The sequence below is a fragment of the Photorhabdus antumapuensis genome (assembly GCF_020387775.1).
GTDB classification, from domain to species: domain Bacteria; phylum Pseudomonadota; class Gammaproteobacteria; order Enterobacterales; family Enterobacteriaceae; genus Photorhabdus; species Photorhabdus antumapuensis.
In genome coordinates this window covers 1-41,151 of record NZ_JAHZMK010000031.1, presented here as the reverse complement: position 1 = coordinate 41,151, position 41,151 = coordinate 1, and the positions used below count along the sequence as shown (strand labels likewise).

Below are 41,151 nucleotides of genomic sequence, written 5' to 3'. Positions count from 1 at the left end.
AACCCGAAGTGTAAATCACATACGCCAGATGTCGGGCGGTGAGCGCCGGAACGTGCGGATTGTTGTCCGGCTGATCAGGCAGAACATTCGGATCAAGTACCGTTAACGCCGTAAGAGCAGGTTCACCCAGCGCAGTACGGCCCGCATTATCCGCCAGTACCACTGACGGCGCCGCATCCGTAAGCATATAAGCCAGCCGATCACCGGAATAGGCCGGATCCAAGGGGACATAAGCCCCACCCGCTTTCAGTACCGCCAGCAGCGCCACCACTCTTGACGGTGAACGCGTGACACAAATCGCCACCCGTTGATCGGGCTCTACTCCGAGTCCAATTAACTGATGGGCCAATCGGTTAGCACACGCATTCAGTTCTGCATAACTGAGGGTTTGCTCTCCATGGACCAATGCCGTCGCCTCAGGGTTTTTCGCCACTTGCTGTTCAAACAGGTGATGAATGCACAACTGATCGGAATACGCCGTTTGTGGGCCATTGCCGATTTTCAGTAGCAGCTTCCTTTCGGCTGTCGGTAAAACCTCCAACTGCCGAACCGGAGTTTCCGGGGCATGTTCAAGCGCTGCCGCCAAACTTTCCAGCGCCTGTTGCATATAGCCACACACCCGCTCGGCATCAAACGGCTGGACAATTTGCGCTGTCAGCCCCAGTGCATTACCAAAATCTTCCACCGACAGCGTAAACGGATAGTTAGTCCGCTCCTGTGCACCGAGGAATTCGACACCGCTCATGATTTCATCCGATGCCGCCAACGATGCATTGTGCCGATAATTTAGCAAGGTACTAAACAGGGGCGTTCCTCCCTGCACTCCGCTACAACGTTGAGCCAGTGCCAGCGACGCATGTTCATGCGCCAGCAATCCCGCCAGCCGGTGATGTGCTACCTGTACGCTGTCTCGTACCGGGGCATCATCCATATCCAACCGTAGCGGCAAGGTATTGATAAACAGCCCCATGCTGCTGTCAGCCCCTTCGCCCGCCGCCATACGCCCAAACAAGACGGTGCCAAATACCACCTGTTTCTGTTCACTGGTACGCGACAGCACCTGCGCCCAGGCCAAATGACACAGCGCCGCCACACTGACACCTAACCGCCGCGCCTGACCCCGTAAGCGGTTATTTAACTCAGCGTTCAACATCCGGTGCGATTCGGTCATCTGCGAACCATCATGGCGGACTTCTGCCAACCCAAACGGTAACGTTGGTTCAGTCACCTCAGTCAGCATCTCAGTAAAGAAACGGGTATGTTCTGCCTGACTCATCCCTAACCGAGCCTGCGCCACCAGATTGCGGAATGGCACCGGGATTGTCAGCACCGGGATTGTCAGATCGTTTTCCTGCCCATCAAAGTATGCCTGAACTTCGTAATTCATCACCTCCAGCGCGGTATGGTCGCCAATCAAATGATGCATCAGTTGCAACACCATCCAGCGGCCATCACTCTCCTGTGCCACCATAAAGCGCAACAATGGCGCCTGCCCCAAATCGAGACGATATTGGCGTGGGTTAAACCGTTGCGCTAATTGCTCACTGATCGGTCCGTCAGCCGGATCTAATGTCAATTCTGTCACTGACAACCGCACCTGACGGCAGACAACCTGCACCGGAACGGATAAGCCTTGCCAGATAAAGGCGGTGCGCAAGATGTCATGACGGTTAATCACCTGCTGAACCGCCGCCAGATAACGATCCAACAAAGGCCGATCAGCAAAGGCCATTTGACTGGCCAGCAGATAAGGATCACCTTCGTTTGCCAGCAAATGGTGGAACAGAATCCCGTCCTGTAGCGGCGACAACGCATAGATATCCTGAATATTCGCCATCCCGCCCGGTATCTGGGTGACGATGTGATCAATTTCAGACTGAGTGAGATCAATCAGCGGTAACATTTCTGGCGTTAACACCGTGGTGGCCGGTGTAATGACGTTAGCAGGCACACTTTCCGCCTGATTCAGCTTCAACATTTGAGCAAGTTCAGCCAATACCGGAGATTGGAACAGATCACGTACCACCAGCGTTAGACCCAAGTTACGCAGACGTTCAACCATGCGTACCGCCAGCAACGAATGGCCGCCCAAAGCAAAGAAGTTATCGTTCCGACTGATCCGCTCAATCCCTAGCAGCTCACACCAGATAGCGGCCAGTACGGTTTCGGTTTCTCCCTGTGGCGCGGCGTAAATCTGGCGGGCAAAGTCTTTCTCCCCCGGTACGGGGAGCGCCCGGCGATCCAGCTTACCGTTGGGCGTCAGCGGAAAAGTATCCAGACACACAAAAGCCGTCGGCACCATATAATCAGGCAAAACGGCACTCAAATAGGTACGCAGATTATTAACCAATCCTTCACCCGCTTCCGCCACCACATAAGCAATCAGCCGTTTGTCCTGCCCGTCACCTTGTGCCAATACCAGCGCTTCATGCACTGCTGAATGTTCAAGCAACCGAGCTTCGATTTCCGCTGGCTCAATACGGAAGCCACGGATCTTGACTTGTTGGTCATTACGGCCAATAAACACCAGATTGCCATCCGACAGATAACGCGCCAAATCCCCAGTCCGGTACATCCGTGCTCCCGGTTTATCGCTAAATGGATCAGCTAAGAAACATTCAGCGGTTAATTCCGGGCGATTAAGATAGCCACGCGCAACACCAATCCCACCAAGGTACAATTCCCCTGTTGCCCCCAACGGCACCGGCTGGCCGTAAATGTCCAACAGATAGATACGAGTGTTGGCTGTTGGGCGACCAATGGGAACCAACTCATCCTGATAATCCGATGGGCAACGCCAGCTAGCGGCACAAATAGTGATTTCTGTCGGGCCATAAGCATTGAATACCGTGGCCTTGCCGCACAGCGCCTTAAGCAACGCCGCACTGGGCGCTTCACCACCCAATATTAACGTAGGTCTTATCGTTATCGCCGGCAAACCAGCCCCATCCCGCAACAGAGCCGGTGTCAAGCAGGCGTGCGTTACCGCTCGTTCTTCCAGATAATGCCAGAGAAGGTTGTGGTCCTGACGAACAGCCTCATCAGGAATAACCAAAGTGGCGCCACTGCATAGCACCATCATGATTTCCCAAACACTGGCATCAAAACCAAATGAGGCAAACTGCAACATCCGACTAGCAGAATGAATGTCAAACTGGGCGATTTTTTCCTGAATCAGGTTAACCAGTCCACGATGTTCAACCATCACCCCTTTCGGCGTGCCGGTCGAGCCGGAAGTGTAAATCACATACGCCAGATGCTGTGAGGTTAATGAAGATACCAGCAGATTGCTGTCCGGTTGGTTAGGCAATAAATTCGGATCAAGTATGGTCAGTTCTGCCAACGCTTTTTCACCCAAAGCAGTACGTCCAGCATCATCCGCCAGTAAAATAGCGGGGTCAGCATCAGTCAAAATATGAACCAACCGTTCACCGGGGTAGGCGGGATCCAATGGCACGTAAGCGCCTCCCGCTTTTAACACGGCTAATAGCCCGACTATCCTCGCAGGTGAACTTGCTACGCAAATCGCCACCCGCTGATCTGGCGCTACGCCCAGCGCAATAAGTTGGTGCGCCAATCGGTTAGCATCAGCATTTAATTCCGCATAACTGAAGAGCCGCTCTTCACACACCAGCGCCGTAGCCTCAGGGTTTTTCTCTACCTGTTGCTCAAATAGCTGATGAATACATAACGAGTCAAGATACGGTGTCTCGGTTGTGTTCCAAGTTTCCAGCAACAGTTGGCGCTCCGTTGCTGTCAAAACCTCCATTCTGGCAACCGACTGTTGAGGATGCGTGACCATTGATTGCAGTACCTGATGCAGATACCCCACATGTCGCGCAATGGTGGGTTGATCAAATAGGGCCGTTGCATAATTCAGATAACCTACAATCCGCCCATTCACTTCAGACAAGTTCAGCTCAAGATCGAATTTGATCACATCAAAAGCTTGATCGACAGGTGATACAGCCAGCTCCGGTAATACCCATTCGGTATGCTCATTGTTCTGCCAGGCAAACATCACCTGAAACAGCGGTGTATGAGCCAATCTGCGCGGCGGTTGCACGATTTCCACCACCTGTTCAAATGGCAAATCTTGATGCTCCTGTGCCGCCAGTGCGGTTTGCCGCACACACGCCAGCAATTCAATCACACTGGGTGCATCTGACAAGTCGATACGTAAAGCCATCGTATTAACAAAGAAACCCATCAGCGATTCCACCTCTTGACGACCGCGCCCTGCACTCGGTGTACCAATAACTAAATCTTCCTGACCTGACAAACGCGACAAAACCGTGGCCCAAGCTGCCAACAGGGTCATAAATAGCGTGACACCCTGCTGCTCACTTAAGCGTTTGAGAGATTGAGTTAACTCTGCATCCAGATTTATCGGCAAGAGATTCCCGGCAAATGACTGTTCAGCCGGACGTGGCCGGTCAGTGGGCAAATCCAACAATACCGGCGCGTCAGCCAGTACGGTACGCCAATAGTCGGATTGGACCTGTACCCGCTCAGCGGAAAGCCACTGACGCTGCCAAGCGGCATAATCAGGATATTGAATGGCTAAAGGTGGCAATGGATTTGGCTGTTGATTCAGGCAAGCTGAGTAAAGAGCGCTCAATTCTAATTTCATAATCCCAAAAGACCAGCCATCAGAAATAATATGATGCTGAGTCAGTAAGAAGAGGTAATCATCATTAGCTAGCTGTACCAGTGCGCAACGAATTAATGGGCCACGGGCAAGATCAAACGGTGTTTTAGCTTCCTGAGCACACAGAAATTCAAGCTCTGTTTCCACATCAGACGCTTTGCGAAGATCATAATTTTTTATCAGCAGGCCAAATTCCGCCGGTAATAATTCAACCTGAGGCTGACCGTTAACTGCAACGAATACCGAGCGTAACGCTTCATGACGGGCAAACAGCGCATTGAGCGCCTGCTGCCAGGCGGTAATATCTAGCTGACCATGCAAACGCAACACCATCGAAATATGGTAGGTATCACTCACTCCTTCAAACTGCGCCAGGAACCATAGACGCTGTTGAGCCAATGACAACGGCAATTTACCCTGACGAGATATCGGCACAATCGCTGATAATCTCACAATCTCTGATAATCTATTGTGCTGCTCATCGAGCCGGGCGCTTATCGCTTCGGCAAAAGCGGCCAAAGAGGGTGATTTAAACAACATGGTTAATGGCAATTCAATGCCTAAAGCCGTTACCCGGTTTATCATCCGAACAGCCAACAGGGAATGCCCCCCCAAAGCAAAGAAATTGTCATGTCGACCTATTCGCTCAATGCCAAGCAACTCACGCCAGATAGCCGCTAGTACCGTTTCCATCTCTCCTTGTGGCGCTTCATAGACCTGATGAGCAAAGGCTGCCTCTCCCGGCATCGGTAATGCCCGGAGATCTCGCTTGTCATTAGGTGTTAGCGGGAAAGCATCCAGACGGACAAAAGCCGCCGGCACCATATAATCAGGCAAAATGGTACTCAAGTGTTCCCGCAAGCTAGTCACAAGCCCATCATCCGGCTCTGCCACCACATAAGCGACCAGCCGTTTATCCTGTCCATCACTTAATGCCAGTACCAACGCTTCACGCACCGCTGTGTGTTCTGTTAACCGGGCTTCGATTTCCCCCGGCTCAATACGGAAACCTCGAATTTTCACCTGCTGATCATTACGGCCAACGAAGATCAAATTGCCATCTGGCAGATAACGAGCCAAATCCCCAGTCCGGTACATCCGTGCCCCCGATTCATCACTGAACGGGTCCATCAGGAAACGTTCAACCGTCAGTTCAGGACGATTAAAATACCCACAGGCAACCCCATCTCCGCCGACATAAATCTCACCGATCGCCCCTAACGGCACCGGTTGACCATAAGCATTCAACAGATAAAGGCGCGTGTTAGCAATTGGTCGGCCAATGGGAATCCTTGCTTCGCCCGGTGCTAACGCTGTAATACGATATGTTGTGGTAAAAGTGGCTCCTTCACTTGGACCGTAAGCCTGCAATAATTGCCGTGGCCGACTATCACGCAAAACTTGTGCAATCACCTGTGGATCGGGAACCTCTGCCCCGGTAATCAGCGTTTTTATCTGAGGCAACACCGGGGACAGCGCCGTCGCTAGCCGGTTAAGCAGCCCGACACTCATCCACAACATGGTAACCCGATAAACCTGTAAAGCCCGGACCAAATCCGGTGGCGTCAGTAAAGTTACAGGGTCGATAACCACCAGCGCACCACCATTAAGTAACGGCGCCCAAACTTCAAAAGTGCTGGCATCAAAAGCCGGGTTAGCGGTAAAAGCCACCCGATCATCCTGCCCGATTTCCGCATAACCATTATTGATAACCAATCGGACTACCGCGCGATGTGGCACCACTACCCCTTTTGGCGTACCGGTCGAACCAGAGGTATACATGATATATGCTGGTCCAGTGCTAAAACGGGGCAAATTAAGATTAAAACAACCTTCTTCCCCGCTCATACTGGTCTCTCTAGCAAATCGGAACACCGGCGTCATCAGGCCAACCGGGATATCAGCCTGTGCATCAGTCAGCAACAATTGAGCCGAACAATCGTTTATCAGCCAATTTTTCCGCTCATCCGGCACCTTGGTATCGACAGGTACATAAACGGCGCCAACCTTGAGAATAGCTAACTGAGCCACTACCAGTTCCACCGATCGTTCTAGCAAGATGGCAACATTATCATCAGGCTGGACCCCCTGTTCGATTAACTGATGGGCCAACTGATTAGCACAAACATTCAATTTCGCGTAGCTGAGTTGCTTATCTCCTGCTATTAGCGCAGTAGCTTGCGGGGATTTTTCTACCTGTTGTTCAAATAATTGATGAATACATCGCTGATCAGGATACGCCTTTTCAGTCGCATTCCAGGTTTTTAACAACAATGTGCGTTCAGTATCCGGCAGAATGTCTAGCGTCCGCACCGCTATGTCTGGGGTATGTTCTAGTGCGACCACCAGACTTTCCAGCGCCTGTTGCATATAACCGCATATTCTGTCTGAATCAATCGGTTGAACGATTTGAGCCGTCAACCCTAGTGCATCACCAAAATCCTCCACCGACAAAACAAACGGATAGTTAGTCCGCTCTTGTCCACCAAGAAATTCAATACCACTTATAACGTTATCTAAGGTTAGCGGCTGCGCATTATGCCGGTAGTTCAGCAATGCACTAAACAGTGGCGTTTCCCCCCGTATTCCACTGCAACGCTGGGCCAGTGCCAGTGGCGCATGTTCATGTTCCAGTAATTCCGCCAACCGGGCATGGGCTACCTGTACACTCTGCTGCACCGAGGTATCATCAATATCCAACCGCAGTGGTAAGGTATTGATAAACAGCCCCATGCCGTTACCAGCCCCTTCCCCTGCCTGCATACGTCCAAACAACACGGTACCAAACACCACTTTCTCTTGACCGCTGGTCTGAGATAACACCTGTGCCCAAGCCAGATGGCACAAGGCCGCCAGACTGACACCCAACCGCCGGGCCTGACTACGTAAGCGATTATTCAATATGGTTGTCAACATCCGGTGTGATTGGCTCATCTGTGAACCATCATCACGTACTTCCGCCAACCCAAAAGGCAATGTCGGTTCATCTACCTCTGCCAGCATCTCGGTAAAGAAGCAAGTGTGTGCTTCCTGACTTACGCCTAATCGGGCCTGAGCCACCAAATTACGGAAAGGTACTGGTACAGGCAGGCTATTTTCCTGTCCAGCAAGATGGGCCTGTACTTCGCTGTTCATCACTTCCAGCGTGGTATGGTCACCAATGAGGTGATGCATCAATTGCAGTGCGATCCAGCGACCATCGGTCTCCTGCACCACAACAAAACGTAGCAAAGGAGCCTGATTTAGATCGAGACGATACCGACGTGGGTTAAAACGCTGGTTTAACTGGTCACTGACTGGCCCATCAGCCGGGTTCAGTGTCAATTCAGTCACTGGCAACGATGCCTGACGCCAGACCACCTGCGCCGGAACAGATAATCCTTGCCAGATAAAAGCCGTACGCAGGATGTCATGACGATCAACCAGCCGTTGCATCACCGCTAAATAGCGCTCTAGCCGCAGCCGATCAGCAAAGGCTATCTGGCTGGCTAACAGATACGGGTCACCTTCATTTGCCAACAGATGATGGAATAAGATACCGTCCTGCAACGGTGATAGGGCATAGATATCCTGAATATTGGCAATTCCACCGGGAACTTGTTCGACAATGTGATCAATCTCAGGCTGAGTGAGCTCAATCAACGGCAACATTGCTGGCGTCAATACCGTAGCCGTCGGCGTAATGGCATTCGGCGGTACCACCACAGCCCGGTATTGCCCCAATGTCTTGGCAAGTTCGGCAAGCACGGGACACTTAAATAAATCCCGCACAGCTAACGTCAACCCCAGGTTGCGCAGATGTTCAACTAACCGTACCGCCAGCAACGAATGGCCACCCAAGGCAAAGAAATTGTCATGTCGGCTAATCTGCTCAACACCTAGCAAATTACGCCAGATAGCGGCCAGTGTGGTTTCTGTCCCCCCTTGTGGTGCTGCATAAATCTGACGAGCAAAAGCCTCTTCACTCGGCATCGGTAGCGCCCGACGATCCAGTTTGCCGTTTGGGGTTAGCGGGAATCCATCCAGACGCACAAAAGCCGCTGGCACCATGTAGTCAGGTAAAATAGTACCCAAATGCTCACGCAGTCTGGTCGCTAGCCCGTCATCCACCTCCGCCACCACATAGGCAACCAGACGCTTATCTTGCCCATCATTCAACACCAACACCGCCGCCTCACGCACGACAGGAAGCTCTGTCAACCGTGCTTCAATTTCGCCCGGTTCAATGCGGAAACCACGGATTTTTACCTGCTGGTCATTACGACCAAGGAATTCCAAGTTGCCATCCGGCAGATAACGAGCCAAATCCCCGGTTCGATACATGCGTGCTCCCGGTTTATCGCTAAAGGGATCAGCCAGAAAGCGTTCAACGGTCAATTCAGGACGATTGAGATAACCACAAGCCACGCCATCACCACCGACATAAATCTCACCGGTAACGCCCGGCGGTACCAGTTGACCATCAGAATCCAGCAGATAAACGCGGGTATTCGCTATCGGTCGGCCAATGGGGACCCTCGTCGTTCCTTGCGGTAACGCCACAATACGATACATGGTGGTAAAAGTGGTGCCCTCACTGGGGCCATAGGCTTGTAATAATTGTTGTGGTGGATGATTACCTAACACCTGAGCGATCACATGAGGATCAGGGATATCTCCCCCGAAAATCAGCACCTTAATCTGTGAGAAAATCGGAGATAATGCTGCCGCTAGTCGGTTAAACAGCCCAATAGTCAGCCACAGAACGGTGATTCCCTGAACCTGTAAAACCCGAATCAACGCCTGCGGCGTCAGCAACGTAGCATGGTCGATAACCACCAACGCACCACCATTAAGCAAAGGCGCCCAAACTTCAAAGGTGCTGGCATCAAAAGCAGGATTAGCGGTAAAAGCAACCCGGTCATCCTGCCCAATTTCGGCATAGCCATTATTAATAACTAACCGAACCACGGCACGATGCGGCACCACGACTCCTTTAGGGGTGCCAGTCGAGCCGGAGGTATACATAACATACGCGGGTTTGGTGCTAGAGCGCCGTAAGTTAGGGTTGAAACCCTCCTCTTCTCTACTCGTGCCGATCTCATTGGAGAGACGGAATAACGGCACAACCAAACCAACCGGGATATCAGACTGTGCATCGGTAATCAGTAATTTGGCTGAACAGTCGTTTATCAGCCAATTTTTCCGCTCATCCGGTACTCTGGGATCGATCGGCACATAAACGGCACCAATCTTAAGGATAGCTAACTGAGCAGCTACCAGTTCAGCGGATCGTTCTAACAAAATCGCTACGTGGTCATCCGGTTGGATGCCTTGTTCGATTAGCTGAGCAGCCAACCAGTTAGCATAGCCATTCAATTCCGCATAGCTGAGGCGCTTATCCCCTGCTATCAACGCTGTAGCCTCTGGTTTTTTTTCCACCTGTTGCTCAAACAACTGATGGATACACAACTGCCTAGGGTACAGGGTTTCAGTGGCATTCCAGTTTTCCAACAACAGTTGACGCTCCGACAGCGCCAAAATATCAATTTCACTGACCGATTGCTGAGCATTAGCAACCATCTCTCGTAGTACCGTGTACAGATATCCCACATACCGTTCAATAGTGGGTTGATCAAACAGGGCAGTTGCATAATTCAGATAACCCACAATCCGGCCATCCACCTCAGACAAATTCAGTTCGAGATCAAACTTGGCTATGTCAAGGAGAGGAGCAACAGGTGAAACGGCCAGCCCCGGCAATACCCATTCGGTATGCTCATTGCTCTGCCAGGCAAACATCACTTGAAACAGCGGCGTATGTGCCAATCTGCGCGGCGGTTGCACGATTTCCACCACCTGTTCAAACGGCAGATCCTGATGCTCTTGCGCTGCCAATGCGATTTGTCGCACACGCGTAAGCAACTCAATCACATTGGGTCGACCTGACAAGTCGATACGTAAAGCCAGCGTATTAACAAAGAAACCCATCAGCGATTCCACTTCTTGACGGCTGCGTCCTGCACTCGGTGTTCCAATAACTACATCCTCCTGACCTGACAAACGTGACAGAACCGTGGCCCAAGCCACCAACAGGGTCATAAATAGCGTGGTGCCTTGCTGCTCACTTAAATGCTTGAGAGATCGAGTTAATTCCGCATTCAGCTTGATGGACAAGAAATTCCCGGCAAATGACTGTTCAGCCGGACGTGGCCGGTCAGTGGGCAAATCCAATAATACCGGCGCGTCAGCCAGTACGGTACGCCAATAGTCGGATTGTGCCTGTACCCGCTCAGCGGAAAGCCACTGACGCTGCCAGGCGGCGTAATCTGGGTATTGAATGGTTAAGGGTGGTAACGGATCTGGCTGTTGGTTCAGGCAAGCTGAATAAAGGGCGCTCAATTCTGATTTCAGAACCTCTAAAGACCAGCCATCAGAAATAATATGATGCTGAGTCAGTAAGAAAAGGTAATCATCATTAGCCAGTTGCACCAAAGCAGAACGAATTAATGGACCACAGGCAAGATCAAACGGTGTCTTAGCTTCCTGAGCACCCAGAAATTCAAGCTCTGTTTCTACATCAGGCGCTTTGCGGAGATCATAATGTTTTATCGGCAGACCAAATTCCGCCGGCAACAATTCAACCTGCGGCTGACCGTTAACTGCAACGAATATCGAACGTAACGCTTCATGACGGGCAAACAGCGTATTGAGCGCTTGCTGCCAGGCGGTGATATCTAGCTGACCATGCAAACGCAGGACCATCGGAATGTGGTAGGTTTCACTCACCCCTTCAAACTGAGCCAGAACCCACAGACGCTGTTGAGCCAATGACAATGGCAATTTGCCATGACGGGATATCGGCACAATCTCTGGTAACACAATCGCCGGTAACACAATCGCCGGTAATTTATTGTGCTGTCCATCAAGCCGGGTACTTATTGCCTCAGCAAAGGCGCTCAAAGAGGCTGATTTAAACAACGTGGTCAACGGCAATTCAATGCCTAGGGTGGCTATCCGATTGATCATCCGAACAGCCAACAGGGAATGCCCCCCCAAAGCAAAAAAGTTGTCATGTCGGCTTATTCGCTCAACGCCAAGTAATTCACGCCAGATAGCCGCCAATGCCGTTTCCATCTCCCCTTGTGGCGCTTCATGGATTTGACGGGCAAACGCTTCCTCTCCCGGTATCGGCAACGCCCGAAGATCCCGTTTGCCGTTAGGGGTCAATGGGAAAGCATCCAGACGGACAAAAGCCGTCGGCACCATATAATCAGGCAACATGGTACTCAAATGGATACGTAGACTGTTCGCCAGCTCCTCATCTGTTTGCGCGACAACATAAGCCACCAGACGTTTGTCCTGACCATCCCCCAAAGCCAATACAACGGCTTCACGCACCGCTGCGTGTTCTGCTAACCGGGTTTCGATTTCCCCCGGCTCAATACGGAAACCACGGATTTTAACCTGCTGATCGTTACGGCCAACGAAGACCAAATTGCCATCCGGCAAGTAACGAGCCAAATCCCCAGTACGGTACAGACGCGCATCAGCAATATCGCTGAATGGATCAACCACAAAACGTTCAGCCGTCAATTCAGGGCGATTAAGATAACCACATGCTACCCCATCTCCACCGACATAAATCTCACCGGTCGCCCCCAATGGCACCGGTTGACTATAAGCGTTCAACAGATAAAGACGCGTGTTAGCAATTGGCCGGCCAATGGGGATCTTGGCTGCGCCCGGTGCCAACTCAGTGATACGATATGTTGTGGTAAAGGTAGTTCCTTCGCTCGGACCGTAAGCCTGCAATAAGTGTTGTGGTGGATTATTGTGCAGAACCTGAGCGAGCACTTGTGGATCGGGAACTTCGCCCCCGGTAATTAACGTTTTTATCTGAGGCAGCACTGGGGACAACGCCGTCGCCAGTTGGTTAAATAACCCGACACTTAGCCACAACACGGTAACATGATAAACCTGCAAAGCTCGGACAAAATCCGATGGTGTCAGTAAAGTTACATGGTCGATAACCACCAGCGTGCCACCATTGAGCAACGGCGCCCAAACTTCAAAGATACTGGCATCGAAAGCGGGATTAGCCACGAAGGCAACTCGGTCATCAGGCCCAATTTCAGCATAACCATTATTGATAACCAGCCGGACTACCGCTCGATGCGGTACTACTACCCCTTTTGGCGTCCCCGTCGAACCAGAGGTATACATAATATATGCAGCGCCAGTGCTGGAACGGGGTAAGTTAAGATTGTAGCCATCCTCTTCGTTACAGGCGTCTGCCTCACCAAAAAGACGGAGTAACGGCACAACTAAACCAATTGGAATGTCAGATTGAGCATCGGTAAGCAGCAATTTGGCTGAACAATCGCTTATCAGCCAATTTTTCCGTTCATCCGGCACTTTAGGATCAACAGGCACATAAACGGCGCCAATCTTAAGGATAGCCAATTGCGCTACCACCAGTTCCACTGATCGTTCTAGCAAGATGGCAACATGATCATCAGGCTGGATCTCCTGTTCGATTAACTGGCGAGCTAACTGATTAGCACAGGCATTCAATTCTGCATAGCTGAGGATCTTATCTCCAGCTATTAGCGCGGTGGCTTCCGGGTTTTTTTCCACCTGTTGTTCAAACAATTGATGAATACATAACTGATCAGGATAAGCAGTTTCAGTCGCGTTCCAGGTTTTTAGCAACAAGGTACGTTCACTATCCGGCAAAATGTCTAGCGTCCGCACCGCAATTTCTGGGGTATGCTCTAGTGCTGCCACCAGACTCTCCAGCGCCTGTTGCATATAACCGCATATCCTGTCTGGATCAATCGGTTGAGCGATTTGAGCCGTCAGCCCCAGAGCATCACCAAAATCCTCCACCGACAAGACAAACGGATAGTTAGTACGTTCCTGCTCACCAAGAAACTCAATCCCATCCATGATTTCATTTGAATTCGTCGGCAATAAATTATGCCGGTAGTTCAGCAATGCACTAAACAGTGGCATTTCCCCCTGCACACCACTGCAACGCTGAGCCAACGCCAGCGAAGCGTGTTCATGTTCCAGCAATCCAGCCAACCGGGCATGCGTTGCCTGTACACTGCCTCGTACCGAGGTATTATCGATATCCAACCGCAGCGGCAAGGTATTAATAAACAGCCCCATACCACTGTCAGCACCTTCTCCCACTGCCATACGCCCAAACAGTACGGTGCCAAATACCACTTTCTCTTGACCACTGGTCTGAGATAACACCTGCGCCCAAGCCAGATGACACAAGGCAGCCAGACTCACCCCCAGACGTCTCGCCTGACAACGCAGGCGATCATTCAACGTGGCTGTCAACATTCGATGTGATTGGCTCATCTGTGAACCATCACCATGTACCTCCATCAACCCAAAGGGCAATGTCGGTTCATCCACTTCTGCCAGCATCTCGGTAAAGAAACGAGTGTGTGCTTCCTGACTGACACCTAACCGAGCCTGAGCCACCAGATTGCGGAAAGGTACTGGTGCAGGTAAGTTGTCGCCCTGTCCGTTAAGATAGGCCCGAACTTCGCCGTTCATCACTTCCAGCGTCGTATGGTCGCCAATCAGGTGATGCATTAATTGCAGTGCGATCCAGCGGCCATCACTCTCCTGTGCAACGACCAAGCGTAGCAACGGGGCCTGATTTAGGTCGAGACGATACCGACGTGGGTCAAAACGCTGGTTTAACTGGTCACTGACTGGCCCGTCAGCCGGATTCAACGTCAATTCAGTGACTGACAATTCAGTGACTGACAATTGTGCTTTTCGCCAAACCACCTGCGCCGGAACAGATAATCCTTGCCAAAGAAAAGCGGTACGCAGAATATCGTGGCGATCAATCACTTGTTGCATCGCGGCCAAATAGCGATCCAGCAGACCACGGTCAGCAAAGATCATCGGATAGGCCAGCAGATAAGGGTCACCATCCTTTGCCAACAGATGGTGAAACAAAATACCGTCCTGCAACGGTGACAGCGCATAGATATCTTGAATATTGGCCGTCCCGCCCGGCACCTGTTCAACGATGTGATCAATATCTGGCTGAGTGAGATCAATCAGTGGCAACATTGCTGGCGTCAGTGCTGTGGTCACCAATGTAATGACATTCGGCGTCACCACTACAGCCTGATACTGCCCCAATGTTTGGGCCAGCTCCGACAATACTGGAAATTGGAATAAGTCGCGCGCAGCCAGCGTCAGTCCAAGGCCACGAAGATGTTCAATCATGCGCATGCCAAGCAGTGAATGGCCGCCTAGCACAAAGAAACTGTCATAGCGACTAATCTGTTCAATGCCTAATAATTCACGCCAGAGATTCACCAACAGAGTTTCTATCTCTCCTTGTGGCGCGGCGTAAATCTGACGAGCAAAAGTCTCCTCGCCCAACCCCGGTAACGCCCGACGATCCAGTTTGCCGTTCGGGGTTAACGGAAAAGCATCCAGACGCACAAAAGCCGCCGGGACCATATAATCAGGTAAAACGGCACTCAAATAGCTATGCAGATTATTAACCAATCCCTCATCGGCTTGCGCCGCCACATAGGCAACCAGACGCTTATCTTGCCCGTCACTCAACGCCAGCACCGCCGCCTCACGCACCGCCGGAAAAGCGGTCAATCGGACTTCAATTTCTCCCAATTCAATGCGAAAACCACGAATTTTGACCTGTTGATCGTTACGACCAAGGAATTCCAAGTTGCCGTCTGGCAGGTAGCGAGCTAAATCCCCGGTTCGGTACATTCGTGCATGCGGTACATTACTAAAGGGATCGGCCAGAAAGCGTTCAGCGGTCAATTCAGGACGATTGTGATAACCGCAAGCCACTCCGTCGCCACCAATATAAATCTCACCTATCATCCCTGGTGGTACGAGCTGCCCCTGCTCATCCAATAAATAAATACGCGTATTCGCTATCGGACGGCCAATAGGAATATTGATCGTTCCTGGAGGTAATACTTCGATTCGGTATGTCGTGGTAAAAGTGGTGCCTTCGGTCGGTCCATAAGCATTCAATAACTGCTGAGGCGGGCTATTACGCAAAACCTGAGCAATTATATGAGGATCGGGAACATCTCCACCGACAATCAAATTTTTCATCTGCGGTAGAACCGGGGACAGCTCTGTCGCCAGTCGGTTAAACAGGCCGATACTTAACCATAAGATATTAATGTGATAACGGCCTAAAATCTGTACAAATTCCGACGGCGTTAGCAAAGTGGCGTGGTCAATAACCACCAATGCGCCGCCGTTAAGTAAAGGCGCCCAAACTTCAAAGGTACTGGCATCAAAAGCCGGGTTAGCCGCAAAGGCAACCCGATCATTGGGTTCAATTTCAGCATAGCCATTATTAATAACCAACCGAACCACGGCACGATGCGGTACCACTACCCCTTTTGGTGTACCAGTCGAGCCAGAAGTGTACATAATATATGCTGGATCGATGCTGGTGCATGGCAAATCAAGGTTGAAATAATCTACTTCCTTGCTCGTGTCTGTTTCACTAGAGAGACGAAATAGTGGAACAGTAAGGTCATTGGGAATATCAACCTGCATATTAGTGAGCAACAATTTGGCTGAGCAATCGTTTATCAACCCGCTTTTCCGCTCATCCGGCACACCGGGATCGATAGGAACATAAACCGCCCCCGCCTTGAGAATAGCCAATTGAGCCACCACCAATTCGATAGATCGTTCTAACAGCATCGCCACGTGGTCATTCTGACCAACTCCCTGTTCAATCAATTGACGAGTCAGCCTGTTAGCATAGACATTCAGTTCGGTGTAACTTAAGATTTTATCCCCCGCGATTATTGCTATAGCTGTCGGGGTTTGCTCCACTTGCTGTTCAAACAACTGATGGATACATAACTGGTCAGGATAGACGGTTTCAGTGGCATTCCAGGTTTCCAGCAACGGCGTGCGTTTAGCCTCTGACAACAGATCAAGCTTGCGGGCGGATATATCGTCACTCACCTTTTCTGACAACACCGACACTAATCCAGCATCAAAGATATTTCCCTTTTTAGCCATGCTATCTTTCATCTATTTACTACCTCAATAAATCTGTTAGATATTTGAAAGCTGTCATTCCCGGCTGCTATCAAAATGTTTTCTCTTACTTTTTTCCCACTTAATCTTTGGAAGAATAAAAACGGGCACACCAAGCGGAAATTAAGATACTCAGGCAACACTTGTTCTCTGGCGCTAAATGTAAATAACTGCTTAATTTCAATTCTGCGGTGATCACTTTCCTGACAACGGAACAAATAGCTCATCAAATGAACCACAAACAGGCGTTCTATTTCGTTCCCACCTTTTAGATAAATACCTTTGATTAACTGACGATGAATTCCATAACTAAAAACCGACTTACCGACGACTATTAATATGAATTTATTTCGATAACTCATTGCAAAATAAGCATTCCTTTTCAAACAACGAGTCAATGAAACGCTTTATCAAATACAATTTATTAAACATTTGCAAAAATAACCTGTACATTTAATTACTTTGAAATACAATCTCAGATTAAAATTAATCTATTTATATATCATTTGATAACAATATAGCCAATATCCGTATCGACGCCATATACCCTTCATCTTTCAAGCTGCTGCTTTGTTGGCTGCGCTCACTCACCCCAGTCACATAGTTATCTATGCTCCTGGGGATTCATTCACTTGCCGCCGCGCTGCAACTCGAAATCTATTAGGTATAACACATTGATTATTAGATAACATATTTCAGGAGATTTATTATTTAATGTAATTTATCAGATAGTCAGTAATATTGATTAGCGCAGAGTGAAAATAAGCTTCTATTTTTATATCGTTTAGCTTGCTAATACCTGTCAATATACCCGTTATCTTTCAAGCTGCCTCTTTGTTGGCTGCACTCACTCACCCCGGTCACATAGTTCTCTATGCTCCCGGGGATTCGCTCCCTTGCCGTCGCGATGCAACTCGAAATCTATTAGGTATATATACATTTAAGTTGTCTTACATAGCAATAATACCAAAGCATAAATCGTTTTCCCTTCTAAAATCCAATACAATTTTAGCATAATTTCTTCATAATTAGGAATATTATCATATATATTACAATTAAATCAGAAGCAGACTTTATATATCTAATTTATACTTAAAAAAACAAATCCATTTTAAATCATCATATAGAACATTAATTCATTCAATAAGTCAATAATAAACCCTTTATATAATCAATTAATAGCACCATATTACTTCAATAATTAACCAATAAGATATTTATAATATTTTCAATTAGAAAAAAATGATTTAAATCAATAAATATAGAATATAATGTAAAACAAAAACATCATAACCACTCCTATACGCATTATAAATAAATTTCCAAAATGGTGCTACACCTTATCTACCAACAACCCTATGTATAACAATGAGTTGAAGAAAACCATGTGTAGCGGAATTATGAAACCTTATTTATACCTAATAGATTTCGAGTTGCAACACGGCGGCAAGTGAACTACTCATCAACTTTCGGTAATGGCCCCAGTTTCACACCTTCTGGGTAATATTTCCAACCATCACGAATACGGATGTTTTCATCCCAAGGCAGTTTATATTCACCGTTTGCTAAATCACGCACCCAAGTCAAATAATTAGCTCTCTCTCCGCCAGGTTTACCAACATAACCCCGGCAACCAAGATTAAAAATACTGTTCTCTAGCGCCCAGTTTTCACGAGCCTTATCCGCCAGACGCGGGAACAGTTCAGCAGTAACAATTTCCCACGGATTACGCTGACCTTGCTGGATAATGTTACCGTCATAATTACAAATCGTACCTTCACCGAAATAATAAAACACCTCATCGTAGCCTGCCAGATTAACCGATACGGTATACATTAAATTCTGCCAGGCATTAGTGCGATTCGTCCAGATCCACTGGTCGTTAACTTGGGTAGAATAACCGGAAATGCGGATAAAAACGTTACAGCCTTTATAGGCCGCTTCGCGCGCCAGCTCAGGAAACATGCCATCATGACAAATACATACCGCCAGTTTTGCACCTTTGGGCCCCTCACAGACTGGCATGCCCAAATCGCCCGGCATCCAAGGCTCAATCGGCACCCAAGGCTGCAATTTACGGTAATGCAATACAATCTCACCGCTGCTGTTAATAATGATCGCGGTGTTATAAGGTGGCTGCGATGGATCTTCATTACGTTCCATTACTGAAAATACACCCCAAATATTGTTGCGAATACAAGCTCGACGAAAACAGTCAACTTCTGGACCATCCAGCGATAATAACATTTCATCATAGGTCCAGATCTTGGTATTTAATCCCTGAGCGGAATATTCAGGAAATACAATAAAATCCAAGTCAGGATAACCGCCTTTAGTTGAATCCATTGTTTTACAAATCCGCTGCACTTGAACCTGAATATCTTCAGGCCCCTTAATGACGGGAACAGGATATTGAATAGCCGCAATTAATAACGCTTCATCCCACGCACTGACACTTCCGGTACTGCCCATAAAGACCTCTGAATGAATAGTAATGATTAAGATTGAATAGCAGGTTTTATCGTTATACAGACAAATAGAGCGTTATCTTCACCCATCGTTAAGCGATTTCACTCATGCATAATAGCGTCTCTTTTGTTCACAAAAATGCGATCTATAACATTAAATAAAAAAATTAATAACTTTGTAGTAAAGAATACCGTTATTAATATTATGGTTAATTTGCCCTAAATAACTTTGAAATAGTTGAGCACTTTGCAGGAATTCAACCCGATTTCTGTAATATAAAGATCCCAAACCATCTGTTTAGCTTTTACAGCACGTTGGGCACCAGCAATCAGTTGGTAGGACTCAAATTCACTGTATTTGAGTGTAACTGCTAATAATGTAAGTGCGTAAAAGCTAATAATGCAATATCGTAACAGCTAATATTGCATTCCCATATTAGCTAATACTTGAACATTGACTGGAAGAAGAACATGGCAAAAACTGGAAACGAAAGGTTAGCAGAAGCGCTGAGGGCTGCAAGTGATGCGGCCGTGGGCAATGTGCTCAGCTCCAAGTCAATCACTGATAAGCAACGCACACTTCTGATCAATAAAGGTTATTTCAAGCAAATTATCAGGGGATGGTATCTCCTTGATGCAGATCTCACAACTGAAAAAGCGGGTGATTCAGTACTTTGGTATGAGTCCATCTGGTCTTTCGTTGGGCAGTACGTCGAAAGTATCTTCGGGGGTGATTACTGGCTAAGTCCTGAATCTTCTCTTGACTTACATACAGCAAACAATGCGTTACCAAACCAAATAATCGTCTACACCTCAGACACAGCGCCTCGCACTCTTAATCTGCCTAACAACATGAGCATGGTGATCATCAAGGGAAGAATTCCCTGTAAGACTGTTAAAGTAAACGGCATAAATGTTCATTCGTTGGAAAGCGCACTAGTTGAAACTGGCCCACAAACCTTCAGGGCTAATCCCCTAAGCATTCAGCTAGCACTCCGAAATGCTGATCTCAGTCTGCTTTCAGAGGCAGTACTGACAACCAAAAATGTTGCCTCAGGAAATAGATTAATTGGCGCCTACGAGCAGCTAAAGATGAGAGCCGAAAGCCGGAAACTACAAACCATTATGGAGGGAGCCGGTTTTGAAGGAATTAAGCGGGTTAACCCATTTGACCATGTTCCGATAATTGTAGGCAGTAGTCGGGGAGAATCGCCAAGCGCAGTTCGTGTGAGGATTCTGTGGCAGGAGATGAGACAAGAAGTCATTGAGGTGTTTGATGACTTTCCACCACCTTTTGACTTCTTTGAGCGTTCAATCGAAGAAACACACGCCATGATGAGCAATCTCTACATAAGCGATGCCTACAACTCACTATCCATTGAAGGTTACAAGGTGACACCAGAATTAATCGAGCGCCTGTCTAAAGGTGACTGGTCGCCAGATACAATCCAAAGGGACAAAGCGCAGAAAGATGCAATGGCTGCCAGAGGCTATTACGATGCCTTCAACAAGGTGAAAGAGCTACTGCATGAGGCACATGAAGATAAGGAAGGCTTGGATATCCACTATCTGATCGACGTTGGCTTGACTGACTGGTTCACTGCATTGTTCAATCCCTGTGTAGATGCCGGAATTATCAACAGACTGGATTTAGCGGGATTTCGCAAAGGACCAATCTATATCCGCACTTCAATGCATGTACCGCCCTCCAGCGAGCAGTTAATGGACTGTATGGAAGCCCTGAAAGAGTTGATCGCTAACGAGAAGTACTTTGTGGTAAAGGCTATCTTAGGACATCTCTTTCTGGGTTATATTCATCCGTTCCCCGATGGTAATGGCCGCACTGCCAGATTCTTAATGAATTTCTTGCTGGTAATCGGAGGATACCCCTGGACGGTGATTAAACTCAAAAATAGAACCCAGTATCTATCAGCGTTAGAATCCGCCTCGGTAGGAAAAAATGTGCAGCCATTTGCAGAGTTCGTAAGACAATCCATGCAGGAGATAGAACCAATATGAAGTGGATATTGACCTGAATCCTAAAAATCGGGGCTGACAAGCCCCCTTAAAGGCCCGCAAATCTTCCAGCTTCATCGGTGATCTATTACAACAAATACCTAATTCCACCAAAAGTCTTCCATTAGTCAGGGGAGATCAAGCCGTTCCTCTCAAATTGAAGTTGCTGGCATAACTACAATAAACTTATACAACTTGCATTTAACATAGACCTTGCCCATATTCGATTTCATGCTATATACTCATGGTATATAGCAATAATCAAATGAGGTGTGCCATGATATATCAAAGTAAAGTTTTTATGAGCAACCGAACTCAGAATGTAAGGTTACCCGCTGATCTCCGTTTCCCTGATAATGTTAAAGAAGTTACTGTTAGGTCAAGAGGCAAGGAACGAATTATTGCGCCCGCACAGAATACATGGGATAGCTTTTTTCTGTCTGATCAATCTGTAACTGACGATTTTTTACCTGAACGTCCTGATCAAGTAACAAGTGAAAGAGAATCTTTCGATGATTAAGTATCTGCTCGATACTAACATCGTGATTTTCACGATAAAAAGGCGCCCTGAATCCATTCTGCCTAAATTCAATAAGAATACAGACCACATGGCTATTTCTACGATCACATTAGCAGAACTGATTTTTGGGGCTGAAAAAAGTGGAAATCCTGAGAAAAATCTGGCAGTTATAGAAGATTTTGTTTCTCGATTAACTATTCTTCCTTATGACGAACAAGCCGCATTTCACTATGGAAATATTCGTGCATCACTAGAAAAAATTGGAAAACGGATCGGAGATAACGATCTGCATATTGCGGGGCATGCAAGAAGCAAAGGATTGATAGTTGTTACCAATAACACAAAGGAATTCAATAGGGTCGATGGATTGAGAGTGGAAGATTGGACACTAGATTGACAATACTAAGCAAAATCTGCCCCTGTTAGTCGAAGTCAGAGATATCACATAAAAATCGTACCGATATTATATTTTCTACAAGATTCAGATAATGCTTCCATTATACGGACTATTTATGCCTGAAAATTCCGTGATTAACTTTATCGTACATAGGATCCAGGCACCAAATTTTCTTCTTAATTACTCCTTATCACGCAAATCTTAGGTTATTTAATCACTAATTCTTCTTTTTCTGATAGTGACCTCCCAGAATCCAAAGGTTGAAACTCAAATCCTCGTAGGTAACCGTTGTTAACACAAACATTCACAACAACTCTATTTAAATAGGCATCATTCAATGCTGAAGTAAATTTATCTGCGTTATCAGACATTAATTTTCCGTACCAAATACCATTAACTTTAACATTCACACTCGGCCCCTTTCTTAGCCAGTTTGATGAATAACTTACACTATCTATACGAGTTTCTTTAATAAATTCACCATCGCAAACTGCAACTAATGGATTTCCGGCAAAAGCAGCAAAAGGAAATAAACAAACTATAAATGAGATTATTTTTACCATTTTCATTTCCACCTAAAAAATTGTTAATAGTTTCATCGATGTTATTTATACCATGACCTAAAACATTCTTAACTCATACCAACGGCCAATTTAATATCACCACACTATCGTTATAATTATTGTTGGAACCATTTTCTGTGCCAACAATGGCTATCCCCAGTTTTCCATCAAATGTGTTATAGGAATAACGAAGTTTACAAGGTTTACCGTCTCCCTCAATTTCAATACAGACTTTCCCTTTACCTGATGTATAAGTCTTGATACCAATGACATTATCTGTTCCTTTTCTGATTAATGTATCTACTAGAAGGTCGTCAATATATACTTTTATGGTTTGTTGATGGATATCCGTATTGACATAAGCTACCAGACCAAATCTTATACTATAAGGTAACTGGAAGCAGTGTTTACCTGTGTCATTAGTGCCACATTCTCCACCACAATTTACCCCTTTGTCATTACCTCGATCACTGCCTAATAAATCAGTATCAACCGATACCGCAGCTTGAACTTTTTTGAAGGTGACGCCTTTCTAATTACTTTGAATGGAAGGTAGATCATGATCAATAGCATTCAATTTTAAATTAAACCGGGTATTAGCATTTCCTTTGAAAAAGTAAATAAAATGGTGCCCCCTAGCCCCCACAACAGCCGCATCCAGATTTCCAGCGAACCCCATGTATTCACTACATCATTCCTTTTTTATCTTTTCATTACCTGTTATTCTAGGGTTTTATTAAATCTTTCGCTACCAGACAAAAGATAACAACAATGATTCAAGAGCTTTCAATTTAAATCTGCCACATATTTTTATCTGAATGGTGTTGTAAGAAAATTTCACACTGCATAAATTAATACGGCTGAGAAGTTATATTCAATCTTATAAATTAACAAGTCATTAACTTATTTAGGCGTATTGATTTTATGGTAAAAAACAAAATATATGCTAAGGGTAAGACATATATAATCAAGTAGAAAAGTATTATTCTATGCTTTCATATTCCTATAATAGCAATTATTATATAAAAATAATATAAAATTACAGCTAGAATAATTAAACATTAAAATTAAAAACTTCATATCAAAATATAGATAAAAATTAATAAAAACATCAACAAATAAAACTCAGAAATAATTCCTGAATAAAAATTCCCAAAAATGGCCCACTTTTCTGTGAGCCACCTTATTAAAACCTTTTTACTGATTTACAAAGAGCTGATTAAGCAAATTTCCCCTTGCCAATCGTGGTATCTATCCACGCCATTGCTATAGCCGCTTTCGCTCGACTCTCCAAGCTTTCAATAAAACCATTATCACCGGCAATCGGGGCAAAACTACTCATGGCCTGAATCAAGGAATCAACTGCATTATCTGACAGTGCCGTAAATTTACGCTCGCCTGATGCGTCCTCATTACCCATCTGTATCACCAGCTTGGCACGATTGCCATTAAAATAATCATTAAAGGTGACCGAACCCACCGATTCAAATCTCCCCTGAGCAGTGTTGTCCTGAGTAGGGCGATTCACTGACAGCACCAGATCATACCCGCTACGCTGCAACCACAAGTTTCGCCAGTCAACACCGTTAAACAGGACCATATCTTCTGCGTTAATATCGCTCACTCGGTTATCAATCACCTCTCCACTCACCACAAAGCTATCCACACCCGAGCCACCCTGAAAACTGTTCTGATACCCGCCTAACACCAGCAGATCCTGACCTTCTCCGCCATCAAATTGGCTGAACTTCGAAATAGCGGCGGCTATCAGATGATCATCACCTTCTCCGCCGTTGACTACCGCATGGTAGCCCATCAGCTTAATCGCATCATTGCCGGAATAACCATCAATCCGGTTGTCATTACCAAATACTCTGGCAAAGTCGGCGCCGCCACCCAGTTCGGCCTGATTATTATTGCCGATGATCACCGCATAATCCTGACCTTCCCCAGTATCCACCCGGTTATAGTTGCCGGAAGTGACGACGTAATCCTGTCCGTTACCAGCATCAATAAAACCGCCTTCACCAAAGATAAATGTCTGGTCATTGCCTTCCCCCATAAAAACATGGTTAATACGCCCGGCCACCACTGCGGTATCATCCCCCTTACCGCCAAACATCCAGTTTTCACGTCCCATCAGGATGCCAAGATCATTGCCTTCACCACCGGTAAAGATATTGGAAGTCCCTAGCGAGTAATAGACATCATCACCGCGACCACCCCAGAAGTTGTTGTTATCGCCCAAATAAGCGCCGAGATCTTTACCGTCACCGCCCCAGTTGAAGTTATAATTCCCCAACGATACATGGATATCACCATCACCGTGCAAATGGCCGCTGTTACGCAGGAAATCAAATGTTTTTTCCTCCATATTAAGCAGATCGGTCGTCAGATTTTCTTTCAGGTTAGCCACTAACGATTTCATCTCTTGTTGCTTCTTTTCGCTGAACATCGCTGCAAACAGATTAGGTAAGTTCAGCGAATTAAAACCAAATGCAGGCTTGGGTTTATGATTGGTCTGAACATTTTCTCCATTGATACTCACCGAAAATTCTGGTTCCTGACGCTCATCGGGCGCTTTCTCTTTCAGACCATGACTCTCCACAAATGACCTGACGCCATCCTCGCCCATATCAATGCCCGCCTCCAAGCTATCAAGTAATCTTTCTGGATTGGTGAAAGCTTGCAATTGATCACCACTAAATTCCCCAATCACTGCCAGCATCTCTCTCAGAATCGCCTCACCATCAACCGATTCGCCTGTGCGGGAAATAATTTTCCCCTCTGCGGTGTAATTCACCCCAAAAATATCCGCTAAGGTGGTATCTGTATTTATACTCGCCAATCGGCCAATCAGTTTATTCTTAAGCTGACGTGGCAAGTCCTGTGGATTATAGGTAAAGGTGGTCTTCGCCATGCCCGTTGCTGAATATTGTTGCGTCATCAGGCCAAACAGCGAACCCAAGTTAGTATCCAGAATCGACTGGATATGGTCACCGAACATCAGGTTCCAGTTACCGGTTGTCACCTGAATATCGGCGCCACGCCCACCTACAGCGAAGTTAAATGCCAGTTTCTGATTGGCCTGACGGAATTGTTCTATACGACTTATTTTGCCCATACCCGTGCCCTTGCCATGTTCGCCTAGCCACTGATTAAACTTCTTGTTCAACGTCAATTCGGCGTCATGCTTCAAACCACGGCTGCTACGCTCATGTTGCGAATCCAGATCAGTCAATGTGTTGTAGTCTACGCTGCTGGTTTGGTCCAAACCGGACATATCCTCCACAAACCTCTTCGCACTAGCAATGGTCCACTGCTGATCTTGTGCCGCCAGCCAATCCTGATCATCACTGGAACCCGCAACCCCTTGCAGTACATCGGCAATACGCGCGGCACCATCAAACGGATTAACCAACGGCGGTGTTGGAATAGATTTATCCATCATCACAATCAGGTCATTACTGCGGCCTTGGTTGAAGCTGACATTACGATTACCGATAAACATCTGCGCCCCTTCAAACGCTTGATAACCTGCAATATCGAAGCTCTGTTTGCTATCACCATTGCCGATGTGCACCATCACATTGTTATCACCGAAGGCCAGTGATTTAAAACCACCGCTACCCACTTTAATACCGACGTTCGAGGTTCCCCAGTTGAAGGCCGTAAACTCCCCATCTCCCACATTCACCTGGATATTTCCGGAGTAACTGAGTTGATTATTCGATTGATCGTCGGAGTCAACCTGAATCGTATTTTCACGTTTCTTTGGTTGAACTAATACTTCATTGTGACCCGTAATTGCTCCTTTAATAACGGTATCAGCTTCGGTATGTCCTACCCTGGAGAGGTTGATATCACTTTCAGCAATACCGCGACGAACCTGTTCGGTATATGTGATCAGCTCATTCTGGTCATTCCAACTTAATACGATTTTGTTATCAGGCAGATTGTTAACCCATTGGTTATTTTGATCACGAGTAAATTTGCGTCCACCAGCATCAACAGCCACTTCACTACTACGAGCGGAAACATCACTGTGAATACCTTGCTTATCTAACACAGTGATAAAACGACGAGCAAAGCCATCCCGTTTGTCATCACTTATCAAAGAACAACCCACAATACTGATGTGATCAGGTTTATGAGTTATGCGTTTACTCAGATTAATGTCCTGATAAAACCGCGTTAAGCTGGTCGCCAGTTCATCAGCAGCATAACCACTCAGACGAACGTTATTTTGCTCCGACGTATCACGACCATGACCGACAATCTGCCAACGCAACTTACCGGATAATCTGGCAAGATCGCCATAAACCACACGATATTTGCCCTTAGAGTTAAGTTGAACCACGACGCTAGAATCTGAGTGTTTACCCGCCAGATTGGCTGCGGCTTTAGCGACGACCGGATCATCCTCCATTTGGATAATAATCTGGCCATCAAAGCGAGTTTCACGGCCATCAGCTTGTGGCGTCACCTTTTCTATTTGCCAGTCACCGAGTGGCCTGCTTATTTTCTTATCCTGCTGAGTATCGTCGATAATAGTAGGTTCTGGCCCGTTATTCTTACCCGATAACCCATCTAACTCCTCCACCGAAGGGCGACTTTGTGGCTTCACCCAAGCATGTTTTTGATAGAACTCCCCAGTTTCCTGGAAAGCGTTATCCAGCGCCCGGCTTACCCACACTTTGCCTTCTTCACCGGCAATATCCACCAGATCCCGATAATTGGCAGTGTAGCTGTTCAGTATCTGCTTACGTTGTTCGTCACTGGTTACCTGTAGTGCCCGATAAACCGCCAGACTTTCGTTGACAGAGTGACCACCATCAAATACCAGAAACTCCAGCGTGTTGAGATAGCTCTGCCCAGCCGAGAAGGTAGACTGTTCACTGGCAATCTGTTCACTGGCAATATAGTTATTGAGGTGAACCATGATATTGGTCGAGCCAGAGGCTCCCGTCACCACAGAGTGGCCTTGCGCTAACGCATTACTCTCAAATTCCGTTTCCCATCCGGAGACCAAAATTCGACCCGCAGCAACCTTTCTGCCATATAAAAAGTCATCATGTTTGTTATTGGCAGGCTGGTAGGGCAGCGCCGTACCATAATCGTTGGTCTGCTTTTCGGTTATTTCGACTTCATACGTGACATCAGCCCCGCCAGTCAGTTGACTACTGGTCGAACGGGCTTTGGTGATAACATCCTCATAGAAGCGATCCCCTTCAACCTTCCACGCTGCACGATCCATCCCCATTCCTGGGGTAATGGCCATTTTTACTGCCAGAAACGGTACCTTAATCACAGCAAAACCATCATCAACCTGAGTCATCATGATTTTGAAGTTGGCAAAAGTCGGTTCGTCCAGAAACGTTGTCAATTCAGGCACCCGACTAAACCAGGGACGAAAGTCCTTGTTAATGGCTCTGGCGAAACCGGCCATCTTTTTAGCAATAATCTTCTCACGCTCGGCTACATCAGGATAAAAACCCCCTATCCATTGTTCAAATTTCTCTACCAGAAATTGCCCTGTCTGTCTGGAAGTAGTCATGGCATCCCGTGGCGCTGTTTTCACCAATTCATGGGCCAATTCAGAATCAAAATGGCGGCCAAACAGGTTGTCAATATATTGTCCAGTCGTCTTTTCTTTACGGGCATCAGCCAGTAACTGCTGAGTTAACGTGTGTAATTCAGGATGTGTCTGCAACTGAGTCGCCGCATCCTCAAATAGCTTAATGGTTTCCTGTCGGGTTACTTGTCCGCTAAGCCAAAGGTTTTTGGCCCGTTCAATTAGCGGCATACCTTCGGGAATAGCTTCTTGTTGCAATCGGCTAATGAAAACGATGAAGCTTTCACTTTCAGTTTTAGGCGCTTCCCGCTCCGCAGCAGAGTTAATCTGGGTCAATGGCTTGATTTGTAAATCAGTAAGACGATTAATTTCACCTTGCGCGATATCGCTTTTCAGGCCCACCACGCGCCCAAATCCATCAAAGGATACCTGTTGGTCAAACTGTGCGACATGGTCAGGCGCTAAGCTAATCCCTAAAATCCCGGCTGATTCAGCTCTTTTCGCTTGAAGGTAGGCAACCAGTTCGCCCATCTCAAAACGCAGGCTTTTGACTAATCGACTACGCTTGGCAAATTCATTGGGATCATGCTGTTGCCAATGAACAAGCGCTTGCTCAAGCCGCAACACATGCTGTTCATCAGGCTGTTCGACCGTATTGTTAAAAGCCTCACGTACTGCCACCAGCGCCTTACTGGGCCGATCAGCATTTATCTGACCAAGATGTCTCTTCGTTGAGTCAATAAACTGTTTGTCCCCCTGACTCAGTAAGAAAGGCTCAAACTCCCTCAGGATGGAAGAATGGGATTTAAGGCTATCGCCACCAGCAACTTGACCTAACCCTTGCAAATTGATACCCGAAATTACAGGTGCTTTTCTGGTTAACTTTCTCGGTTGATTTGAGATAGATTGCACAACGCTATCAGATGACGTTCCGGTAAGCAGGGAGATGATCGAAGCACCGGAATTTTCCGCACGAATACCCCTGTTGATCTGTAGCCGGTTAATCGCCTGTCGCGCACTATTTAATGCCGTCAAATCTGCCGCTGTTAGCGTTAGATCTTCACTGTTCCAGCCACTAGCTTCCGTTTTGGACTCAGGATTGATATGACTTTTCGGTTTCACTATGTCGGTTGGTATATAAGCCTCTCCAGACAAACCACTGCCGGTCGCCCCGATACGATCTGGTTTTGCATTATCAGCCTGCTTCGCCCCTTTCGCATCAACCTGTGTCCGAGCAGCTTTATTTTTCGCCGCCGTGCTATCACTTTCACCACGCTTTTTCGCTTCTTCATACGCGGTATGAGCGTCACTTTCCGCTTTTGTTGCCCGCAGACGTTGTAAATCTGCTTCTTTCTGTCTTGATTTCGCTTTTGTACGCGCATCCTCAATATTGTCGTCTGCGTTCTTTATATTCTGATAACTTTGCGCTAAACCTGCTTCTGATTTGCCAACTGCATTTTTTACTTGCTGTTGGTTATCAATAAAGCTCGGCTGTAAATCAGCTAACTTTTTCTGTGAAATAAACTTGGTGTCATTTAATTTCTCTTGAGTACGGTCCAAATATCCCACAGCAAACCGGTTACGCCACTCATCACCCGATTTCCCAACGTAATTCCCATAGTCATTAAGCGCATTCAGACGTTGAGTCATGGAGAGAAATTCTTTCGTTACTGCCCTAGATTCTTCACTTATTGCATCACGCTGTAGTTGTCCATTGGTATTCAGCACACTTTGATTTGTTGATTCCAATTGGGATTGTGATGTTGAAATTGTTTTAAGTTGGTCATCCTTTTCTTGTTCCAGAATGCGGCGATTTTCCTCCGCTTTCTCTTTATCACTTAACGCATTTTGCGCAGCGCTGTCCTGTTTTGCATGTTTAATCACAGCATCAGCTTGCGATGATGATTCACTCTGAGTCGAATCAACCTTGTCTCCAATGTGCAAGGCATTCTGGATGGCCTCTGTATCAGGAGTCTCCACTTGAGTTACCGTGCCACTTAATTTATCACGCAGATCCGAACCCACTTCGTCAATGGCATTCATCTGGAAACCATCAATGGCAGAAACTTCAGTTAAATTAATTGCCCCTCGGCCTTTATAGGTTCCAGAAGTATTCGCCTCATTACCGTGGATCAGATAGTTAATCGCGTAGCTACCTTCCACATTTAACACAGTTTGTTTAATATTTTTAAACAGGAAGGGAAGGTTATTACTTTGCGTATTGCTTTCCGCAATAGAAAGCGTGTAGAAATCGCCATTACCAATCTTAATCGCCACATTATTACGTGCATAAGAGGCGTTAATCCCCAGACCATCACCCACATGGATATTGGCATTGCCTTTACCTTTCATGATCGCAACATTGAGACCATGCCCGACTTTCGTATTAACGTTATATTCACCCCACACTGCGTTAACGGAAACACCATCACCCACTTTGGTATTGACATTAAAATCGCCATGCGTCGCGGTGACACTTAAACCATTCCCTACCGTGGTCGTAATATTGGTTTTGCCTTTTGCCGCGGTAACCTGCATACCGTCACCCACTTTGGTGACAATATTTCCTTGACTCCACAAGGCATTAAAGCTGTCACCGTTACCGACTTGAGTCACAATATTAGCATCCGCTTTGGCAAGCACCACATTGCGCCCATCACCGACCTTGGTAATCACATTGGCTTGGCCCCATGCGCCGGTATAATCATCACCTTGTCCCACATGGGTGATGATATTGGCATCACCCTGAACAACCGTGACTTCCTGCTTATTACCCACTTTGGTAATGATGTTCGCTTTACCTTTCGCAAAGTTATAACGGTTACCATCACCAACCTGCGTTAGAATATTAGCGTCCCCCCAAACCGCATTAACGCCAGTACCGTTCCCCACTTTAGTAATGATATTGGCTTTACCTTTGGCGAAACCCACCGTCGTACCATGACCAACATGAGTCATGATGTTACCCACATCGGAAATCAGTAAACCGACGGTTGTCCCGTCACCCACCTTCGTTAGGATATTGCCCTTACCAAATAGCACGGCAGCCGTGGTTGATGATCCCTTATGGGTGATGACATTAGCCTCCGCCGCCGCAACCACTCCCATAAAATCATCCCCCACTTTGGTGACAATATTCGCCTCTCCTAACGCTAAAACACCGGTTAAGCCATTGCCGGAATGAGTCATGATATTGGCTTGACCAAACATTGCCGCCAATGTTGTACCATCACCTACTTTGGTCATTACATTCAGCTCACCGGCAAACAAGCCAATACTGGTGCCATTACCTACATGCGAATAGATATTGGCTTCACCAACCATCAAACCGAACGCCAAATCATTGCCCACTTTCGTCAGGATATTGCCCTGCCCGATCATCACAGCAAAAGTTGAGCCATTACCAATATGGGTCATCACATTGACCTCACCGATCATTGCAGCCAGCGTCATGCCGTTACCCACTTTGGTGGCGATATTGCCTTTAGCCAACATCAAGGCAACACTCATTTCATCACCAATGTGAGTAAACACATTACCGGCGGCTATCATCAATGCCAGCGTTTTACCCTCCCCCACTTTGGTAAAAACATTCCCCAAGCCCCCCATCAACCCCCATGCATCACCCTTGCCAACATGGGTAAAGATATTGCCAGCACCAATCATGGCCGCAATCGCAGTGCCACTACCCACTTTGGTAAAGATATTACCCGCTGCTCCCATGACTCCCAGAGTCTGACTGCTACCGATATGAGTGAGCACATTACCGATACCGAGCATGATACCCGTGGTGTCATCATTTCCGACTTTGGTCAAAATATTAGCGCCACCTAACATCACACCCGTCGTCCTCCCATTACCAATGTGAGTAAGCACGTTGGCACCACCACCCATCAGCGCAGTAACCCTGCCTCTGCCCTTTTTCGTGAGAATATTGGCGCCACCTAACGCAACCGCCGTGGTATCTGATATTTCATCATTGTTGAGATGAGTGAGAATATTCGCACCACCAAGCATACCGGCAACCAAATCACCGGCACCAAGCTTAGTCAACACATTGGCGCCACCCACCAATACCGAAGAGACCTTCCCCCCACCAGTCTGGGTCACCACATTAAAACCGCCGGCACCCAACCAATTTGCGTTGCCATTACCTATTTGGCTATGGGTGTTATACCCCCCAAGCATGATAATCCGGCTGTTACCATCGCCTTGGTGGATCGAAATATTACCCATCGCTAAAAGATGAGCCAGATACCGCCCATCACCGATTCGAACCAATACATTTGCCGCACCGCCAGCATAAACATCCATTTCTCCACGTTGGCTTTGATGAACCAACACGTTTGCCAGACCTGCGCCACGGAACGTCATATCGCCCTGTTCCCCACGTCTCACAATCACATTGGCAGCACCAGCCCCGTCAAAATTGACATTGCCACGTGTGACACTGGAGGTAATGACATTGCCTCCCCCCATGCCCTTGAAATTAATGTCACCGGCGCTGTCACCCATATCAGCGGATAATTTCACCAACTCCTGATGACTATATTCTTCTGTGTGTGCTAAATGCTCAGAAATACGACGTACTGTATTCACTTTATATTGCAGATTGGTTAGTGAATATTCGCCTATATCCATTGAGCAATAACCATTTTTGAGTGAAAAATCTTCGGCAGCCAGATTGCCGGTATGATCACCCGCTTTGTACCACGCACTGGCGTAATATTGCAGCGCACCGGTTTTAGCATCATTTCTCAACTCAACCATCACAACTTGGGTATATGACTCAACATACTTGGCATAAATATAAGTGTTCGGTTGACGGTTCGATTTCACTGCGGAAACATCCAATATCAAACCACCAGAATGGATTGCATGCCTATACATTTTGGCATCAATCAACGTGACATCTCCGGCTCTGGCAGTGGTTCCACCGGCATAAGTCACCCAATGGTTTTCCTGCAAATTTTCTTCAACCGTATGCTGAATAATGACGGGGTGATGATGTTCAAAGATTAAATTAGAGAGGCGATAACCACCATTGATACTTATATCAACAAATCCGTTGTCTGAAGAGATATTCTCCGTAGCAAGATTCTCAAGGTGATTGCCCTCTTTATACCAAGAAGTGGCGTAATAACCGAGCTTACCGGTTGCAGGATCATTTTGAAGTTGGACCTTAACGAGCTCAGTATACATTTCATTGGTAAATGCAAAGAGATAAGAGTTAGGCTCAATAGTTGATTTAATACCTGTCACTTGTTGGGATTGCTGAATCCAACTTCCTCCCATTGTCGCTGTCGTTAACACGATCTCTTCGGCTTTAGCGTATTCCAGCGCTTCATTACGAGAACCGCTACCTGCGCCGATTCTTGATATTTCATTGTAAGCACCGGCACCATTGAAGTTAATATCACCCTGTGCGACATCAGAATAAATCCGGTTATAACCCCCTGCCCCGTCAAATTCGATACTACCGTGGGTCTGTCCATATTGATCTTGACTTTGGCGCAAGCGTTCAACGCGGTTTGATGCCCCTGCTCCATGCAAAATAATATTGCCTTCTTTACCTTTACGTATAATGTGGTTATCAGCGCCGACACCTGTGAAATTAATATTGCCGCTTTCAACCCGCGAACTGAGACTATTCGCTGCTCCCCCACCTTCAAATTTCATATCACCGTGGCTTTTCTCATAATGATCATACCAGGTACGATCAATTTTATTACCGGCACCGGCGCCGATAAAATTTAAATTGCCCTGATTCGTTTCATGCCATAATTCGTTATAACCACCAACACCGTCAAAAGTCACATTACCGGATTGCCCTTTACGACTCAGGCCATTATAAGCCGCCGCCCCAGAGAAATTGAGATTACCGTGGCTCCCCCGGTGATCGATAAAAACCCCTCCCGCCGCACCAGCAAATGAAATATCACCATCACCACTCTTATCAATACCCGAATAACCCGCAGCGCCATGTACGGCCAGATCACCTTCCTTATCCACTATTTTTAAATATCCGGCGCCACCATTGACAACCTTATTACCCGAATCAGCATAGACCGTCGCTCCAATTGACCCGATAGTAATATGATCATCTCCTCCTTTGGCATAAATAACCCCTCCGACACCAATGGCAACAATATTATTGCCATCATCATCATCGTAATATTTCCCAGTAAAGAAATATTCTGTACTGCGGTTTGATGATTTCCCCATAAACAGTCCCTTAATTTAGCTGAGGTTAAATAGAAAAGCACTACATCTGACAGATACAGCAGCGGTTTTGAGAATCTAATTTTCCGTGGGCAATGCAAATCCACCGTTCTTTCCACGGTAAAAAAAATATAATGACAGCCATTAATCAGGTATTATTTATATAATTTGGCCTAATTAGGCAGATTACTCTAACTCTATTAAGAATGAGAAAAAATGCCTTTGTTATAACTAATATCAGAAGTGATTTGTTCAAACTTTTTAAACATACTTCTTCCTCAACAAGAAATTTATTCACAAAGATTGTGAAATATATAGTGAAGCAGAAACCCTAAGCTCAGAGACATAATGAGATAATATATCTACAAATACGGTCAAATGAATAAGTAGAATAAAATAATATAGAGCAAAAACTCAAAATCAACATTAATACATGAGAAAGTCTGTTTACCCCACACATATTGCCCCATATCCCCACATTGATGTTAATAATGCAAATAAGATAGTAAAAAATAACATTTCACTTCCATTATTCTTATCTACATAAATACGACCAATAACTATACCCTTCATCTTTCAAGCTGCTGCTTTGTTGGCTGCTTTCACTCACCCCAGTCACATAGTTATCTATGCTCCTGGGGATTCGTTCATTTGCCGCCGCGCTGCAACTCGAAATCTATTAGGTATACAATATTACTAACTATAATGAGTTACAATAATAGCAAGATTGGATTAACTGGCTCATATTATCGTCTTTAATTTAGCTATCACGATTGATAAATGTACTTCCGATCGATGGTAGCGATATTGAACCCTCAGTTCAACAACCACGGTTGCGTTTCTACCGTTCTATCCACTGTTAACATCCTCCACGTCCTAAAAAGCATAACAAGAGCGTTCCTCGTTACACTAACAGTGATGAGCAGCCCTCCGTGCCTTTTGTCATATCAAGCTCATCTTTGCTGATATTTTTACTTCCCAATAGACTTGCATGTTATACATGTGAAGTAACGGATAGCATTAAGCAAAAATTAAATTCAAATAAAAAAACCAAGTTTATGTTAGTGTCGTTCATTAAGTATTTACTACTTAATGCCAATGAAAGTCACTATTGCAAGCTACTCTTTTAAAAGGGTAGTAAACACAAACAGTACGTAAAGCCAACAACATATACGTAACACAACAGGCGTAATCTGCTTAGTTTAATCTTCAAGCCACATCAAAAATGTATTCAAAAACTATTTTTTTTCGTAGCAATGTTCATATTTACCCTTTATTACACATAAAAGTAAATAAAACAGTTTAACATAACAGCTGTTAAGCATTAGGATAAATAATTATTTACCCATTGATAATAGAGAGGATGCTGATAATTTCGGGTATAATCTGCACCTATTTTTACCATTAATGATAGATGTTTTCCAGTTAAGAAATGCCCGATATTAGTCACAGCAGCGAGCACAACAACAGTCTCCAACCATTCTTTCAATAAATCACTAAAATAATACTCACCTAAAATAGTATATATAGTTATATTCTTTAATGTTTAAAGTTTCATTATTAAATAGTAAAAAATCAATTAATAAACATACGCTTTTTGACGAGAAAAGCATTATATCCTATTATAGGGCTGTCCACTTAAAACATAATCGACAAAGCAACCATTCAGATAATGATTTAAATAGAAATTTAGGAGCCACTATGTCCAATATAAGAAACAAGTCCAATCTTATTACGCCACAATTAACCCTGATGTGGGATAAAAGCAATGAACCTTGGGGGGCCAGAGATAACCAGTCAAGATTTATTTATGCTAACCCTGCTTTTTATCAACTGCTCAACCTTCCTGAAGATTTCGATATTATAGGGCTTTCCATGGGTGAATTACCCTCACCTATTGCTGAATATGCAGAAGAATTCCACCGTCAAGATCAAAAAGCCATTCAAACTATGCAACGCGTCACTTCACTGGAAACCCATCAGTTTGGAGAAAATGACGTTAAACAAACTTATATTTGTGATAAATTTCCCCTTTTTGACGAGAATAATGATTGCATTGGGATCTTCTTTCATATGTATAAAGCTCAAGATTTTTCTGTTGCTTACTATTATGAGAGAACATCACCATCAACCCTGGAATTTATACCGCCTAATAACATATTGACGCAAACCGAGTGGGAAGTGCTTTTTCTAACCCTGCGTTCACAGGATGAAGAGAGCATCGGTAAAGAACTAGTGATGAACACAGAAGATGTTGTTAATCATATTCAGTCAATTTACCAGAAATTTAATTTACCACCACAGATAGAATTAGCAGATTTCTGTAAGAAGAATAACTACCATCTTTATATTCCTGAAAGATTTCTTACGATTGGTAGCAAGGAATTGTAAATTTAAATTACTAACAATTAATTGTAAAATAGGATTTCATTATGAATAAAATCAACAAATTAGATATTTCACTTCAAGTCATTAACACTATGCAGCAAAGTAATGAACCTTGGGGAATAAAGGATAAAAACTCATGCTTTATTTATGGTAACCTAGCATTAAAATCTCTTAAGAATTTTTCAAATTCATTTGAATTTGAAGGACTGTATGACAATGAACTTCCTTGGAATGGCGCTGAATTTGCAAAAGAATTTGTTATTCACGATAAAAATGTAATGGAGAAAGACATAAGAATATGTTCACTTGAAACACATATGTTCGGTAAAGATAAATTTCTTTCATCTTATTTCCAAGAAAAATATCCACTCTATAATGATGAACAAGAATGTGTAGGTATTTTGCTTCATGGCTGGAAAGTTGAAGACTTTTCATTCACCCGTCTATTTCATGGAAAACTTCCTGCATCTATATTATTCCAACCACCGACTGATTTATTTACTCAACGTGAATGGGATGTTATTTTCCTTATGTTACACAAATATACCAGTAAGCAAATCGGTAGGATGTTAAATATCTCCTATCGTACTGTTGAAACCCATATCTCACGAATATATAAAAGATGTAGTGTTCATTCTAGCAAACAATTGGAAGAATATTGCCGCACGAATGATTATGATCTCTATGTACCAGAAAGATTTGTGAATCAAGAAAGCAGAATGTTTCTTTAAACCCTAAATTACAACGAAGTGTTTATGAAGAAGAACTATGCAATATCACCTCAAATTATTAACATAATGGAAACAAGTCATCAACCGTGAGGAAAAAAAGATAGTTCTTCATATTTTATTTACGGTAATTCCACTGAAAAAATCATGATTACCTGAAAAGAACATATAGAGTTATAAATTTTTATGAAGAAAATAAATTTGACCACTATATCCCAAAGAGATTTAAGGAACTTAAAAACAAAGTTTTTCTTTGACTCTCAAATTATCAAGGAGTTTTCATGAAGAACCATACGATATCATCTCAAGTCATTAACACTTTGCAGCAAAGTAATGAACCTTGGGGAATAAAAGATAAAAATTCATGTTTTATTTACGGCAATCTAGCACTCAAGCATCTTCACAATATTTCAGATTCATTTGATTATGAAGGGCAATATGATGATGAAATTCCTTGGAGTGGGGCGGGATTTGCAAAAGAATTCGTTATTCACGATCAAAGGGTAATGGAGAAAGAAGCAAGAGTATGTTCACTTGAAACACATATGTTCGGGAAAAATAAATTTATTTCATCTTATTTCCAAGAAAAATATCCACTCTATAATGATGAAAACGAATGTATCGGCACCATTCACCATGCATGGCAAGTCAAAAACTACTCATTAGCCAGTCTACATCAATATTATAAAAAACTACCAGCATCGATTATACTCCAACCACCTAGCGATATTTTTACGCCACGTGAATGGGATATCATTTTTTTCTTTTTACAAAAATATACCAGACAACAAATTGGGCAGAAATTAAACATTACTTATCGTACCGTTGAAACCTATATGGTCAAGATATATAGCAAGATAGGTATTCATTCCAGCCAACAACTGGAAGAATACTGTTTACAAAATAATTTTCATCATTATGTACCAGAAAAATTCTTATTGTCATAGCAATTTTATTATTAAACCATTTTGCTCCTGACAATAATATTCAATCTGGACGTACCAGAAGAAATAACGGTGGCCTTAACTTATTAATAAGGCTACCGCTAATATACCCTTGCTGGCGTAAATGGCGGATCAACACATTCCCTTCCGGTACAAACTCAGTGCTGAAACGCACCAGCCCCATACCTTTGAGTTCAGCATTGATGTCATAACGCAGATGCCCGGTGCAAGCTCCGGCAATAACGTGATATCAACCCGCTTCAAACGCGGTTCATAACACATGGGACCTCCAATTAATTACTTAAAACACTATCCCTCTCACTTTATCGTTGTTCGAAAGCATCCGGTCTTCTACGAAAAGTTTTCGTTATTGCATCCCAAAACGCGATCAATTCATCTTCGGTATAGGGCGTTGCAGGTAACTGGTAATTCATTAACATAATAACAACACAGACTTTTTTATTATCCAACACCATATCATTTGCAATAAAATCAAATTGATAACGCGGATTATTGTCAAGAGATTGCACACCTACTGCTAATAGCTCCTCCCCATGAATCCCATTTATCTCTCTTTCCCTCTTTCTTATTATCCTGCCATAGTTAACGAACCAATCCCTTTCAATCTCACTAATACATTCAAGTAAAGCGTCTTCCCCTTTAAAGTCATTAACGATTCTAATACTGAATGTGAAATGGTCATCCTGATTTCCCTGATAGACAAACATCATATTCTCATTATCATTATCATGACTGGCAATAAAACCATCAGGGATACAGATTCCTGCCTCTGTTGGAATATCGGTATCCTTTCTGCCACTGATTCTGGCAATTAGCCTTTGCATTTTGTCCAGAGTTTGAGAAAGAATTTTATATTGGCTTTGATTCAATCCAGATTTTATATAAAGGTTTCTTGAATAACTGTATTTATCATCTGATATTTCTGTAAACTTCATTTCTATAATAAAAGCAACCCCATTATCATATAAATGGGCTTCTAATACTCGGGGAAAGCCGGGTTCACTGACACTATGATTTCTATCAAAAATCACACCATATAAGTTTCCCTGGAGATGATAAGCCTTCTTTAAAAAGGGCAGATCTTTCGTATCAGCAGTCTTAGTCGTCCTTAATTTTTGTTCTCTCATCTCTATCCGCTGTTCAAATGCGGATAAATTCATACGCTTGGTGTCTATTTTTGCATCACCAATAAATATTTCATTATTGATGATATTTTCAAACACCAAAGGAATATCAATCAGATAATGCCCGACACAACGCGTCTGCATATTGGCTAATATTTCAGCTTTCATTCTCTTTTCCTTCTTAGGTTAAAACGGGATAATAAGAGGCAGGGAAATATCACTGCCACAGGGCATAAGTTGCTTCAATGATTCCTGCCTGTGCCGGAAACCCTATTTATACCCTTCATCTTTCAAGCTGCTGCTTTGTTGGCTGCTTTCACTTACCCCAGTCACATAGTTATCTATGCTCCTGGGGATTCGTTCACTTGCCGCCGCGCTGCAACTCGAAATCTATTAGGTATATACTTTATGATGTCTCCAATACTGGCAACATTATTAATAATTTCTACGGTCGTTGGCAGACGACACAAAACTAATAAAAGCTCAGCATGTCATTATCGTCATACCGGGAAATAACCACGTCGGCGGTTAATCAGATAGAATATATTTACACAAACAATTCATATTTTCGCAATACACCCATACATGAGCCGGACAAATGATTTCCTAATTTTCCTATCTTCTTAATGGGTGCCTATAAAAATCAACTCTTTTTTTCAAAAAAATACGATTTTTTATGCAAAATCCTTATCGTCACCGATATAACAGCATGTCAAACAGAATATTTAAACTCCATTACAACAACATGACATTTATTGACAAAAATAAACTTGCATTGATTGCCATAAAATGAAGACACCCTGAATACGCTGTTATAATCATCTCCCTATGATAACAACGCCTATTTTCATTTTATTCAATAGATTATATCCGTTTCAATCTCATCATGCCTTTTTAAACCGCATTCACCAAATCACGATAAAAAAGAATAATTTTCATTCATGATATGCGAATAATAAAATACTCAACAATATCCAAAAAACCGCATAGCAATATCCCCACCTCACTTAGAAAAGTATAATTAGGTTGCTCACCAATATAACCAAACATACCTATCGGAATATCTGTAGTGATATTTTTATGACCAGCTATTCTGTTAACGAAAATAGTTAACAGTTACGCTATTTCCCTATTTATCCCCAATAGCATGCATTATTCCTCCACCTGAGTCAGGAAGGTTTGCAAATTCAGGGTGCGGTCAGCCTTCATCCCCTCTGATACCCGGTTTTTCCCATCTACGCAAGCGCAGTATCCTGCGTGCTGGCATCAAATTCATAAGGCACCGAAGTGATTAACATTCGGTGCCTATATTCAGCAAGATTATCCGGCTATTATATGCCCGTTATCTTTCAAGCTGCCTCTTTGTTGGCTGCACTCACTCACCCCGGTCACATAGTTATCTATGCTCCCGGGGATTCGCTCCCTTGCCGTCGCGATGCAACTCGAAATCTATTAGGTATAAAAA

At 44.9% G+C, this 41,151-nt stretch carries 12 protein-coding genes and 2 pseudogenes; 6 read left to right on the top strand and 8 right to left on the bottom strand.

Translation table 11 applies throughout. The features are described 5' to 3' along the window. The 3 genes from KZ793_RS13375 to KZ793_RS13365 all read right to left on the bottom strand — a co-directional run. Nucleotides 1-16,714: non-ribosomal peptide synthetase (locus tag KZ793_RS13375; RefSeq protein ID WP_225815785.1), on the bottom strand; the 16,714-nt coding region annotated here is incomplete at its 3' end. Beyond that, on the bottom strand, nt 16,711-17,082 hold the full coding sequence (locus KZ793_RS13370) for a hypothetical protein (RefSeq protein ID WP_225815784.1): 372 nt from the start codon (nt 17,080-17,082) through the stop codon (nt 16,711-16,713). The genes KZ793_RS13375 and KZ793_RS13370, both read right to left, overlap by 4 nt. 1,093 nt (nt 17,083-18,175) lie before the next feature. Next, nucleotides 18,176-19,192 carry a formamidase gene (locus tag KZ793_RS13365; protein ID WP_225815783.1) on the bottom strand — a complete coding sequence of 339 codons (1,017 nt, stop codon included), beginning with the start codon at nt 19,190-19,192 and terminating at the stop codon, nt 18,176-18,178. A gap of 467 nt (nt 19,193-19,659) precedes the next feature. Between KZ793_RS13365 and KZ793_RS13360 the strand changes: the two genes are divergently transcribed. From KZ793_RS13360 to vapC, 3 genes are all read left to right on the top strand, one after another. Further along, nucleotides 19,660-21,207, top strand: coding sequence for a Fic family protein (locus tag KZ793_RS13360; RefSeq protein WP_225815782.1), 1,548 nt, complete (start codon nt 19,660-19,662; stop codon nt 21,205-21,207). A gap of 274 nt (nt 21,208-21,481) precedes the next feature. Then, nucleotides 21,482-21,724 carry a type II toxin-antitoxin system VapB family antitoxin gene (gene vapB, locus KZ793_RS13355; RefSeq protein WP_255619352.1) on the top strand — a complete coding sequence of 81 codons (243 nt, stop codon included), beginning with the start codon at nt 21,482-21,484 and terminating at the stop codon, nt 21,722-21,724. Continuing rightward, nucleotides 21,717-22,121: a type II toxin-antitoxin system tRNA(fMet)-specific endonuclease VapC gene (vapC, locus tag KZ793_RS13350; protein ID WP_225815781.1), complete on the top strand. Its 405-nt coding sequence runs from the start codon at nt 21,717-21,719 to the stop codon at nt 22,119-22,121. Before vapB ends, vapC begins: the two co-directional genes overlap by 8 nt. A 206-nt stretch (nt 22,122-22,327) precedes the next feature. Here vapC and KZ793_RS13345 read toward each other — a convergent pair whose 3' ends face one another. The 3 genes and pseudogenes from KZ793_RS13345 to rtxA all read right to left on the bottom strand — a co-directional run bounded on the left by KZ793_RS13345 (nt 22,328) and on the right by rtxA (nt 34,484). Then, nucleotides 22,328-22,684, bottom strand: a complete 357-nt coding sequence (locus KZ793_RS13345) for a hypothetical protein (RefSeq protein WP_225815780.1) — start codon at nt 22,682-22,684, stop codon at nt 22,328-22,330. Between the two features lie 73 nt (nt 22,685-22,757). Further along, nucleotides 22,758-23,072, bottom strand: a pseudogene (locus tag KZ793_RS13340) (fucose-binding lectin II); the annotation flags it as partial. A gap of 831 nt (nt 23,073-23,903) precedes the next feature. Then, a complete protein-coding gene (gene rtxA / locus KZ793_RS13335; RefSeq protein ID WP_225815779.1) occupies nt 23,904-34,484 on the bottom strand; it encodes an MARTX multifunctional-autoprocessing repeats-in-toxin holotoxin RtxA in 10,581 nt (3,526 codons plus the stop codon). 1,698 nt (nt 34,485-36,182) lie between these two features. Between rtxA and KZ793_RS13330 the strand changes: the two genes are divergently transcribed. From KZ793_RS13330 to KZ793_RS13320, 3 genes are all read left to right on the top strand, one after another. After that, complete coding sequence (locus KZ793_RS13330) at nt 36,183-36,872, top strand: PAS domain-containing protein (RefSeq protein WP_225815786.1); 690 nt, start codon at nt 36,183-36,185, stop codon at nt 36,870-36,872. A gap of 41 nt (nt 36,873-36,913) precedes the next feature. Beyond that, nucleotides 36,914-37,600, top strand: coding sequence for a helix-turn-helix transcriptional regulator (locus KZ793_RS13325; RefSeq protein ID WP_225815778.1), 687 nt, complete (start codon nt 36,914-36,916; stop codon nt 37,598-37,600). 278 nt (nt 37,601-37,878) lie between these two features. After that, nucleotides 37,879-38,544 (top strand): helix-turn-helix transcriptional regulator, encoded by a 666-nt coding sequence (locus tag KZ793_RS13320; RefSeq protein ID WP_225815777.1) that lies wholly within the window; start codon nt 37,879-37,881, stop codon nt 38,542-38,544. A gap of 40 nt (nt 38,545-38,584) precedes the next feature. Here KZ793_RS13320 and KZ793_RS13315 read toward each other — a convergent pair. Next, nucleotides 38,585-38,817 (bottom strand): annotated as a pseudogene (locus KZ793_RS13315) (hypothetical protein); the annotation flags it as partial. A 47-nt stretch (nt 38,818-38,864) separates the two neighbouring features. Next, on the bottom strand, nt 38,865-39,854 hold the full coding sequence (locus tag KZ793_RS13310) for a T6SS immunity protein Tli4 family protein (protein WP_225815776.1): 990 nt from the start codon (nt 39,852-39,854) through the stop codon (nt 38,865-38,867). Nucleotides 39,855-41,151: the final 1,297 nt, after the last annotated feature.

Excerpts from the sequence above, each read along its gene's own strand:
- KZ793_RS13370 (WP_225815784.1), bottom strand. The coding sequence starts at position 17,082 with ATGAGTTATCGAAATAAATTCATATTAATAGTCGTCGGTAAGTCGGTT.
- KZ793_RS13365 (WP_225815783.1), bottom strand. The coding sequence starts at position 19,192 with ATGGGCAGTACCGGAAGTGTCAGTGCGTGGGATGAAGCGTTATTAATT.
- KZ793_RS13360 (WP_225815782.1), top strand. The coding sequence starts at position 19,660 with ATGGCAAAAACTGGAAACGAAAGGTTAGCAGAAGCGCTGAGGGCTGCA.
- vapB (WP_255619352.1), top strand. The coding sequence starts at position 21,482 with ATGATATATCAAAGTAAAGTTTTTATGAGCAACCGAACTCAGAATGTA.
- vapC (WP_225815781.1), top strand. The coding sequence starts at position 21,717 with ATGATTAAGTATCTGCTCGATACTAACATCGTGATTTTCACGATAAAA.
- KZ793_RS13345 (WP_225815780.1), bottom strand. The coding sequence starts at position 22,684 with ATGGTAAAAATAATCTCATTTATAGTTTGTTTATTTCCTTTTGCTGCT.
- rtxA (WP_225815779.1), bottom strand. The coding sequence starts at position 34,484 with ATGGGGAAATCATCAAACCGCAGTACAGAATATTTCTTTACTGGGAAA.
- KZ793_RS13330 (WP_225815786.1), top strand. The coding sequence starts at position 36,183 with ATGTCCAATATAAGAAACAAGTCCAATCTTATTACGCCACAATTAACC.
- KZ793_RS13325 (WP_225815778.1), top strand. The coding sequence starts at position 36,914 with ATGAATAAAATCAACAAATTAGATATTTCACTTCAAGTCATTAACACT.
- KZ793_RS13320 (WP_225815777.1), top strand. The coding sequence starts at position 37,879 with ATGAAGAACCATACGATATCATCTCAAGTCATTAACACTTTGCAGCAA.
- KZ793_RS13310 (WP_225815776.1), bottom strand. The coding sequence starts at position 39,854 with ATGAAAGCTGAAATATTAGCCAATATGCAGACGCGTTGTGTCGGGCAT.